The sequence below is a fragment of the Methyloversatilis sp. genome (genome assembly GCF_030698125.1).
Lineage (GTDB): Bacteria > Pseudomonadota > Gammaproteobacteria > Burkholderiales > Rhodocyclaceae > Methyloversatilis.
Genome location: NZ_JAUYNV010000005.1, coordinates 1 through 56950, shown reverse-complemented (window position 1 = coordinate 56950; position 56950 = coordinate 1). Strand labels below are relative to the sequence as shown.

Annotated in this window: 55 protein-coding genes, 3 tRNA genes and 1 pseudogene (1 of these 59 cut by a window edge); 10 read left to right on the top strand and 49 right to left on the bottom strand. The window is 63.6% G+C overall.

Annotation, left to right across the window (positions count from 1 at the left end; all coding sequences use genetic code 11):
- The 3 genes from Q8Q80_RS02065 to Q8Q80_RS02055 all read left to right on the top strand — a co-directional run.
- A protein-coding gene (locus Q8Q80_RS02065) for a UDP-2,3-diacylglucosamine diphosphatase (protein ID WP_305631339.1) crosses the window boundary here: on the top strand, positions 1–170 show its end. The gene continues 661 nt to the left of window position 1, outside the view; 170 of the gene's 831 nt are visible here — the last part of the coding sequence; its start codon lies beyond the left edge, outside the window; the stop codon is at positions 168–170.
- A 123-nt stretch (positions 171–293) separates the two neighbouring features.
- Positions 294–1040, top strand: coding sequence for an SDR family oxidoreductase (locus tag Q8Q80_RS02060; RefSeq protein ID WP_305631338.1), 747 nt, complete (start codon positions 294–296; stop codon positions 1038–1040).
- A gap of 537 nt (positions 1041–1577) precedes the next feature.
- A complete protein-coding gene (locus tag Q8Q80_RS02055; protein ID WP_150123876.1) occupies positions 1578–1784 on the top strand; it encodes a hypothetical protein in 207 nt (68 codons plus the stop codon).
- Between the two features lie 232 nt (positions 1785–2016).
- Here the strand turns inward: Q8Q80_RS02055 and ispF are convergent, their stop codons facing one another.
- The 23 genes from ispF to flgK all read right to left on the bottom strand — a co-directional run bounded on the left by ispF (position 2017) and on the right by flgK (position 26421).
- Positions 2017–2541 (bottom strand): 2-C-methyl-D-erythritol 2,4-cyclodiphosphate synthase, encoded by a 525-nt coding sequence (gene ispF / locus Q8Q80_RS02050; RefSeq protein WP_305631337.1) that lies wholly within the window; start codon positions 2539–2541, stop codon positions 2017–2019.
- Positions 2538–3233, bottom strand: a complete 696-nt coding sequence (gene ispD / locus Q8Q80_RS02045) for a 2-C-methyl-D-erythritol 4-phosphate cytidylyltransferase (protein WP_305631336.1) — start codon at positions 3231–3233, stop codon at positions 2538–2540. The genes ispF and ispD overlap by 4 nt, the downstream gene beginning before the upstream one ends.
- Before the next feature lie 8 nt (positions 3234–3241).
- Complete coding sequence (locus tag Q8Q80_RS02040; protein ID WP_305631335.1) at positions 3242–4456, bottom strand: O-succinylhomoserine sulfhydrylase; 1215 nt, start codon at positions 4454–4456, stop codon at positions 3242–3244.
- A gap of 285 nt (positions 4457–4741) precedes the next feature.
- Positions 4742–6271: an amidophosphoribosyltransferase gene (gene purF / locus Q8Q80_RS02035; protein WP_305631334.1), complete on the bottom strand. Its 1530-nt coding sequence runs from the start codon at positions 6269–6271 to the stop codon at positions 4742–4744.
- Between the two features lie 5 nt (positions 6272–6276).
- Positions 6277–6771, bottom strand: a complete 495-nt coding sequence (locus Q8Q80_RS02030; RefSeq protein WP_257081444.1) for a CvpA family protein — start codon at positions 6769–6771, stop codon at positions 6277–6279.
- On the bottom strand, positions 6768–7424 hold the full coding sequence (locus Q8Q80_RS02025) for an SPOR domain-containing protein (RefSeq protein ID WP_305631333.1): 657 nt from the start codon (positions 7422–7424) through the stop codon (positions 6768–6770). The genes Q8Q80_RS02030 and Q8Q80_RS02025 overlap by 4 nt, the downstream gene beginning before the upstream one ends.
- Positions 7425–7448: 24 nt before the next feature.
- Positions 7449–8741 (bottom strand): bifunctional tetrahydrofolate synthase/dihydrofolate synthase, encoded by a 1293-nt coding sequence (gene folC / locus Q8Q80_RS02020; RefSeq protein ID WP_305631332.1) that lies wholly within the window; start codon positions 8739–8741, stop codon positions 7449–7451.
- A 58-nt stretch (positions 8742–8799) separates the two neighbouring features.
- Positions 8800–9669: an acetyl-CoA carboxylase, carboxyltransferase subunit beta gene (accD, locus tag Q8Q80_RS02015; protein WP_305631331.1), complete on the bottom strand. Its 870-nt coding sequence runs from the start codon at positions 9667–9669 to the stop codon at positions 8800–8802.
- The gene (gene trpA, locus Q8Q80_RS02010) at positions 9666–10478 is read right to left on the bottom strand and encodes a tryptophan synthase subunit alpha (RefSeq protein ID WP_305631330.1); all 813 of its coding nucleotides are present in this window, start codon (positions 10476–10478) and stop codon (positions 9666–9668) included. Before trpA ends, accD begins: the two co-directional genes overlap by 4 nt.
- Positions 10479–10542: 64 nt before the next feature.
- The gene (trpB, locus tag Q8Q80_RS02005) at positions 10543–11775 is read right to left on the bottom strand and encodes a tryptophan synthase subunit beta (protein WP_305631329.1); all 1233 of its coding nucleotides are present in this window, start codon (positions 11773–11775) and stop codon (positions 10543–10545) included.
- On the bottom strand, positions 11750–12388 hold the full coding sequence (locus tag Q8Q80_RS02000; RefSeq protein ID WP_305631328.1) for a phosphoribosylanthranilate isomerase: 639 nt from the start codon (positions 12386–12388) through the stop codon (positions 11750–11752). Before Q8Q80_RS02000 ends, trpB begins: the two co-directional genes overlap by 26 nt.
- A gap of 29 nt (positions 12389–12417) precedes the next feature.
- The gene (truA, locus tag Q8Q80_RS01995; protein WP_305631327.1) at positions 12418–13224 is read right to left on the bottom strand and encodes a tRNA pseudouridine(38-40) synthase TruA; all 807 of its coding nucleotides are present in this window, start codon (positions 13222–13224) and stop codon (positions 12418–12420) included.
- Between the two features lies 1 nt (position 13225).
- Entirely contained in the window at positions 13226–13852 is a 627-nt protein-coding gene (locus tag Q8Q80_RS01990) for a hypothetical protein (RefSeq protein ID WP_305631326.1), read from the bottom strand.
- A 151-nt stretch (positions 13853–14003) separates the two neighbouring features.
- Positions 14004–16670, bottom strand: a complete 2667-nt coding sequence (locus tag Q8Q80_RS01985; RefSeq protein ID WP_305631325.1) for a FimV/HubP family polar landmark protein — start codon at positions 16668–16670, stop codon at positions 14004–14006.
- Positions 16671–16979: 309 nt separating this feature from the next.
- Positions 16980–18095, bottom strand: coding sequence for an aspartate-semialdehyde dehydrogenase (asd, locus tag Q8Q80_RS01980; protein WP_305631324.1), 1116 nt, complete (start codon positions 18093–18095; stop codon positions 16980–16982).
- An 18-nt stretch (positions 18096–18113) separates the two neighbouring features.
- A complete protein-coding gene (leuB, locus tag Q8Q80_RS01975; RefSeq protein ID WP_305631323.1) occupies positions 18114–19187 on the bottom strand; it encodes a 3-isopropylmalate dehydrogenase in 1074 nt (357 codons plus the stop codon).
- Between the two features lie 15 nt (positions 19188–19202).
- Positions 19203–19841, bottom strand: a complete 639-nt coding sequence (gene leuD, locus Q8Q80_RS01970) for a 3-isopropylmalate dehydratase small subunit (RefSeq protein WP_305631322.1) — start codon at positions 19839–19841, stop codon at positions 19203–19205.
- A 46-nt stretch (positions 19842–19887) separates the two neighbouring features.
- The gene (locus Q8Q80_RS01965) at positions 19888–20010 is read right to left on the bottom strand and encodes an entericidin A/B family lipoprotein (RefSeq protein ID WP_305631321.1); all 123 of its coding nucleotides are present in this window, start codon (positions 20008–20010) and stop codon (positions 19888–19890) included.
- An 18-nt stretch (positions 20011–20028) separates the two neighbouring features.
- Positions 20029–21435 (bottom strand): 3-isopropylmalate dehydratase large subunit, encoded by a 1407-nt coding sequence (leuC, locus tag Q8Q80_RS01960; protein WP_305631320.1) that lies wholly within the window; start codon positions 21433–21435, stop codon positions 20029–20031.
- A 55-nt stretch (positions 21436–21490) separates the two neighbouring features.
- Complete coding sequence (locus tag Q8Q80_RS01955) at positions 21491–22648, bottom strand: MFS transporter (protein ID WP_305631319.1); 1158 nt, start codon at positions 22646–22648, stop codon at positions 21491–21493.
- 76 nt (positions 22649–22724) lie between these two features.
- Positions 22725–23174 (bottom strand): hypothetical protein, encoded by a 450-nt coding sequence (locus Q8Q80_RS01950; protein ID WP_305631318.1) that lies wholly within the window; start codon positions 23172–23174, stop codon positions 22725–22727.
- 8 nt (positions 23175–23182) lie between these two features.
- Positions 23183–24466, bottom strand: a complete 1284-nt coding sequence (gene flgL, locus Q8Q80_RS01945; protein ID WP_305631317.1) for a flagellar hook-associated protein FlgL — start codon at positions 24464–24466, stop codon at positions 23183–23185.
- Between the two features lie 11 nt (positions 24467–24477).
- Positions 24478–26421, bottom strand: coding sequence for a flagellar hook-associated protein FlgK (gene flgK / locus Q8Q80_RS01940; protein WP_305631316.1), 1944 nt, complete (start codon positions 26419–26421; stop codon positions 24478–24480).
- Between the two features lie 133 nt (positions 26422–26554).
- Here flgK and Q8Q80_RS01935 point away from each other — a divergent pair, with 133 nt between their 5' ends.
- Positions 26555–27007 carry a hypothetical protein gene (locus Q8Q80_RS01935; protein ID WP_305631315.1) on the top strand — a complete coding sequence of 151 codons (453 nt, stop codon included), beginning with the start codon at positions 26555–26557 and terminating at the stop codon, positions 27005–27007.
- Positions 27008–27042: 35 nt separating this feature from the next.
- Here the strand turns inward: Q8Q80_RS01935 and flgJ are convergent, their stop codons facing one another.
- The 9 genes from flgJ to flgB form a co-directional block, all read right to left on the bottom strand.
- A complete protein-coding gene (gene flgJ / locus Q8Q80_RS01930) occupies positions 27043–28014 on the bottom strand; it encodes a flagellar assembly peptidoglycan hydrolase FlgJ (protein ID WP_305631314.1) in 972 nt (323 codons plus the stop codon).
- The gene (locus tag Q8Q80_RS01925) at positions 28014–29111 is read right to left on the bottom strand and encodes a flagellar basal body P-ring protein FlgI (protein ID WP_305631313.1); all 1098 of its coding nucleotides are present in this window, start codon (positions 29109–29111) and stop codon (positions 28014–28016) included. The genes flgJ and Q8Q80_RS01925 overlap by 1 nt, the downstream gene beginning before the upstream one ends.
- A gap of 114 nt (positions 29112–29225) precedes the next feature.
- Entirely contained in the window at positions 29226–29924 is a 699-nt protein-coding gene (locus tag Q8Q80_RS01920) for a flagellar basal body L-ring protein FlgH (RefSeq protein WP_305631312.1), read from the bottom strand.
- Between the two features lie 33 nt (positions 29925–29957).
- On the bottom strand, positions 29958–30740 hold the full coding sequence (flgG, locus tag Q8Q80_RS01915) for a flagellar basal-body rod protein FlgG (protein WP_305631311.1): 783 nt from the start codon (positions 30738–30740) through the stop codon (positions 29958–29960).
- Between the two features lie 15 nt (positions 30741–30755).
- Positions 30756–31496, bottom strand: a complete 741-nt coding sequence (gene flgF / locus Q8Q80_RS01910) for a flagellar basal-body rod protein FlgF (protein WP_305631310.1) — start codon at positions 31494–31496, stop codon at positions 30756–30758.
- 19 nt (positions 31497–31515) lie between these two features.
- The gene (gene flgE / locus Q8Q80_RS01905; protein ID WP_305631309.1) at positions 31516–32733 is read right to left on the bottom strand and encodes a flagellar hook protein FlgE; all 1218 of its coding nucleotides are present in this window, start codon (positions 32731–32733) and stop codon (positions 31516–31518) included.
- Between the two features lie 14 nt (positions 32734–32747).
- Positions 32748–33425 carry a flagellar hook assembly protein FlgD gene (locus Q8Q80_RS01900; protein WP_305631308.1) on the bottom strand — a complete coding sequence of 226 codons (678 nt, stop codon included), beginning with the start codon at positions 33423–33425 and terminating at the stop codon, positions 32748–32750.
- A gap of 10 nt (positions 33426–33435) precedes the next feature.
- A complete protein-coding gene (flgC, locus tag Q8Q80_RS01895) occupies positions 33436–33837 on the bottom strand; it encodes a flagellar basal body rod protein FlgC (RefSeq protein ID WP_305631402.1) in 402 nt (133 codons plus the stop codon).
- A 20-nt stretch (positions 33838–33857) separates the two neighbouring features.
- Positions 33858–34265 carry a flagellar basal body rod protein FlgB gene (gene flgB, locus Q8Q80_RS01890; RefSeq protein WP_305631307.1) on the bottom strand — a complete coding sequence of 136 codons (408 nt, stop codon included), beginning with the start codon at positions 34263–34265 and terminating at the stop codon, positions 33858–33860.
- 308 nt (positions 34266–34573) lie between these two features.
- Between flgB and flgA the strand changes: the two genes are divergently transcribed.
- The 3 genes from flgA to Q8Q80_RS01875 all read left to right on the top strand — a co-directional run bounded on the left by flgA (position 34574) and on the right by Q8Q80_RS01875 (position 36234).
- Entirely contained in the window at positions 34574–35266 is a 693-nt protein-coding gene (gene flgA / locus Q8Q80_RS01885; protein WP_305631306.1) for a flagellar basal body P-ring formation chaperone FlgA, read from the top strand.
- Positions 35267–35425: 159 nt separating this feature from the next.
- Positions 35426–35740 carry a flagellar biosynthesis anti-sigma factor FlgM gene (gene flgM, locus Q8Q80_RS01880; protein WP_305631305.1) on the top strand — a complete coding sequence of 105 codons (315 nt, stop codon included), beginning with the start codon at positions 35426–35428 and terminating at the stop codon, positions 35738–35740.
- Entirely contained in the window at positions 35740–36234 is a 495-nt protein-coding gene (locus Q8Q80_RS01875; protein ID WP_305631304.1) for a flagella synthesis protein FlgN, read from the top strand. Before flgM ends, Q8Q80_RS01875 begins: the two co-directional genes overlap by 1 nt.
- Positions 36235–36301: 67 nt before the next feature.
- On the opposite strand, the gene Q8Q80_RS01870 is transcribed toward Q8Q80_RS01875, so the two are convergent.
- Genes Q8Q80_RS01870 through flhA form a run of 6 tightly spaced genes read right to left on the bottom strand, consistent with a single transcriptional unit; the run spans position 36302 to position 43170 of the window.
- On the bottom strand, positions 36302–37126 hold the full coding sequence (locus tag Q8Q80_RS01870) for a flagellar motor protein MotB (protein WP_305631303.1): 825 nt from the start codon (positions 37124–37126) through the stop codon (positions 36302–36304).
- A gap of 15 nt (positions 37127–37141) precedes the next feature.
- The gene (locus Q8Q80_RS01865; protein ID WP_305631302.1) at positions 37142–37900 is read right to left on the bottom strand and encodes a flagellar motor protein; all 759 of its coding nucleotides are present in this window, start codon (positions 37898–37900) and stop codon (positions 37142–37144) included.
- A 22-nt stretch (positions 37901–37922) separates the two neighbouring features.
- Positions 37923–38639 (bottom strand): RNA polymerase sigma factor FliA, encoded by a 717-nt coding sequence (locus Q8Q80_RS01860; protein WP_069037965.1) that lies wholly within the window; start codon positions 38637–38639, stop codon positions 37923–37925.
- 31 nt (positions 38640–38670) lie between these two features.
- The gene (locus Q8Q80_RS01855) at positions 38671–39549 is read right to left on the bottom strand and encodes a hypothetical protein (protein WP_305631301.1); all 879 of its coding nucleotides are present in this window, start codon (positions 39547–39549) and stop codon (positions 38671–38673) included.
- Entirely contained in the window at positions 39542–41062 is a 1521-nt protein-coding gene (gene flhF, locus Q8Q80_RS01850; RefSeq protein WP_305631300.1) for a flagellar biosynthesis protein FlhF, read from the bottom strand. The genes Q8Q80_RS01855 and flhF overlap by 8 nt, the downstream gene beginning before the upstream one ends.
- Positions 41059–43170 carry a flagellar biosynthesis protein FlhA gene (gene flhA / locus Q8Q80_RS01845; protein WP_305631299.1) on the bottom strand — a complete coding sequence of 704 codons (2112 nt, stop codon included), beginning with the start codon at positions 43168–43170 and terminating at the stop codon, positions 41059–41061. Before flhA ends, flhF begins: the two co-directional genes overlap by 4 nt.
- Positions 43171–43392: 222 nt before the next feature.
- Here flhA and Q8Q80_RS01840 point away from each other — a divergent pair, with 222 nt between their 5' ends.
- Complete coding sequence (locus Q8Q80_RS01840) at positions 43393–44196, top strand: glycine zipper 2TM domain-containing protein (RefSeq protein ID WP_305631298.1); 804 nt, start codon at positions 43393–43395, stop codon at positions 44194–44196.
- A gap of 102 nt (positions 44197–44298) precedes the next feature.
- Here Q8Q80_RS01840 and Q8Q80_RS01835 read toward each other — a convergent pair whose 3' ends face one another.
- Together Q8Q80_RS01835 and gltX are read right to left on the bottom strand one after the other, a co-directional pair.
- Positions 44299–45294, bottom strand: coding sequence for a toll/interleukin-1 receptor domain-containing protein (locus Q8Q80_RS01835; RefSeq protein ID WP_305631297.1), 996 nt, complete (start codon positions 45292–45294; stop codon positions 44299–44301).
- Positions 45295–45565: 271 nt separating this feature from the next.
- Positions 45566–46963: a glutamate--tRNA ligase gene (gltX, locus tag Q8Q80_RS01830; RefSeq protein WP_305631296.1), complete on the bottom strand. Its 1398-nt coding sequence runs from the start codon at positions 46961–46963 to the stop codon at positions 45566–45568.
- Between the two features lie 103 nt (positions 46964–47066).
- Here gltX and Q8Q80_RS01825 point away from each other — a divergent pair.
- Positions 47067–47141, top strand: a tRNA-Val gene (locus Q8Q80_RS01825).
- 58 nt (positions 47142–47199) lie between these two features.
- On the opposite strand, the gene lysM is transcribed toward Q8Q80_RS01825, so the two are convergent.
- Positions 47200–47703: a peptidoglycan-binding protein LysM gene (gene lysM / locus Q8Q80_RS01820; RefSeq protein WP_305631295.1), complete on the bottom strand. Its 504-nt coding sequence runs from the start codon at positions 47701–47703 to the stop codon at positions 47200–47202.
- 173 nt (positions 47704–47876) lie between these two features.
- Here lysM and Q8Q80_RS01815 point away from each other — a divergent pair, with 173 nt between their 5' ends.
- Positions 47877–48512 (top strand): TetR family transcriptional regulator, encoded by a 636-nt coding sequence (locus tag Q8Q80_RS01815; RefSeq protein ID WP_305631294.1) that lies wholly within the window; start codon positions 47877–47879, stop codon positions 48510–48512.
- Between the two features lie 60 nt (positions 48513–48572).
- Here the strand turns inward: Q8Q80_RS01815 and Q8Q80_RS01810 are convergent, their stop codons facing one another.
- The 8 genes and pseudogenes from Q8Q80_RS01810 to Q8Q80_RS19775 all read right to left on the bottom strand — a co-directional run.
- Entirely contained in the window at positions 48573–50477 is a 1905-nt protein-coding gene (locus tag Q8Q80_RS01810; protein WP_305631293.1) for a SurA N-terminal domain-containing protein, read from the bottom strand.
- 78 nt (positions 50478–50555) lie between these two features.
- A tRNA-Asp gene (locus Q8Q80_RS01805) sits at positions 50556–50632 on the bottom strand.
- Between the two features lie 4 nt (positions 50633–50636).
- Positions 50637–50712 (bottom strand) — tRNA-Val (locus Q8Q80_RS01800).
- Positions 50713–50802: 90 nt separating this feature from the next.
- Entirely contained in the window at positions 50803–53217 is a 2415-nt protein-coding gene (lon, locus tag Q8Q80_RS01795; protein ID WP_305631292.1) for an endopeptidase La, read from the bottom strand.
- Positions 53218–53320: 103 nt separating this feature from the next.
- On the bottom strand, positions 53321–54586 hold the full coding sequence (clpX, locus tag Q8Q80_RS01790; RefSeq protein WP_305631291.1) for an ATP-dependent Clp protease ATP-binding subunit ClpX: 1266 nt from the start codon (positions 54584–54586) through the stop codon (positions 53321–53323).
- 42 nt (positions 54587–54628) lie between these two features.
- Entirely contained in the window at positions 54629–55246 is a 618-nt protein-coding gene (gene clpP / locus Q8Q80_RS01785; RefSeq protein ID WP_305631290.1) for an ATP-dependent Clp endopeptidase proteolytic subunit ClpP, read from the bottom strand.
- A gap of 97 nt (positions 55247–55343) precedes the next feature.
- Entirely contained in the window at positions 55344–56645 is a 1302-nt protein-coding gene (gene tig / locus Q8Q80_RS01780) for a trigger factor (RefSeq protein ID WP_305631289.1), read from the bottom strand.
- Positions 56645–56950: pseudogene (locus Q8Q80_RS19775) on the bottom strand (hypothetical protein); the annotation flags it as partial. The pseudogene Q8Q80_RS19775 and the gene tig, both read right to left, overlap by 1 nt.

Here is a 56950-nt window from a genome sequence, read left to right as displayed (position 1 = left end):
GCACCATCGACGGGGTCGTCTACATGAACTGCGGCGACTGGGTGGACAGTTGCACCGCCATCGTCGAACACGCCGACGGCCGGTTCGCCATCATCGACTGGGGCCAGTTCCTGCGCACGCCCGGCGCCCGCATGACGCTGCCGGTCGCCGAGGAAGTGATGAGTCACTGATCGCGGCGTTTTCGCCGACCGCCGACCGCTGCATGCCAGCTGGCTGCATGGCGGCAATCGCGCCAAGGTTTCGATCCGGCTTATCCTTCCGGATCTCCAGCATCACCTTCGCGCTTCTTCAACATGAACCGAATCATCGTCATCACCGGCGGCAGTCGCGGCATCGGCGCGGCGACTGCGCGTCTGGCCGCAGCGCAGGGCGATGCCGTGGTGGTCAGCTACCTGCGGCAGCGCGACGCAGCCGAAGTACTGGTCCGCGACATCACCAGGGCTGGCGGCACGGCGCTCGCACTGGCGGCCGACGTGAGCATCGAGGCGGACGTCGAGCGGCTGTTCCGCGACGTCGATAACGCCTTCGGCCGCCTGTCGGCGCTGGTGAACAACGCCGGCATCCTCGAATCGCAGAGCCGGGTCGAAGACATGAGCGCGGCGCGGCTCGGTCGCGTGTTCGCAACCAATGTGATCGGCAGCATGCTGTGCGCCCGCGAAGCCGTGCGCCGCATGTCGCGCCGGCATGGCGGCACAGGTGGCGCGATCGTGAATCTGTCGTCGGCAGCGTCACGGCTTGGCTCGCCTGACGAGTACGTCGACTACGCCGCATCGAAGGGCGCCATCGACACCTTCACGATCGGGCTGGCCAGGGAGGTGGCGGCCGATGGCATCCGCGTGAATGCCGTCCGGCCCGGCGTCATCCGCACGGACATCCACGCCGCCGGCGGCGAACCGGATCGGGTGAACCGGGTGAAATCTTCTGTGCCGCTGCAGCGCGGCGGCGAGCCGGAAGAAGTGGCGCGCGCCATCCTGTGGTTGCTGTCGGACGACGCTTCCTACACCACCGGCGCACTGCTGGACGTCAGCGGCGGGCGCTGAACCGGCTCCGTCCGACAGACCGACCCGTCGAAAAAGCGCCCCGCGACCGGTCACGGAACAGCGCCGTGATGACGCGACGCAACAGCCTCCCGCTTGTCCGGTACAGATGGCACAGAGCCGCGCCGATCAAGGCGCTCACGACAACTTATCGCGCTAATCTTTTGCTGGCAACGAAAAATCCACTGACATGCAATGCCGGAGCGCCTTTGCGGTCAGAGTCCGCTTCAATGTATTCGAGGTGATTGCAGCAGATGCTGCGCCGCAGAAAAGAAATTCTTCAACGCTTTGTTTTCAAGCGATAAAACAGTTTCAAAAACTACTTGAAACGTCTTGATTGATGTCTTACTTTGAAGCTGGCAGCCGGCATGTCGCAGGCTGGATCAACCCAAGGAGAGCAGGTAGCGGGGCCCAAGGGATACAAAAAAAGCCGCGCGCGATAAAAGCGCTGACGGCGTAACCGGAAGTACCAGTTCGTCAAAGGTTGCACTCGGTTTCTATTCAAGGCTCACGTCTCAGACATCTCAACGGAGGTTGGTTATGACAATGCTCACACTGGATCAGGCAAAGGCACTTTTCAACAGCGGCAAGGCGGCGCAGATGTCGACGATGTACAACCACCACAGCAACAAGACATTCGGGGTGGTCGACAATCGTTCGGCAAAACGCACCGATCACTACCTGATCGGCGAAGGCGATCTCACCCACGTGGTTCCGGAAAAGTCTCCGACCTTCGATCGGGCGTGATGTCGCGGTCACCGCACGGCGGTACCCGTGTCGGTGCCGGCCGTAAACCCGTTGATCCGACGGTACCTGTCACTATCCGGCTCACACCGGAACAACGCGAGGTACTCAGGCGACGCGGCGTCGCAAAGTGGTTGCGACCGCTGCTCGACAAGACAGGCTGACAGGTTATCTGCTTCATTCGCCGCCGGCGTATTCCACGCCGGCGGCGTTTTTCATTTCAGCCCGTTGCCGTTCAACCCATGGAGGGTGGTGGTGGTGCGACGAGCAGGGCGACCGCCTGCGCCGCAATGCCCTCACCACGACCGGTAAAGCCCAGCTTCTCGGACGTCTTGCCCTTCACGTTCACAGCGTTCGGCGCGATGCCGCAGTCAGCCGCGATGTGGGCGGCCATCTGTGCCGCATGCGGCGTGATCTTCGGCTGTTCGCAGATCACCGTCGCGTCGATGTTGCCGATCACCCAGCCAGTCAGGCGCACCCGCCTGACCGCCTCGCGCAGCAGCACCCGGCTGTCGGCGCCGGCGTAGGCCGCATCGGTGTCCGGGAACAGCCGGCCGATGTCGCCCAGGCCGGCCGCACCGAGCAGGGCATCGGTGATCGCATGCAGCAACACATCGGCGTCGGAATGGCCGAGCAGGCCCTTGTCATGCGGAATGTCGACGCCGCCGATGATGCATTTCCGGCCGTCGACCAGTCGATGGACGTCGAAGCCCTGACCGATGCGGAATGGAAGCGGCGCGGCGTGCATCAGGCTGCTCATTGCAAGTCCTCCCGGGTACGCAGGATCAGTTCGGCCAGTTTCATGTCTTCCGGCCAGGTCACCTTGAGGTTGCCGGCGCTCGACGCTACCAGTTTTGGCGCTAGGCCCGCTGCCTCGATCGCCGAAGCTTCGTCGGTGACATCGGTGCCGCGATCAAGCGCGTCGTGCAGCAGCGCAAGCCGGAACATCTGCGGGGTCTGCGCCTGCCACATGGCTGCGCGCGGCACGGTGCATGCCACCCGGCCATGGTGATCGGCGCGCTTGAGCGTGTCGGCGACCGGCACGGCGAGCAGACCGCCGACGGCATCATCGGCCAGTCCGGTGATCAGCGTGTCCAGCAGTGCACCGCTCAGGCAGGGCCGCGCAGCGTCATGCACCAGCACCCAGTCGTCCGGCCGCGCCCATCCGGTCAGTTCGAACAGACCATTGCGCACCGACACCGCCCGGCTGGCACCGCCGCAATGCACCGGCATCAGTTTCGACCCGAGCGCCGACCAGTCGTGGTCGCGCCAGTACAGGTCGTCCGGTGACAACACGACGACCACCCGGTCGATGCGCGGATGCGCGCACAGCGTGGCCAGCGCATGATGGATCAGCGGTTTGCCGGCCAGCGGCAGATACTGCTTCGGCAGGTGCGCACCGAAACGGCTGCCGCTGCCGGCGGCGGGAACGAGTGCGATATGGCGCGGCACAGACAACCCTACACCGCCAGCCAGCGCGACAGGTCACGCTGCATGTCGGCGACCGATTCGAGCCCGATCGCGAGGCGGATCAGGCTGTCGCGGATGCCCGATGCGTCGCGCGCCTCCTGCGAAATGCGCCCGTGCGTCGTCGTTGCCGGATGCGTGATCGTCGTTTTGGTGTCACCCAGGTTGGCGGTGATCGACAGCATGCGGGTCGAGTCGATCAGCTTCCACGCCTCGTCGCGCCCGCCCTTCACCTCGAACGCCACCACGGCGGCACCGGAGCTCTGCTGACGCATCGCAATGGCGTGCTGCGGATGCGATTCAAGGCCCGGATAGAACACCCGCTCGACCCAGGCCTGCTTTTCTAGCCAGCGCGCCAGCTCGAGCGCCCGGGCCGACTGCGCCTCCATGCGGATGGACAGCGTTTCCAGCCCCTTCAGGATGATCCATGCGTTGAACGGCGACAGCGTGGGACCGGCGGTGCGCAGGAAGCGCAGCACCTCGTCCATCTCTGCCTTGCGGCCGCACACCGCGCCGCCCAGTACGCGGCCCTGCCCGTCCAGATACTTGGTGGCCGAGTGGATGATGATGTCGGCACCCAGTTCGAGCGGCTTCTGCAGCGCAGGCGAGCAGAAACAGTTGTCGACCGCCAGCAGTGCGCCAGCTTCGTGCGCCACGTCGGCGACCGCCTGGATATCGATCACCTCGGTCAGCGGATTCGATGGCGTTTCGATGAAGAACAGTCGGGTCTGCGGACGCACAGCCGCACGGTAGGCAGCGATGTCCGTCGCATCCACCAGCGTGGTCGAAATGCCGAACTTTTCGAAGTAATTGGCGAACAGCTGCTGGGTCGAGCCGAAAATGCTGCGCGAGGCGATGATGTGGTCGCCCCCCTTGAGCAGCGCCATCACCATCGACAGGATGGCCGACATGCCGGAACTGGTGGCCACGCACGCCTCCGCACCTTCCAGCGCGGCGAGGCGGTCCTGCATCATCGTGACGGTGGGATTGGTGAAGCGCGCATACACATTGCCGGGCGTGGCCCCGGAAAAGCGCGCCGCCGCCTCGGCGGCATTGTTGAACACAAAGCTCGACGTCAGGTACAGCGCTTCGCTGTGTTCGCCGAACTGGCTGCGCTCGATGCCGGCGCGTACAGCCAGTGTTTCCGGATCGTACTGATCCGGATCGAATGCCGCCCGACCGGGCGGCGTAAGTTCAGGACTGCTCATGCTGTGCTCCAACCGGCGCGAGTGCCGGCAACCAGGTGTCGGAAAAGCAGAAAACGGACAAGCGAAAACATGGGCCCCAAACAAAAAACCCGTTTTGCCGATGGGGCAAAACGGGTTCGAGAATGCATTCGTTTCGCCGCTTTAGCCGTATTTATCCGGGTCAATGTCTCGTCGAGACCTCGACCCGCGCGCCCGCAAGCTGGATTCAAATCGGCGCGTATCCGGACATTACTGCCGGTCCGCCAGGCAGGTCAAGCCGGATTCCGGGAAAGCTCATGAATCTTTTCAGGCATTTTCTTCCGAGGTGACCAGATTCAGATCAAGCTGACCGCTGTCGTCGTCGGTCTGCCTTGGCGCGCCCTTGCGCTGGTTCTCGACGCCATCGAGGTAGGCGGCGGTTACATCACCCGTGACGTAGCAGCCGTCGAAGCACGACGTTTCGAACTGTTCGATCGACGGGTTGCAGGCGGTGATCGAGGCCTTGAGCATGTCCAGTGTCTGGTAGATCAACTCGTCGGCACCGATGGCGACGCGGATTTCCTCGTCCGAGCGGTTGGCCGCGATCAGTTCGTCGCGCGTCGGCATGTCGATCCCGTACACATTGGCGAACCGCACCGGCGGCGCAGCCGAGGCGAAGTACACCTTCTGTGCGCCGGCTTCGCGCGCCATCGCGACGATTTCCTGGCTGGTCGTGCCGCGTACGATCGAGTCGTCGACCAGCAGCACGTTCTTGCCGCGGAACTCCTGCGTGATCGCATTGAGCTTCTGGCGCACCGACTTCCGGCGCACTGCCTGCCCCGGCATGATGAAGGTGCGGCCGATGTAGCGGTTCTTCACGAAGCCTTCGCGATACGGCACATCGAGCACGCGGGCCAGTTCCATCGCCGACGGACGGCTGGAATCGGGAATCGGGATGACCGCGTCGATCTGCAGGCCGGCGTGGTCGCGCTGGATCTTCTGGGCAAGAAATTCGCCCATCTTCACTCGCGACTCGTACACCGATACGCCGTCCATCAGCGAATCCGGGCGCGCCAGGTAGACGTATTCGAACAGACAGGGCGCCTGCGTCGGGTGCGCGGCGCATTGCAGCGATTGCATCGTGCCTTCCGGCGAAATCAGCACGGCTTCACCCGGCGCGATGTCGCGCAGCAGCGTGAAGCCCAGCGTATCGAGCGCAACGCTTTCCGAGGCGACCAGCCATTCGGTGCCTTGTTCGGTCTCGTGCGTACCGATGACCAACGGGCGGATCCCGTACGGATCGCGGAACGCCAGCAGTCCGAAGCCGGCGATCATCGCGACCACGGCGTAGGCCCCGCGACAGCGGCGATGTACACCGGCCACGGCGCGGAACACCGTCTGCTCGTCGAAGGTCGGCCGCTCGCGCAGCGACTGCATCATTTCGTGCGCCAGTACGTTCAGCAGCACTTCGGAATCGGATGTGGTGTTGATGTGCCGCAGGTCGGTGCGGAACATGTCGTCCTTCAGCTCTTCCGAATTCGTCAGGTTGCCGTTGTGCGCCAGCACGATGCCAAAGGGCGAATTGACGTAGAAGGGTTGCGCCTCGGCGGCGTTGTAGGCCGATCCGGCGGTCGGGTAGCGCACGTGCGCGATGCCCCAGTCACCGAGCAGGGTGCGCATGTTGCGCGTGCGGAACACGTCGCGTACCAGCCCGGAACTCTTGTGCATGTGGAATTTCTGGCCCTGCGCGGTGGCGATGCCGGCCGCGTCCTGGCCACGGTGCTGCAGCACGAGCAGTCCGTCGTACAGGAGCTGATTGACGGGAGAGGTGGCAACGACGCCGAGTATTCCGCACATGATGGTCAGGCCTTAAATCGAATCTTCTTTGCCACTGCATCCGGCAGCCACGGGCGCAGGGCGATTGCTGCGGTTTCCAGCGGCGGCGTCAGCGCCGCCGCGCGCCACCACGGTTGTTCGGGGGCGGGCGTGAAGGCCGCACCGACCACGATCAGAAGCAGTATAAATGCGGCCCGAGCCAGCCCAAACAAGCCCCCGAGCACCCGATCGGGAAAATCGAGTCCGGTCGCCTTGATCAGCGAGCGCAAAACCCAGCGCAGTACGCCGCACAGCAGCAGCACCGCAACGAAGGCGAGCGCGAAACCGCTGACCATGCGCAACCCCGGATCCTGCAGGCCGGCCGGCAGCAGCGTGGCGACGTCGCCGCCGAACTGCCGGGCGACGATGAAGGCGAGCACCCACGCCGCCAGGGCAATCACTTCGCTGACCAGACCGCGCATCAACCCAATTGCCGTGGACACCGCCACGATGGCGATCAGGATGTAGTCCAGTACGGTCATGCAGCCGGCGCCACCATCGAACGCATGCCGGCGCCTTCAAGCTTGCGCTGCGCCGCTTCGGCTGCAGCGCGAGTCGGGAACGGGCCGACCTTGACGCGCGTCCGGGACTGCCCGTTTTCCAGTTTCACCGGTTCGGTGAAGGTGGGAAAGCCCAGTTCCTTCGCACGCGCCCGGAGTTTGGCCACATTCGCGGCGTCGCTGAACACGCCCAGCTGCAATGCGAAGGCGCCCGACTTGCCATCGAGCAGGGCCGCCACGCGAGACGCTTCGCTCGCCGCAGCGGGCGCAGCAGCCGGCTTGGGTGGCTCGGCTTTCGGTGGCGCGGGAACGGGCGCGGGTGGCGCAGGTGGTGCGGGCGGTGCAACGGGGGCTGACGCGGTCGTCGCCGGTGCTGTGGATTCGGTATCCGGCGGCGCGGGCGGAATCATCACGTCGGTATCTGCCGGCTCGGGGCGCACCGGCTGGGCCAGCGCCGGCAGGCTGTCACGCGGCGGAATGCGCACTGCAATGTCCTGCGCCGGGGCGCGCGGCTCGTGGTCCATCACGACCGGCAGCACGATGGCCGCGGTCAGCGCGAGCGCAATGGCGCCGAGCAGGCGCCGGCGGGCGCGCTTGCGCAATTCAGTCTGGAGATCGGGGGCGGTAGAAGCCACGTCGGGCGCATCCTGCGGGTGGGTTCAGCCTTTTGAAGGCAGGGGCGAGCGCGCGTATTCGCGCATGACTTCGGCGACGGTGAGGAAGGATCCGAACACGACGATTCTATCATCTGCACCCACCCGTTCCCGGGTGGCCTGCCATGCGTCGACCGGGCTGGCAAAGGTCGACACGCTGCCCGGAATACCCTGTCCGGCAATCATTTCGGCGATGTCGCCGGCCAGCGTACCGCGCGGGCCGCCGAGGTCGCACAGCATCCAGTGGTCGATGCGCCCCTTGAGACGGTCGAGCACGCCCGCGATGTCCTTGTCGCGCAACATGCCCAGCACGGCCCAGGTTTCCGGATAGAAACCCATGCTCGACAGGTTTTCGTTCAGCACCGAGGCGGCATGCGGGTTGTGCGCGACGTCGAAAATGACCGACGGACGGCCGGGCATCACCTGGAAGCGGCCGGGCAGTTCGACCGTCGCCAGCCCGAGCCGGATGTCGCCGACGGATACCGGAACCTGGTCGGACATGGCGTCCAGCGCGGTGATCACCGCCGATGCATTGAGCAGCTGGTTGGCACCGCGCAGCGCCGGATAGCCCAGCCCGCCACGCTTGACCAGTCGTTCCGGCTCGCGCCGCCAGTAGCCCCACTGCTGCCGGTCACCGGCAAAGCCGAAATCGCGGCCGGACACCTTCAGCACTGCGCCGATAGCCTGCGCGTACTCGATCACCGTGGCAGGCGGCATCGGATCACCGACGATGGCCGGACGCCCCGCACGGAAGATGCCGGCCTTTTCGCGACCGATCAGCTCGCGCGTATCACCGAGATATTCCATGTGGTCGAGATCGACACTGGTGACGATGGCGCAGTCGGCGTCGAACGCGTTCACCGCGTCAAGACGGCCGCCCAGCCCCACTTCCATCACGATCACATCGAGGTCGGCGCGCTCGAACACCTGCCACGCCCCCAGGGTGCCGAACTCGAAATAGGTCAGCGCGGTATCGCCGCGCGCCTGTTCGACCTCGGCAAAACCTGCGCACAGGGCGTCATCGCTGGCCGGTTCGCCGTTGATCCGGACGCGTTCGTTGTAGGCCAGCAGATGCGGCGACGTGTAGGTGCCGACACGATAGCCGGCGCAGCGCAGGATGCGTTCGAGCATCGCACAGGTCGAGCCCTTGCCGTTGGTGCCGCCGACGATGAACAGCGGGATGGTCTGCGTGATGCCGAGCGCCGCCTTCACGCTGAGCACGCGGTCCAGCCCGAGCTGGATCACCTTCGGATGCAGGCTTTCAAGGTGCTGCAGCCACTCGGTCAGCGTCAGCGGCATGTGATCAACGGGCCGGGCACGGTTGTCATGCGACGCAGCGGTCGCGGCGCGGTCCGGTTCAGCACGTCAATGCCGGCATGCGTTGCAGCGCGGACAGCAGGCCGGCGATGCGGTCGGGCATTTCGCGGCGATCGACGATCATGTCGACAGCACCCTTCTCGACCAGGAATTCGGCGCGCTGGAAGCCTTCAGGAAGCTTTTCGCGCACAGTCTGCTCGATCACGCGCGGGCCGGCGAAACCGATCAGCGCACCTGGCTCGGCGATGACGATGTCGCCCATGAACGCGAAGCTGGCCGACACGCCGCCCATGGTCGGGTCGGTCAGCACCGAAATGAAGGGCAGCTTGTGCTGGGCCAGCTGGGTGAGTGCGGCGGTGGTCTTGGCCATCTGCATCAGCGAAAAAAGGCCCTCCTGCATGCGCGCGCCGCCGCTCGCTGCGATGCAGACGAAGGGAAGGCGCTGTTCAACCGCGACGCGCACGCCGCGCACGAAGCGTTCGCCAACGACCGAGCCCATTGATCCACCGAGAAATTCGAACTCGAAACAGGCGACCACCACGGGCACGGTCCTGATCGCGCCCTGCATGACGATCAGTGCGTCGCCCTCGCCGGTTTCGTCGGCGGCCGCGTTCAGACGGTCGGCGTAGCGCTTGCTGTCACGGAACTTCAGCGGATCAACCGGCATGACCTCGGCACCGATCTCGAAGCGGCCTTCACGATCGAGCAGGGCATCCAGCCGCACGCGGGCGCGTACACGCGAGTGGTGATTGCACTTCGGGCAGACGCCGGTGTTGGCCGCCAGATCGGCGGTGTAGAGCACCGCTTCGCAGGCCGGGCACTTCGACCACAGGCCTTCGGGAACCGACTTGCGTCCGGCGGCCTCGCTGCGGTTGATCTTCGGCGGCAGAAGTTTCTGCAGCCAGCTCATGCCGTCACCTCGACGCTGTCCATCGCCGCGCGGATGCCGCTCAGCAGTGTCTTCACGCGCGGCAGTATTTCGTCTGCCGGACTGTTCTCGATTTCCTCGATGATGCGGCTGCCGATGACAACCGCGTCGGCCACGGAAGCCAGCGCCTTCGCCGAGGCGCCGTCACGTACGCCGAAACCGACGCCGACCGGCAGACCGACCATGTCGCGGATCAGCGGAATGCGCTTCGATACGGCATCGATATCGATGTGGCCGGCGCCAGTCACGCCTTTCAGCGACACGTAATAGATATAGCCGCTACCGATTTCGCCGACGGCGCGGATGCGTGCGTCGGTCGAGGTCGGCGCCAGCAGGAAGATGACGTCCAGCCCGGCTGCGCGCACCACCTTCGCGAATTCACGCGACTCTTCCGGCGGGTAATCCACGACCAGCACGCCATCTGCACCGGCCGCCGATGCCGCGTCGGCGAACGCGTCGACACCCATGGCCTCGATCGGATTGGCATAGCCCATCAGCACGACCGGCGTCGTCGTGTTGCGGGTGCGGAATTCGGCCACCGCCGCGATGACCTGGCGCAGGGACACCTTCTTGAGCAACGCCCGCTCGGACGCGCGCTGTATCGTCGGGCCATCGGCCATCGGGTCGGAAAAAGGTACCCCGAGTTCGATGATGTCGGCGCCCGCTTCGACCAGCGTGTGCATCAGCGGCACCGTGACCGACAGGTCCGGGTCGCCCGCGGTGACGAATGGAATCAGCGCCTTGCGACCGGCGCCGTCCAGCGCGGACAGTGTTTGAGTGATTCGGGACATTTTCGGAAACCGTCGCCGGGCGGCTTCCGCCACCCGGCTGACAACAGGATGGTGGGAAAGCAGGTCAGAACTTGATGCCGGACTTCTCGGCCACGGTATGCATGTCCTTGTCGCCACGGCCGGACAGGTTGACCAGCAGCACCGCGTCCTTCGACATGCCGGCCGCCATCTTCATGGCGTAGGCGACCGCATGCGACGATTCGAGCGCCGGAATGATGCCTTCCATGCGGCAGGTCTTGTGGAAGGCGGCGAGCGCTTCCTCGTCGTCGATCGCCACGTACTCGGCGCGGCCACAGTCCTTCAGCCAGGCGTGTTCCGGGCCGACGCCAGGGTAGTCGAGGCCGGCCGACACTGAATGCGTTTCGATGATCTGGCCGTTCTCGTCCTGCAGCAGATAGGTGCGATTGCCGTGCAGCACGCCCGGGCGCCCGGCACACAGCGACGCCGAATGCATGCCGGTCGAAATGCCGTGCCCGGCTGCCTCGACCCCGATCAGGCGCACGTCCGGATAGGGAATGTAGGGATAGAAGATGCCCATCGCGTTCGAGCCGCCACCGACACAGGCGATCACGGCGTCCGGCTGGCGGCCGATCATTTCCGGCATCTGCCACTTGCACTCTTCGCCGATGACCGACTGGAAGTCGCGCACCATCATCGGGTAGGGATGCGGGCCAGCCACGGTACCGATGATGTAGAAGGTGTTGGCGACGTTGGTCACCCAGTCGCGCATGGCTTCGTTCAGCGCGTCCTTCAACGTTTTCGAGCCGCATTCGACCGGCACCACCGTGGCACCGAGCAGCTTCATCCGATAGACGTTGGCCGCCTGACGCTTCACGTCCTCACTGCCCATGTAGACCACGCATTCCATGCCGAGGCGGGCGGCGATCGTCGCGGTGGCAACGCCGTGCTGGCCGGCACCGGTTTCCGCGATCACGCGCGGCTTGCCCATGTGCTTGGCCACCATGGCCTGGCCGATCACGTTGTTGATCTTGTGTGCGCCGGTGTGGTTCAGGTCTTCGCGCTTGAGGTAGATCTGCGCGCCACCCGCCGCTTCGGACAGGCGGCGGGCGTGGAAGATCGGGCTCGGGCGGCCGACGTAATGCTTCAACTCGTATTCGAACTCAGCACGGAACGCCGGTTCGTTCTTCAGTGATTCGTAGGTATCCCGCAGCTCATCGAGCGCGGCAATCAGGGTTTCGGCGACGAAGGTGCCGCCATACGGACCAAAATGCCCGGTCGTGTCCGGCAGGTTGTAGGCGGAGGCAGATACCTCAGCCGGCAGGTCGAGCTTCCCCATTTTCCACTCCTGATATGAACGCAGCCACCCTGGCCACATCCTTGATTCCTTTGGCGGATTCCACGCCGCTACTGACATCGACCGCAGCCGGCGCCACGCGCCGGATCGCGTCTGCCACAGTTTCCGGGTCCAGCCCGCCGGACAGGATGACCGGCAGTGGAAGGTCGGGCGGGATCAGCGACCAGTCGAAGCTTTTGCCGGACCCCCCCCAGCCATCCGAGTAAGCGTCCAGCAGCAGCGCACGAGCAGCGCGAAACCTGGTCGCGCATTCTAGCAAATCCAGCCCCGGCCTCACCCGGACTGCTTTGATGTAGGGGAGGCCGAAACGTTCGCAGTCGTCCGGTGTCTCGTCGCCATGAAACTGCAGGCAATCGAGACGCGCTTCGCGCGCGGCTTCGCCGATCAATCCGGCGTCTTCATTGACGAACAGCCCGACCCGTGTCACGAAGGGCGGTACCCGCGAAGCCAGCACTGCGGTCCGTTCGACCGTCACCGCTCGCGGGCTGGGCGGATAAAGGACGAAACCGACTGCGTCGACACCCAGGCCCAGCGCGGCTTCGAGGTCGGCTTCACGGGTGAAGCCACACACCTTGATACGGGTCTTGCGCACCATTCGTCCCTGGAGATGATCGTGAAGATACTTCAGCCCGGTGCCACGCCCGGTCCGATTGCCGGAAGGCGCAACCCTTGCTGACTCGCCGGCAGATGCCAACACGCATCGTAGCCCACACCGGCCAGATAAAGGCCACTGGCGGAAAAAGTGGGGGCTCCCAGTCGCCGGTCCTGCCCTGCCAGCAGTTCGCCGACCCATGGTGGATCGCGCCGGCTGCACCCGACCTCCACCAGCGCGCCGATGATGTTGCGCACCATGTGATGCAGGAAGGCGTTGGCCGTCAGGTCAAACATTATCCAGTCGCCCTGGCGCATCAGCGTCAGCCCGGACAAGGTGCGTACCGGACTGCGCGCCTGGCATTCCGACGACCGGAAGGCGGAAAAATCATGCGTGCCGATCAGCGCGGTCGCGGCGGCCTGCATACGGACCTCGTCAAGCGGTCGATGAAACCAGCCGGCCAGAGTCGCCGACAGCGCCGGACGGACCGGATGGTTGTAAAGGCAGTAGCGGTAGCTGCGCGAATGCGCCGAAAAACGTGCGTTGAAGTCGTCGGCGACCGGTGTGGCCCAACGCACGGCAACCGACGGCGGCAGCAGCGCGTTGCAGCCGCGCACCCAAGCCGTGTCCGGACGCATCGCTGAGGTGTCGAAATGCACCACCTGAGCGGTCGCATGGACACCGGTATCGGTGCGACCGGAGGCCTGCACGCGAAGGGGATGCGCCGCGATGGCGGACAAGGCGGCTTCCAGCGTGTCCTGCACCGTCAGGCCGATCGCCTGCGATTGCCAGCCGCGAAAGGCCGATCCGTCGTATTCGACACCCAGCGCAATGCGCACGTCAGGCCCAGTGCCAGACGACGAGCATGCCGGCGGCAGCGAGCAGCACGACACGATCCGTCGCGGCCAGCGGTGCACACGCCTCGACCGTCAGAGGCGTTCCGCTGTCGCCGTCTTCCAGCCAGGAACGCCAGTTGCGCCCGGGCACCTGGTGGTCGATTTCGTGCAGGACGAGTTGCAGGCGCAAGGCGAAGCTTCCGGGCGACGGATGATCCGCCGACATCGGATGAACCAGTCGGTGAATGGCCCCGGTGAGCCGTGCCGGCGTCAGCCGTTCGAGCAATACGGCAACGGCAGCGGCCATGCCGATCAGCTTGCTCATGGCAGACAGGCTAGCCAGCAGGCCTTCGACACTCGGGCCCGCCGGGAAATCGGGTACCAGCAGACGCCCGGGCGTGGCGAACGCAAAGGTGAGCAGGACGGCCAGCAACAGCCAGCGCAGACGGCGCAGCAGGCGGAGGAAGCGGCGTGGGGCGAACAGGAGGGCGCCGGTGATCGACAGGCCTGACCACAGCTCATGCCAGGGCGAGCCTGCCGCCTGCCCGGCAAGCAGCCAGAACAGCCAGAGCGCGAGCAACGTAGCCGCATGCAGTCGCGGCGCGGCAGGGTCAGTATCGGTAGCGTACATGGGGACGACGCAGGAACATTGCGTCAAGCATAGCGCCGGGCGGGGCCCGGGCGAACAGGGCAGGCGAGCGAATTTTCAGCCGGGACGCGGGTATGTGTGCTGCGCGGGCGGGATCGGCCCGCAGGCCGATCCATCTGCTGCAATGTCCCGTTCAGGCAAGTTTCGCGAGCATTTCGCTCGCCTGCGACTGCTGGTCCGTCGTGCCTTCGCGCACGACTTCCTGCAGCAGCTCGCGCGCACCTTCCTTGTCGCCCATTTCTTCGTAGGCGCGCGCCAGCTCCAGCTTGGTCTCCGCCTCTTCGGCTGCCGTCTGCGGCGGCTCTTCGGTCGCGAGCATGTCTTCCGGGTTGATCACCGTGGATACCGAGGACTCGCTCAGGTCCGGAAGTGCCTGCGGCGCGGGTTCGTCGAACGCCTGCACCGCATCGCCGACCACATCTGTTTCCAACGCATGCAGAGGGTCGCCGACGATGTCGGTTTCAAGCGTAGACGGATCGCCCAGATCGAGATTGATGTCTGACAGATCGATCACGGGTTCAGCCGTCGCCTGAGCCGGCGCGTCCGATGCGTCGAAGTTGAAGTCGATCAGATTCCCTACGTCGGTGCGTTCCAGATCGACCACCGCACCGCTGGCCGCGGCATCCGGATCGTCGCCCGCCGCCGGCAACGACAGATCAAGATCGAATCCCTGCGAGGACTGGGCAAGGGCTTCCGCCGTGTCTGCGACATTCTTTTCAAGAACGACGGTGCTGACGTCCTTCTTCGGATCGTCCGAGGTGAAGTCGAGACCAAGGTCGAAATCAAGCGAAGAATCCGCGTCCGACTCTTCACCCGGCTTGGTCATTGTCGTGGCGACGCCGACCACTGGCGCTTCCGCCAGCGGCTCCGCGGACTGGATGTCGAGATCGAAATCGAGATCCGTATCGACCTTCGCTGCCGGCACTTCCGGGGCACCGAGGTCGAGCTTGTTCAGATCCAGCGCAATCGTGGGTTCGCCGCCTGATGCGAGCTGACCGATGTCACCCGGCAACGTCCAGGTATCGCGCATCTTGTCGGCGCCCGACACGACGACGGTAGCCGCCATCGACGCCTGTTCGTCAAAACCGTCGTCCGGCGCCTCGTCGCCGCCGCCGTAAAGCGGATTGGTCGGGTCAACCGAGCGACCCAGCAAGGCCGCCTTTTCCCAGTCTGCGCCACGACCACCGGTCTGCGCATAGAGTTCGGTGGCCATCGTTTCGAATGGCTTGACCGATTTCCGCTGAGCGTAGATTTCGAGCAGCTTCAGATGGATTGCGTGACGGCTCGGCTCGGTCTTCAGCGCTTCGAGCAGGATTTCTTCCGCCTGCGCATCGCGCCCGTAAGCCATGTAAACGTCAGCTTCGGCGACCGGATCAACCCCTTCGTCGGCATCGATCGACGACAGCGAAGACTGGCTGAAATCGGTCTGGATCGAACTGGCGCTGGTATCGACGCTCTGGCCACCACCCGTTGCACCGATCACCGACGATGCGGCAGGCATTGCCTCGAGACCGGCTGTGGTCGAAGGCGTTGCGTCCGGCAGGGGCTGGCGGGCCTTTGACTTGCGATAGCCGAGGTAACCCAGGACGAGCAGCAACACGGCCCCCAGTCCGCCCAGCGTCTTGGGATCGGAGAACAGCCCCGGCTGTTCAGGTTCGGGGGCGGGTTCGGGCACCGGAGCAGACGCGGCGACCGGCGGCACGGGTTCCGCCCTGGGCGGCTCGATAGCCACCGGAGGCTCGGCCGGCTTTTCCGCCGGCTCCTCATCGGCCAGCGCCACCAGATCCGGCACTTCCTTGTCTTCGGGCTTCGCCGCATCGGCAGCGAGATCCGGCACCGGCTTTTCGGTCGGTACGACGACGGGCGCCGGAGCGGGAACGGGAACGGGCGTCGGCGGCGCTGCCGCCTGCTGCTGCGCCTGCGCCATCGGGGTGTTTTTCAGTTCGACCAGCTTCTGCAACTCACGCACATTGCGTTCGAGATCGGCCAGACGGCTGTTGGCATCCTTGAGAGCACGGTCCTTGGCGACCACCTCTTCTTCGAGCGCGCTGATCTTGCGGTCGCTTTCGGCAGCGGATTTTGACACCCGGACCTGATCCGACGAAGCTGCTGCCGACGGTGCGCGATCGTCGACCCGCGCTTCGATCCTGCCGGACGCGGCGCGGCTGGCCGTGTCTGCCGCAGACGGAGCATCGGCCACGGCGCCCGCCAGGCGGGCGCGGTAGGCCGCGAAGTCACTGGTCTGGGCCATCACGATCTTGCGCGCTTCCTGCGGCGACACAGCCTGCGCGGCCGTCTGATCGGGAATCGAGAGAATGCGCCCGGCACGCAGGCGATTCATGTTGCCGTTGTCAAAGGCTTCCGGGTTGGCCTGAACCAGCGCCACGAGCATCTGGTCGAGGCTCACGCCGGCAGGAATATGCTCGCCGGCGATACGGCTCAGCGTATCGCCGCGCTTTACTTCATAGATGTTGTCGGCAGGTGCACGCGTCGGCGCGACCGGCGCCCTGGTCGCTGCACGCGGCTCTGCACTCTTGACGACGACCGGCTCAACCGGCGCCTGTCGCGGCATGTCGGCCGGATCGAGCAGGAAGGTGTATTCGCGGACCAGCTTGCCGGACGACCAGTTCAGCTCGATCAGGACATCCAGATAAGGCTCGTTGACGACCCGCTCGCTGGTCACGACCAGCACCGGGCGCGACCCGCGTTTTTCAACTGCGACCTTGACGCCGCTCAGACTGGTGGCGTACTCGACGCCGGCCTGCTTGAAGGCGCTTGGCGGCGCGAGCCTGGCGGTCATCGAAGCCAGTTCATCCGCATTGGCGGACAACTCGACTTCTGCTCGGAGGGTCTGTCCGATAGCGGACTGAACAGTGAGTTTGCCCAGACCGGCTGCACCGGCTGTCAGCGGAAGCGCTGACAGCAACGCGGTCAACAGGCGGATCGAATGTTTTTTATCGCTATGACGCACCGCGTTTTCCTCGCGCGCTAAAACCCAAATCTCAAAATAACATCATGGTCTTAGCACTGCAAGCTAAACAGTCGCTTTATGTTGCGATACTGTCTGCTACGACACATCGCGCATTGAGCGCGATGGGTCGATGCGTGGTCAGGCTTCGATCAGGATGCGCAACATGCGCCGGAGCGGTTCCGCGGCGCCCCACAGCAACTGGTCGCCGCACGTGAATGCACCGAGATAGTCCGGCCCCATATTGAGTTTGCGTACGCGACCGACCGGAATGGTCAGCGAACCGCTGACCGCCGCCGGCGTCAGGTCGCGCATGCTGTCCTCACGATGGTTGGGGACAAACTTCACCCAGGCATTCGCTTCGCGGATCATGCTTTCGATCTCGTCCAACGGCACATCGCGGCGCAACTTGATAGTGAGCGCCTGCGAATGACAGCGCATCGCGCCGACGCGAACGCAGATGCCGTCGATCGGGGTGATCGCAGATCCCGTGCGACCGAGGATCTTGTTGGTTTCAGCCTGTCCCTTCCACTCTTCCTTGCTCTGGCCGCTGTCCAGCTCCTTGTCGATGTACGGGATCAACGAGCCCGCCAGCGGCGCGCCGAAATTCGCCGTCGGGAAGTCGGCATTGCGCAGGCTGTCGGTGACGGCACGATCGATGTCGAGGATGGCCGACGAACTGTCCTTCAGCATCGGCGCGGCAACGCCGTGCAAGGTGCCCATCTGCGCCAGCAGTTCGCGCATGTTCTGCGCGCCGGCACCCGATGCCGCCTGGTAGGTCATGGCGCTCATCCACTCGACCAGACCGGCCGTGAACAGCGCGCCGACGCCCATCAGCATCAGGCTGACGGTGCAGTTGCCACCGATGTAGTTCTTCACGCCACCGACCAGACCGGACTTGATCACGTCCATGTTGACCGGGTCGAGAATGATGATGGCGTCGTCCTTCATGCGCAGCGCCGACGCGGCGTCGATCCAGTAGCCCTTCCAGCCGGCGGCACGCAGCTTCGGAAACACCTCGTTCGTGTAGTCGCCGCCCTGGCAGGTGATGATGATGTCCATCTTCGCCAGCTGGCCGACGTCGGCCGCATCGAGCAGCGGCGCACTGCCCTGCCCCACGTCCGGTCCGGCCGCACCGACGCTGGACGTGGTGAAGAACACCGGCTCGACCAGCGAAAAATCGCCCTCTTCACGCATGCGCTGCATGAGTACCGAACCCACCATGCCGCGCCAACCCACCATACCCAGCTTCAACATTGTCTTGCCCTCTGAGCGTTACAGCGCCGCGATGACCGCGTCGCCCATGTCCTTCGTACCCACGCGCTGCGTGCCGGCTTCGTAGATGTCACCGGTGCGCAAGCCCTGGGCCAGCACCTTGCGCACCGCATTTTCGATGCGCACCGCGTTCGCTTCGTCCTCGCCGCTGTAGCGCAGCAGCATCGCCGCCGACAGGATGGTCGCCAGCGGATTGGCCACGCCCTTGCCTGCGATGTCCGGCGCCGAACCGTGGCTGGGCTCGTACAGCCCCTTGTTGTTCGCGTCCAGCGAAGCCGATGGCAGCATGCCGATCGAGCCGGTCAGCATCGACGCCTCGTCCGACAGGATGTCGCCGAACATGTTGCCGGTGACGATCACGTCGAACTGCTTCGGCGCCTTAACCAGCTGCATCGCGGCGTTGTCGACCAGCATGTGCGACAGCTCGACGTCCGGATAGTCAGCAGCCATGGCCGTGATGACCTCGCGCCACAGCTGGGTGCATTCGAGCACGTTCATCTTGTCGACCGAACAGAGCTTGCCGCCGCGCTTGCGCGCCGCTTCGAAGGCGACGCGCCCGATACGGCGGATTTCCTCTTCAGCGTAGATCATCGTGTTCCAGCCGACACGCTGACGGCCCCATTGCGTGTCGCGCTCCTCGATGCCGCGCGGCTGGCCGAAGTAGATGTCGCCGGTCAGTTCGCGCACGATCAGGATATCCAGTCCGGACACCACCTCGGGTTTCAGCGACGAGGCATTCGCCAGTTCCGGATACAGGATGGCCGGCCGCAGGTTGGCGAACACGCCCAGTTCGGCGCGGATGCCGAGCAAACCGCGCTCGGGGCGCTGTTCGCGCGGCAGCGTGTCCCATTTCGGACCGCCGACCGCGCCGAGCAGGATGGCATCGGCTTCGCGCGCCAGCTTCGACGTCGCTTCCGGATAGGGCTTGCCGGTGGCGTCCACCGCGCAGCCGCCGAGCAGCGCCTGTTCGAATTCGATCTTCAGACCATCGCCGCGCAGCGCTTCGAGCACGCGCAGCGCCTCGGCCGTGATCTCGACGCCGATGCCGTCACCGGGAATAACGCAGACTTTCAATGGACGCTCCAGAGTTCAGGCAAACAGCCAGGGTTGTTCGATGCGGCGACGGGCTTCGAAATCGCGGATCTTGTCCGCCTGACGCAAGGTCAGGCCGATGTCGTCGAAGCCGTTCAGCAGGCAGTACTTGCGGAAAGCTTCGACATCGAAGCGGATGACGTGGCCGTCCGGCCGGATCACCGTCTGGCTTTCCAGATCGATGCGCAGCCGGTAGCCCGGTGTGCCGGCGCACTGCAGGAACAATTGTTCCAGTTCGGTCTGCGGCAGACGGATCGGCAGCAGGCCGTTCTTGAAGCAGTTGTTGAAAAAGATGTCGGCGAACGTGGTGCCGAGGATGGCGCGGAAGCCGAAATCCTCGATCGCCCAGGGCGCGTGTTCGCGCGACGAGCCGCAACCGAAGTTTTCGCGCACCAGCAGGATGCTGGCGCCCTGGAAACGCGGCTGGTTCAGCACGAAGTCCGGATTCAGCGGCCGCTTCGAATGGTCCTGCCCCGGCTGGCCGACATCGAGATAGCGCCATTCGTCGAACAGCGTCGGGCCAAAACCCGAACGCTTGATCGACTTCAGGTACTGCTTCGGAATGATGGCGTCGGTATCGACGTTCGCGCGGTCGAGCGGCGCGACCAGTCCGTCAAGTGTGGTGAAAGGATTCATTGCGTGATTTGCCTGGGTTCTTTCGCTGACTTTGCGCTGGTAGTTGCTATTTCGCCGACTTCTCGATGGCTTCGCCACCCTTCCTGATGTCCTTGCCCAGTCCTTCGACTGTGTTGCAACCCGCCAGCAGCAGCGCCATGGCGCTCATGCACACTACGATCAGCTTCATGCCCACTCTCCCGGATTCTCAAACGACATCGCGCACATCGGCGAAACGGCCGGCGATGGCCGCCGCCGCCGCCATCTGCGGACTGACCAGATGGGTGCGGCCGCCGGCACCCTGCCGACCTTCGAAATTGCGGTTCGAGGTCGAGGCGCAGCGCTCGCCCGGATCGAGCCGGTCGGCATTCATGCCCAGACACATCGAACAACCCGGCTCGCGCCACTCGAAGCCGGCCGCCTTGAACACCTTGTCCAGCCCTTCGGCTTCCGCCTGCGCCCGGACCAGACCGGAGCCCGGCACCACCATCGCCAGCTTGACGTTGTCGGCGATGTGCCGGCCCTGCACCACCTTGGCGGCCGCGCGCAGGTCTTCGATGCGCGAATTGGTACAGGAACCGATGAACACCTTGTCGATCCGGATCTGATCGATCGGCGTGCGCGGGGTCAGCCCCATGTACTGCAGCGCGCGCGCCACGCCTTCGCGCTGCACCGGATCGGCGAAATCCTCGGGCGCCGGCACCTGGCCGCGGATGTCGGTCACCATTTCGGGCGACGTGCCCCAGGTGACCTGGGGCGTGATGCGGCGGGCATCGATGTCGACCACGCGGTCGTGCTGTGCGCCGTCGTCGGATTTGAGCGTGCGCCAGTACTCGACCGCGCGGTCCCACTGCTCGTCGCGCGGCGCAAACGGCCGCCCGCGCAGGTAGTCGATCGTGGTCTGGTCGACGGCCACCATACCGGCCCGCGCACCGGCCTCGATCGCCATGTTGCACAGGGTCATCCGGCCTTCCATCGACAGCGCGCGGATGGCCGAGCCGCCGAATTCGATCGCATAGCCGGTGCCGCCGGCGGTGCCGATCTGGCCGATCACGTACAGCGCGATGTCCTTGGCACTGACGCCGCGGCCCAGCTCGCCTTCGACCCGGACCAGCATCGACTTCGATTTCTTCTGCAGCAGGCACTGCGTGGCCAGCACATGCTCGACTTCCGACGTGCCGATGCCCTGCGCCAGACAGGCGAACGCGCCGTGCGTCGAGGTATGCGAGTCGCCGCACACCACGGTCATGCCGGGCAGCGTCACGCCGTTTTCCGGTCCGATCACGTGCACGATGCCCTGCCGCTTGTCGCGATAGGGAAAGTAGGCCAGCGCGCCGTAGGTGCGGATGTTGTCGTCCAGCGTTTCGACCTGGGCACGCGAGGTCGGGTCGGCCACCGACAGATCCGAGCCGTCGGTCGGCACGTTGTGATCCGCGGTCGCCACGATGGAACCCGTGCGCCAGGGCTTGCGACCGGCCAGACGCAGGCCTTCGTAGGCCTGCGGACTGGTGACTTCGTGTACCAGGTGGCGGTCGATGTAGAGCAGCGTCGTGCCGTCGTCTTCGGTATGCACGACATGGCCGGACCACAATTTGTCGTAAAGCGTTTGCGCCATTGAAACGATTCCCGCTGATCAGCCAAACCGGAGATTATAACCGGCCGGCGGGCGCTCAGCCGTGCCCGGGCGCGCTTTCCGGGCGCCACATCCAGCGCAGCAAGGCGTAGCCGGCAACCGCGAACAGCGCACTGACCGAGAACGCCCAGGCGCCGCCCAGCGGTGCCCACATCCAGCCGGCCAGCAAACCGCCCACCATGCCGCCGGCGCCGAATGACACGCTGCCATACAACGCCTGCGCCCGCGCCTGCTGGCGCGCGTCGAACCACTGGTTCAGCGCCGCCACCGAGCCGGCATGAAAGGCGCCGAAGGTCAGGCCATGCAGCAGTTGCGCGCCGATCAGCCATAGAGGTGCGGTGACCGCCCAGCCGATGACCGCGAAGCGAAGCACCGCCGCCATCAGCGCCACCAGCAACAACGCGCGCAGCGTGAAGCGGCGCAGCAGCCATGGCATGCACAGGAAAACGCCGATCTCGGCCAGCACGCCCAGCGTCCACAGCCCGCCGATCACCCGCTTGCTGTAACCGTGTTCGTCGAGATGGATCGAATAGAAGACATACAGCGCGCCATGCGCACAGCTCATGAAGAAGGCCGCACCGAACAGCCCTGCGACCGGACGGCTCCGCAGGATGGCACGCAGCGACTGCGTGGCCGCCACAGCGCCGGCGTGCACCGGCGCCTCCGGCACGCACATCGCGAACAGGAAGATGCCGGCCAGCAACAGGCTGCAGGCCCACAGCACGGCATCCAGGCCGGTACGCTCGAGCACATCGCCCAGCACCAGCACCGTGACGACAAAGCCGACCGATCCCCAGACCCGTATGGCGCCGTAGCGCGACACGCTGGACTTCAGGTGTTCCAGCGTCAGCGCTTCCACCAATGGCAGCGACGCGCTCCAGAAGAAGGACATCAGCGCCATGGCGACGAAGACGCCGATGAACTGGTCGGTGGTGAAGAAGATCAGGAAGCCGGCCAGACTGGCCAGGCCCGCCGCACGCACGATGGGCACCCGGGCGCCGATGCGGTCGGCCAGCCAGCCCCACAGGCTGGGCGCGAGGATACGCATGACCTGCATCAGCGACATGACGATGGCGATGTCGGCCGCGGAGAAATGGATGGAAGAAAGGTAGAGACCGAAGTAGGGCGAAAAGGCGCCTACAAAGGCGAAATAGAAGAAGTAGTAGGCGGACAGGCGCCAGTAGGGGAGCGACATCGGCGAAGTCTACCCGAGGCGCCGCAGCGGCGGACCGGCCGGCCACACGATCGCCGACGCCGGTGTTCAGGGCCGGTCAGCGCGTGCCGTGCTGGAGCTGGATGACGCCCTCACCCACCCGCTGCGCGATCAGGTCGGACTGGATGCCTTCGCTGTAGCTGACGATCTGGTAACCGGCATAGCCGCCGGCACGGGCCAGTTGTTCGGCGCGCCGGTTGAACACCATGCGCGCCTCGCCCTCGCCGCCGGAGCGTATGCGCACCTTCTTCATGCCGAGGTAGTAGGTGTCTTCAGACAGTTTGGCCTCGTCGATGGACCAGTTCGGCGCCATCGGGTCGAGAACCAGATAGGCCACGTAGGCGGCGCCGGCAAAATAGATCAGCTTTTCCGCCGTGGTGGCGTAACCGGGCGTCAGCTGCAGTCTGGTATTCGGAATGACCGACCCTGAATTCGGCAGCGTACGGTCGAGCGACGTACAGGCTGCCAGCAGGCAGGGGGCGATCAATGCGAGCAACCGGAAATTCATGGCGCGCCTCAGATGTAGTTGAACAGCGACAACCCCGACACCTTCAGGAAGGACTGCTGCGCCGCCTGCAGATAGGTCTGTTGCTGCGTCAGCCGGCTGATCGCCTCGGTGTAGTTCAGGTCGCGCAGGTCGGCCAGTTGCGACTGGAACTGCAGGTCGACATCGGCACCCAGCGAATTCAGCGCATCCAGTTCGGCCGTACGCGCACCAATGCGCGAGCGCACGGTGAGCAGGGCTTCCTGCGCCTGATCAATATTGCCTATCGTGGCCGACAGCGTGTTGTTGAGTTTCGCAATGGCGACCGGATTGCCGTTGGTGCCGGCTTCCAGCGCCAGTACCATGTCGGAGATCGTTTCGAATACGCTCTGCGTGGCGCTGCGGTCGAGCGAAAAGCTGTCGCCGGTGGCCGGCGAACCGGTGATCGAGAAGCGCGCACCGAGGTCGAAGGCCGGCTCGGCGCCCTGCGATGCCAGCGTGATCGTGTCGCCCTCGACATAGGTCCGCGGGTACGGCGCGGCACCCGGCGCGGCGCCGGTCAGCATCGAATTGCCCGAGGTGTTGTCGATGATGTCGTAGGTGGTGACGTTGTTGGTCACATCAAACACGATGTTGAAGCTGCCGCCATTGGTCGTGGCGTTCCAGTCGACGCCGCTGGTCACGCTGCCCAGATCACTGACTGCGCTGCCGGTGTTGCCCGCGCCGGGGCTCATCGTGAAATCGCCATTGCCGGTGCGCATGCGCATGAACACCATGCTGCCCGAATCACTGACTGCGATGCGCCGGGCGGAGCCGACCTGCGCCTCGCGCTGGCCATCGTCGCCGGCGTAGGTCACGCCCGCCTCGATGCTGCCGGCGAACGGCTGGGTATCACTGCGATAGCCCGAGAACAGGAAGTCGCCGAAGGCATCGCGCGAATTGGCAACCCCCATCAGCCCGGCGAAGCTGCCCCGGATGTCGGTGGCGATCGATTTCAGGTCGCTGTCGCTCAGTGCTCCATTGCCGGCCTGGATCAGACGTTCGCGGATCGATGCGATCAGATCGCCGGCGGTGGAAATCTGCGACTCGGCAAAGCCGAGCGCGCTGTTGGCATCGCGCCGGTTCACGGCGTGCTGGTCATTCATGGCCTTGATCTGGTCGATCTCCAGCGCCGCCGCCGAGGCAACCGGATCATCGGACGGCGCAAGCACCCGCTTGCCCGATGACATCTGTTGCTGGGTACGGAACAGGTCGGCGCTCTGACGGACCAGACCCGAGGTGCCCGCTTCATAGACGGTATTGGTGGATATGCGCATCAGGATTCTCCTCAGCGACCGATCTGTAACAAGGTATCGAACAGGCGACTGGCCAGTTCGATCATCTTTCCGGCGGCCTGATAGGCCTGCTGGTAGCGCAGCAGGTTGGCTGCTTCTTCATCGAGATTGACGCCGGACAACGATTGCTGCGACTCCTCGACGCGCGACAGCAGCACCTTCTGGGCTGTCTGGTTCACCTGCACCTCACGCGCCTGGGCGCCGACGGACGCCACCATCTGGGCATAGGCACCCTGGAATCCGGTCGTTCCACCGGCCAGCGTGTTGCTGTTCTGCAGCGCCGCCAGTTCAAGCAGGTTGCGGTTGTCGCCCTGGCCACTGCTGTTGGGCGCGATGGTGAAGGTGTCGCCATTGCGCGGCAGACCGGACAACTGGAAGGTGAAGCCGCCCTGACCGGCAAAGGTGAAGCTCTTGCCGGCCGACTCGGTCGCCGGGTTGTAGGCAATCGTGCCGCCGGGGCCGCCCGTGACGTTGAATACGTTTGCCGTGGCGTCGAAGGTCAGCGTGATCGGGCCGCCGAGCGGCAAGCCGGTGGTCGAGCTCACGGCGCCCGCGCTGATGCTGCCGTTGCCGGTATTGGCCAAAGCCGCCGTGGTACTGATCGGCATCGCCAAAGCCAGCATGCGCGGATCGGTGATGACGGTGCGGATATCCGAGCCGCCATTGCGGGTCGGCTGGATCAGGAAGCTGTCACCGGCGGCCAGCGTGGTCGCCCCCGAATCGAGTGTAAAGCCTTGCGGGCTGCCGGCCGGGGGCAAGCCGCCCAGGGTCGCGGCCGACCAGCTCTGGTTGTCCGACAGGCGGGTGAGTGTGTACGTCGCACCGTCGAAATTCAGCCGATAGTCGCTCGTGGTGAGGTCCGACGAGTTGCTGATCGTCACATTCACCAGTGCAGCGGCCACCGTGCTGTTGGTGTTCGCCGGCAGCGCACTGCCCGCGAGCACGTTGAATACGTTGGTGCCCAGCGCGCCGTTGAGATCCTGACCCAGCGCATGCTGCGAATTGAACTGCTCGGCCACGCCGATGGCAATCCGGCCGAGTGCGTTCTGCGCTTCGTCGAGGGTTTCGCGGCGGAAAGCGAGCAGGCCGCCGAGCTTGCCGCCGGTGATGGTGTCTTCCTGCAGCCGCAGCACGGCGCCGCCGGGCGCGGTGTAGGTGACTTCGGTGCGACTGGCGTCCTCCACCGAAGGCGATGCACTCAGCCTGAAGGCACTGCCACCCACCACGACGGGCTGGCCGTTGCCGATGAACAGGTTGATCGAGCCATCACTCTGCTGCAACTGGGTTACGCGGACCAGTTCGTTCAGTTCGGTGATCAGCCGCTCCCGCGCATCGAGCATGTCGTTGGCGAGCCGGTTGGACCCGGTGGTCGATTCGGCGACCGCGATCTGGTCGTTGTAGCGGGCGATCTGCGAAGCGAGCTGGTTGATTTCTTCGACCGAACCGGAGATTTCGCCGTTCAGGCCGGTGCGGATCTGTTCAAGCCGCGCATCCAGCGCATTGAAGCGGGCGGTCATTGATTGGGCGGCCGAAATCGCCGACTGGCGCGACGCCAGCGAGGTGGGAGATGCCGATACGCTCTGCAGGGCGTCGAAGAAGTTGGACATCGCGGGCGACAGGCCGGCTTGCGGATCGGCCAGAAGGTTGTCGAGTGCGGCGATCTGGTCGGCGTAGGCACCGTATTCCGCGCTCTGGGTCTTGGCTTCCATCACCTGGGCGGTCAGGAACTGGCTATAGATGCGCCGCACCGTCTCGACCCGTGCGCCCTGTCCGAGGAAGCCGCTGCCGGTCAGCTGCGGATCGTTGGTGCCGAGCACGACCTGCTGCCGGGTGAAACCGGGCGTGGCCGCGTTCGAAATGTTGTGACCGGTCGTGATCAACCCTGCCTGTGCGGCGTTCAGTCCGGTGATCCCGATGTTGTAGAGCTGCGTTCCCATGATGTGTCGTCTCGTTCAGAGTGCTTACGACCCATCTAAGCAAAACCTTTGCCAGCTTTTTTTATTTCCGTCACACGGGCCTGCAACAATTCGGCTCATGACCGGGACAATCGACCGCATACGCAGCACTGACGTGCCTTCCAAGACAATGGCCGGGCGCGCGGAAATGGTCCGGCGCAGTGACCGGCTCGACCCGCTGACCCGCGTGCTGCTGATTGTGGTGGATGGGCGGCAGGACTTTGCCGCCCTGTTTGCCGCCCTCGGCCGCCCCGCTGCCGAGGGCCCGCGTCTGCTTGCCGCCGCCGCAACGCTGCTCGAACTCGGATTGGTCACGCTTGAACGTCGGGACACCAATGGCGGTACGCCACCGCGGCGCTCACTCGCCATTGCCCGCCTGTATCTGATGGAAGCCATGGAGCGCGCCCTGCGCGGAGACACCGCACGGATCAAGCCCGCGTTGCGTGCAGTGACCGACGAAGCCGCACTGCACGAGGCAATCGATGTGTGCGTACGCGCCCTGCGCGAAGCGGGCGCCGAAGGTCAGGCCGATCTCATCCGGAAACGCTGTCTTGAGTTGCTTCCTTGATGCGCCGCCCCGAATCGCCGGGTTCAGTCAATGACTCATTCGGCCAGCGCCGAACGCAGCAGCGGACCGTTGATGATGCGTTCCAGCTTGGCGCCGTACATGGGGTCGGTCGCATAGCCCGACTGCTGCAGGCCGCGCGCGAAGCTGCCGGCGTCCTGCGCGCCAACCACGCGCGCGTAGCGCGGCTGTTCGAGAAGCAGCTTTGCGTAGTCGGCAAAGCTTTCCTCGTAGGAGCCGTAGCGACGGAAGGCGCTGTCCTCGCGGGTCCAGCGGCCATCCACGAATTCACTCGCCGACACCTTCACGGTCTGGCCCTGCCAGCTGCTGCCAGCCTTGATATTGAACAGGTTGTGGCTGGCCGCGCCATCGGATGCCGACAGTTCGGCGCGTCCCCAGCCGGTTTCCAGTGCAGCCTGGGCAACCAGGAACTGGGCCGGAATGCCGGTTGCGCGACTGGCCGACAGCGCCGCCGGCCACACACGTTCTACAAAGGCCCGCGCGTGGGCCGGCACGTTCGGACTGCTGACCGGCGGCTGTTCCGCGGCCAGACCCGCCAGAACCGATTCAGCCGGCGTTGCCGCGCTGCCCTGCAAAGTCTGCCTGCGCACGGCAGACATTGCCGTCGCCGGCATCATCGCGATGCCGGAAAACTGCGCCGCGTCGGACAGCGGCTTGAGATCGATCGGCAGCGACGTGTCGGCGCTGCGGGCATTGGCGGACAGCTGACGCTCGAGCACCTGCGCCAGCCCTGTGCCCCCACCTTCGCTCATCACCTGGGCCCACTGCTGGTCGAGCATGTCCTGATACATCTTGCTTTCCTGCCCGCCGAACAGTTCGTCGCCGGGCGACGCCTCGCGCATCGACTTGATCACCACCTGCAGGAACATGGCCTCAAACTGCTTGGCCGCCGCCTTCAACGCCTCCGGCGAGTTGTCGCGCGAGGCGCGACGCAGCACGTCCAGCCCGCGTACATCGGCCGCCAGCGAAGTGAGGCCGCTGTTTTCCATCAGATCACTTCCAGTTCGGCGCGCAGCGCACCGGCGGCCTTCATCGCCTGCAGGATGATGATCAGGTCCTGCGGATTGGCGCCCAGCGCATTCAGCGCACGCACCACCTCGGACAGGTTGGCCCCCTTCTTCACATTGATCAGCGCACTGCCTTCCTGCTGGATATCGATCTGGTTGCGTTCCGCGACCACGGTCCGGCCACCGGACAGCGGGCCGGGCTGGCTGATCACCGGCTCGGCGGTCACCGTAACCGTGAGGTTGCCATGCGCGACGGCACAGGTATCCAGCGTTACTGCCTGGTTCATCACGACCGAACCCGTGCGCGAATTGACGACCACCTTGGCCGCCTGCTGCGCCGGCGTCACGTCGATATTCTCCAGCCGGCTCATGAATGCGACACGCTCACCGGGATCCACCGGTGCCCGCACGCGGATCCGTCTTGCGTCGGCAGCCACCGCCGTCCCCGGCAACATTTCCTTGTTGATGGCATCGACCATGCGCTGGGCCGTGCCGAAATCGGTCGTATTGGTTTCAAGCTCCACGAACTCGCCCTCGCCGACGCTGGTCGGCACCGCGCGTTCGACGGTTGCCCCGCCGGCAATGCGGCCGACCGACAGATGATTGACGGTGACCGAAGCGCCACCCGCTGAAGCGCCCACGCCGCCGACCACCACATTGCCCTGGGCCATGCCGTACACCTGGCCGTCGGCACCCTTCAGCGGTGTCATGACCAGCGTACCGCCACGCAGGCTTTTTGCATTGCCCATCGACGACACGGTGATATCGAGCGCCTGCCCCTGTCGCGCAAAGGGCGGCAGGTTGGCGGTGACCATCACGGCCGCCACGTTCTTCAGCTGCAGGTTCTGTCCGGGCGGCAGCGTCACGCCCAGATTGCCCAGCATGTTGATCACGCTCTGCACGGTAAACGGCGTTTGCGTGGTCTGGTCGCCCGAGCCGTCGAGGCCGACCACCAGACCGTAGCCGATCAACTGGTTGTTGCGAACACCGGCCAGCGTCGCGAGGTCCTTGATGCGCTCGGCGTGTGCGGGCGCCATGGAAAGCAAGGCAAGCAGGAGAAAAGTCGTTATCCGTTTCATGGCAGTTCGCCCTCCGGGCGTGGCATCTGAGGCAGCGTCAATCGTGTTTATACGTTGCCCGGGCCGCTTTCGATGGCCGGAAAAGATGGCAAAAACCGCGCCTGGCATGTCGCTTCAGAGCGGCATGAAGGTGAGGAAGAAGCGCGCCAGCCAGCCCATCACTTGCGCTTCGTCGATATAGCCATTGGCGCGGTACTCGATGCGCGCATCGGCAACCTGGGTTGACTGCACGGTATTCGCGCCGGAAATCTGGGTGGAATTGACGATGCCCGAGAAGCGGATGAACTCGTTGCCCTGGTTGATCGCAACCTGCTTCTCGCCGGACACAAGCAGATTGCCATTGGGCAGCACTTCGATCACCGTGACCGTGATGGTGCCGGTGAAGTTGTTGTCAGCCGACGACGCTCCCTTGCCGGAGAAGGCATTGGCGCTGTTGGCGGCCACCGTGGCGCCCTGCAGGCTCTTGCCCGGCAGGCCCGCGATGGTCGGCACGCCCATTTCGACATCCTGCGTGCGGTTTGCCGTACTGGCCGACTTCTTCGCCGCCTGCGTGCGTTCGCTGATGTTGATGACCAGCGTATCGCCGACATAGCGTGCCCGGCGATCCTCGAACAACGGACGCGCGCCGCCGGACGGCTGGAAGATGGCGCCACTGTTGAGCACATAGTCGGTCTTCAGCGGCGGCCGCGCGGTCATCGGCTGATGCACCGCGGTGGGCGGCGTATTGACGCAGCCGGCCAGCATGATCGCCACCAGCAACACAGTGACGAAACCGGCGGCGCGGGCGATCTGCTGGATGCGTACGTTGTTCATGACGGATTCTCCACGGGTCATTGGCGCGACCGATCAGAGCTGGGTGAGCCGGGCCAGCATTTCGTCCGAAGTCTGGATGGCGCGCGAATTGATTTCGTATGCCCGCTGGGTCTGGATCATCTGCACCAGTTCCTCGACCACATTGACGTTCGACGTTTCGACGAAGCCCTGGTTGAGCAGGCCGGCGCCGTTGGTACCCGGTGTGTTGGGCGTCGGCGTGCCGCTCGACGCGGTTTCGACGTACATGTTTTCACCGACGCTCTGCAGGCCGCCGGTATTGACGAAGGTCGCCAGCTGCAACTGACCGATCTGGGTCGGCGCAGCCTGCCCGGCCTGCAAGGCGCTGACCACGCCATCACGACCGATGGTCAACGACACCGTGTCGGGCGGAATGGTGACCTGCGGCTGCACCGGAAAGCCGCTGGACGTGACCATGACGCCCTGCGCGTCCTTCTGGAAGGAGCCGTCACGGGTGTAGGCCAGCGTGCCGTCGGGCATCTGGATCTGGAAGAAGCCCTCGCCCTGCACGGCGACATCGAGCGAATTGCTGGTCTGCTGCAGATTGCCCTGGGTCTGGATGCGCTGGGTCGCCACCGGGCGCACGCCGGTACCGATCTGCAGGCCTGAAGGAATGGTGTTCTGCTGCGTGTTCAGGGCGCCGGGCTGGCGCATCGTCTGGTACAGCAGATCCTCGAACACGGCGCGTGCACGCTTGAAACCATTCGTGCTGACATTGGCGAGGTTGTTGGTGATGACATCGAGCTGGGTCTGATGTGCATCCATGCCGGTGCGGGCTATCCACAGCGAGCGGATCATGGTCGTATTCTCCGGTTATCGGTTGGACAGCAGCTGGGTCGCCGCCTGGTCATCGCGCTCTGCCGTGGTCAGCATGCGCGTCTGCATTTCGAACTGGCGCGACAGCGAAATCATCGCCACCACCTGATCCACCACATTCACATTGCTGCCTTCGAGAAAACCACCGGCAACCCGCACGTTCTGTGCCTGCGGCACCGCGCCCGGCGTGGTGACGCGGAACAGGCCGTCATCGCCACGCTTGAGTGTGGCTTCGGGCGGGTCGACCAGCTTGAGCCGGCCGATCTGGTTGACCTGATTGACGCCACCGGTGCGCTGCACGGCGGACAGGGTCCCGTCCGCGCCGATGGTCACCTCGGTATCCGGCGGCACGGTGATCGGGCCCGTTTCTCCCTGCACCGGAATTCCGTTGTGGTTCTGCAGCACGCCGGTCGGGCTGATCTGCAGATGACCGTTGCGGGTATAGGCCTCGGTGCCATCGGGCATGGCCAAGGCGAACCAGCCGCTGCCCTTGATGGCAACGTCGTAGGCACCGCCGGTCTGCTGCAGCGGGCCGGGTGTGAAATCGTTCTTGACGCTGGCATCCACCACGAAGGCGCGCGAGGCGAACGCTTCGGTCTGCATGGGCACGGCACGCAGCCGGTGCTCTTCGGCGCGATAGCCGGTACTCGACGCGTTCGCGAGATTCTGCGCGACCGACGCCTGGCGCTCCAGCGTCCATTTGGCGCCGCTCATCGCGGTATAGATCAGGCGGTCCATGGTGGGTCCTCAGCGGCGGTCAGCGCAGGTTGACCAGAGTCTGCATGATCTGGTCCTGCGTCTTGATCGACTGTGCGTTGGCCTGGTAGGCACGCTGCTGCGTGATCATGTTCACCAGTTCGGCAGTCAGGTCGACATTGGAATCTTCCACCGCCGCCGGCTGCAGGCCGCCGCGGTTGCCGGAGCCCGGTGCGCCGATTGCAGGCGGGCCGGAGAAGGACGTTTCTGCCCAGCCATTGCTGCCCAGTTGGGTCATGCCGTCCGGATTCTGGAAGGTCGCCATGACGACCTGACCCAGGTTGCGTGACTGGCCGTTGGTGTAGCGCCCCTGCAGCACGCCTTCCGGCGACACGCTGATGCCGGACAGGCGGCCGGAGGCAAAGCCGTCCTGGGCCACTGCGTTGACGCTGAAGGCGGAGCCGAACTGGGTCGAACCCGTCAGGTCGAGGTCGAACGCCAGCGGACTGGTTGCACCGGTGGTGATGGCGAACGACTGGGGCAGCGTGTTCGGGCCGACCAGACCGCCATTTGAATTGAAAGTGACAGCCGTGGCCGCGGTCGCCGCGCCACCGTCGAGCGCGGTGTGCACGTTCCACTGGTTCGGCGTCGCGGTCTTGACGAAGTACAGGGACATGATGTGCGAATTGCCCAGCGAGTCATATGACGTCAGCGAAGTCGAATAGGAGAAGCTGGTGGTGTCGGTCGGCGAGAACACCGGATTAGCCGGCGCGGCGAGACGCGAATCGAGATTGACCGCCAGATCGGCCCCCACGGTGGCACGCGGCTCGCCGCCGCTCAGTGCGGTGTCGATGCGCAGGTCAATCGGCGCGGTCACGATGATGTTGTCGTCGGCATCCACCCCGTAGCCGGTCAGGCGATAGCCGGACGGATTCACGATGTAGCCGCTCTTGTCCACCGAGAACTGGCCGTTGCGCGTGTAGATCGTCGAGCCGTTGTCGCTCACGCGGAAGAAGCCTTCACCGTTGATCGCCAGATCGAGCGGATTGCTGGTGACCGTGATGTTGCCCTGGGAGAACTGCTGGGCCACGCCGATGACTGTGGCGCCGATACCGATCTGCGCCTTGCCGCCTCCGCCCAGTGTCGAGGCGTACAGGTCGGAAAACTGGGCCGACGACTGCTTGAAACCGACGGTGGTCGAATTCGCCACGTTGTTGCTGATGGCATCGAGTGCCTTGGACGCGATGTTCAGTCCGGAAAGTCCTTGCTGGAAGGCCATGATTCAACTCCCGATCAGTAAATTTGCTTGATGTCGTTCATCGAGACCAGCGACTGCTGGCCAACATTCAGACGGGTCTGGCCGCCACTGCGCTCCACGCTTTGCACCACGGCAAGTTCGAGCGGCGTGGTGACCAGCTTCTGCGTGCCCTGGATGGCGCTCACAGTGAAGGAGTACTTGCCATCCTCAGCAACTGCCGTGCCAGCCATGTCCGTACCATCCCAGACGAACTGGGTGATACCGGCATCGCGGGCATCCAGATTGATTTCTTTGACCAATACGCCATTGGCACCCTTGATCGATACCGTGACGCGATCCGCCGGCGAGGTCAGCTCGATGCCGCCCAACGATTTGCCATTCACCAGTTCCAGCGCCGACCCTTCGACCAGCACCGCATGGCCGACCAGCGCTGCGGCCTGCAAGTGCTGCGAGTCGGCGGAACTGCTGGTGAGCTTTTCCAGCGTGCTGTTGAGTTTGCTGATGCCATCCACCGTACTGATCTGTGCCAGTTGAGAGGTGACCTGTGCGTTGTCCATCGGATTGAGCGGGTCCTGCATCTTGAGCTGCGTCGTCAGCAGCATCAGGAAGCGGTTCTGCGCCTTGTCGATTTCCGAAGTCGCCTTGGTCTGCGTGGTGTTCAGCGAGCTGTAGATATCTGCCGCCGAAGTATTGCCTGTTGAATTGACTGCCATGACGATTCCCTTACTGTCCGATGGAGAGGGTCTTGAGCATCAGCTGCTTCGCGGTATTCATCATTTCCGCGTTGGTCTGATACGAGCGGGAGGCGGAAATCATGTTCACCATCTCTTCCACCACATTGACGTTGGGCATCTGCACATAGCCTTCGGCGTTTGCAGCCGGATTGTTCGGGTCGTAGGTGGTGCGAAACGGCGCTGCACTTTCGACGATCTGCGTCACGCGCACGCCGTTGGCGTCGCCGCCTTCGCTGATCGGGCGCACTTCGAACACCACCTGCTTGGCGCGATAGGGCTGACCATTGGACGAGGTCACCGAATCCGCGTTGGCCAGATTGCTGGACACCGTGTTCAGGCGCACCGACTGGGCGGTGAGTGCGGAACCTGCGATGCCGAATACGTTGAACATGTTGCCCATGATCTGTCTCCTTACTGGCCCTGAATGGCGTTCTGCATGGTGCGCAGACGGCCGTTGATGAAGGTGAGCAGCGCCTCGTACTGCACGGTGTTCTCGGCGAAGGCGGCACGCTCGACGTCCATGTCCACCGTATTGCCATCGAGGCTGGACTGCGTTTCGGTGCGGTACTTCAGCGAAGCGTCCATCGACGCGTCGCCCTTGGCTTCGATATGCCGCGCCGACGTGCGCGCCAGTTCGACCGGGCCACCGAGACGTCCCCCCATCGCGGCTTCCAGCGCACCGCGGAAATCAACGTCGCGCGCCTTGTAGTGCGGTGTATCGGCGTTGGCGATGTTGGCGGCCAGCGTTTGCTGGCGGGATGCCCGCACGCCGAGGGCGGCTTGCGGCAGGTCGAGCAGTTTGTCGAGAGGGTTCGGCATGATGGGTATCCCATTGCAGCTATCGTGCCAGCCACTCTATGACCCGATTGCCGGTCTGGATCGGCAAAAAAGGACGGTTGGTGCCCCGCCTTTCAAGGCTATCTGCCGCCCGGAAGCGGCAAACCTTGCCGCTTCCGGGCTCTGTCACTCACCGCAAACCCAATGCCCGAAAGGGTTTGCGGGGCGGCAAGTGCGGATTGCGGCAACTGTCGCTCTCAAACCGGAACAAGGCGGTGCTTTCCGCCCTATTTGCGCCATCACGACGCAGGCTCCGGTGGTGCAATGAAAGCCTTGCCAAGGAGCCCGCCATGATCCGTCGTCTGCTGATCCCCTCATGTATTGCACTGTGCAGCACTGCACTGGCTGCGCTGCCGGTGGCGCCGGGCAGCGAACAGTTGCAGCGCGCGGTCAGCGATTTCCTTCAGCAGCAGACGGCCGGGTTGCCCGGTCAGGCCAGTTTCGAGGTGGGCCAGGTCGATGCTCGGCTGGCCCTCGAAAGCTGTGCCGCTCACGAGGTATTCCTGCCGACCGGCAGCCGCGCCTGGGGGCGCGTGCAGGTCGGCGTGCGCTGTATCGCGGGAGCCAGCTGGACAATCTACGTACCGGCGCGAGTCAAGGTCAGCGGCGACTATCTGGTCGCTGCGCGCTCGCTCGGTCGCGGACAGATCATCGCCGACGGCGATTTCGGCTTCATGCGCGGCGAGCTGACCGAACTGCCACCCAATATGGTCAGTGATCCGCAGCAGGCGATCGGCCAGACGGTCAATGCCGCCATCGGCGCAGGCCAGCCGCTGCGCGCCGACTGGCTGCGCGCACCGGTCGCGGTGCAACAAGGCCAGCAGGTGAAATTGTTCGCGCGCGGCGACGGCTTCTCGATCAGCCACGACGGACGCGCACTGGCCAACGCACAGCAGGGCCAGATGGTGCAGGTGCGCACCGGGCGCGGCCAGGTGGTCAGTGGCGTCGCCCGCCCGGGCGGTCGGGTGGAGGTGGTCTATTGAGTACTGCCCCCTGACATCAACAGGTCGGTCGCCACCGGCCCCGCTGCTTGGTATATTCATGAGCCTGCCGCCGTGTAGGACGGCTCCCTACAAAAAGTCCTAAAGTTTTGTACGGGGACCGTCGTAATACGAGTCGAACGTCTTATGAAAGGGTTCATCGTGAAAATCGACGGAACTGGAAAACCGCTTGCACCGACGGCAACTTCGGCTACCAAGAGCAGCTCGGCGAACAATCCGACGACTGCAACTTCATCTGCCGCCGCACCCGGCGCGCAGGTCGACATTTCGGGCACGTCCTCGCGACTGCGCGAACTTGAAGCGTCCGTCGCCAATGTGCCGGTGGTCGACAGCGCACGCGTCGACGAGATCAAGCAGGCCATCGCAGACGGCCGCTTCAAGGTCAACGCCGACCGCGTGGCCGACAGCCTGATCGAAAGCGTGCGTCAGATGCTGAACACGCGCCCGGCAGCCTGATGGCCGCAACCGAGCCGGCTGCGCAGACTGCAGCAAGGTTGGCCGCACTGATGACCGAGGAAACGGTGACCTTGCGTACCGCCCTCGGCTATTTGCATGCCGAACGGCGCGCCCTCGAAGCGGGCGAAGTCGATACGCTCGCCGTGCTGGCCGCGCGCAAATCCGAAGCGTACGGACGTCTGGCGCAACTGGGTGACGCGCGCACTGCGCTGCTGGCCCGCGCCGGCAGCAAACCGGGGCGCGACGACATCGAAGCACTGTTCCAGAGCGCTCCCGACTGGGCTGCGTGCAGGCTGCCCTTCAAGGAACTCATCGGGCTGGCCCGGGAAGCCCACGACCTGAACCAGGCCAACGGCGTACTCATCCGGGCGCAAATGAAGTCCAGCCAGCAGGCGCTGGCGGTGCTGATGTCGGCGTCGGAACAGGCTTCTACCTACGGGCCGGACGGCCAGTCGATGGCGCGAACGACCAGCCGCTCACTCGGCAGCGCCTGAACTTCCCTGGAGTACTGACTGCGCCCGCGGCTTCTGCCAGCGGGCTTTCTGGCGCTTGCGCGACGCGCTACAGTTTCGGGAAACTCGATCCCAGACTGCCTTCGGGTACGTCGGCCGGCCCGGATGGCGTCTGACCCGGCGCTCTGACGCGCTCGGTCGAGTAGGTTTCGATGCGGATCGACACCCGGCGGTTCTTCGCCCGCCCGTCTTCGGTCGCATTGTCGGCCAGGGGCCGCTGGTCGGCCAGACCGGCGGCGGTCAGTCGGGTCGACAGGATGCCTTCGTCGGCGAAGACCCGCGTCACAGCGCCTGCACGAAGCGCTGACAGTTCCCAGTTGGATCCCAGCCTGCCGCCGGCCGGGACATTGTCGGTATGGCCTTCGATCACCAGCGGGAAGTCGGTGTAGAGCAACACGCGCGCGATCGCGCCGATGATGTCCTGCGCTGCCGGCTCGAGCACGCTTTCACCCGGGCCGAACAGGAATTTCGCGTCGAGATCCACCGTGATGCCCAGCGCGCCCTGGGTGACGCTGGCCTGCCCTTCACGGGTGAGCGCCGACAGCGCCTGCTGGATGTCCTTCGCTGCCTTGTCCGCACGCTCGCGCTGTTCCTGCGCTTTCTGCGCAGCGCGATGGGCACGCAGTTCATCGATCTCGATCTGCATGCGGGCACTCTGATCGGTTGTCGGCAGTTCGATCAGCCGCACGCCCTCGCGCGCCGCGAACGCGCTGTTCAAAGACTGGCTCAGCGTGCGGTACTTGCCGTCATTGACCTGCGAGATCGCGTACATCACGACAAAGAACGCAAACAGCAGGGTCACCAGATCGGCATACGAAATAAGCCACCGATCGTGGTTCTCGTCGGAATCGGGCACATAGCGACGCTTCCTCACGGTTCGCCTGCGCACTCAACCGGGTACCGGCGCGACGTAGCCGAGCAAGCGGCTTTCGATGATGCGCGGGTTGTCGCCGTTGGCGATGCCGGCCAGACCGTCGACGAACATTTCGCGCAGGCTGATCAGCTGGGTGACATGCATCTGGAGCTTGCGCCCGATCGGCAGGAAGATCAGGTTCGCGCTGCCGACACCGTAGATCGTCGCCACGAAGGCGGTGGCGATGCCCGCACCGAGCCGGGCCGGATCGCCCAGGTTCTCCATCACGTGGATCAGACCCAGCACCGCGCCCAGAATGCCTATCGTCGGTGCGTAGCCAGCCGCGGCGTCCCACACACGCGCCGCCTGTCGCAACGTGGTTTCGTAGGTGGTGATCTCGACCTCCATGACTTCGCGCAGGCGTTCCGAATCGGCGCCGTCGACCAGCAGCTGAATGCCCTTGCGGAAAAACGGGTCAGGTTCTTTGCCGATGTGCTTTTCCAGCACCAGAATGCCTTCGCGTCGCGACAGCGTGGCCCAGCCGACCAGTTTGCGGATCATGTCGTCGGGTAGCGCTGCCGGCGCAGAAAAAGCCCAGCCACCCATGCGCATGCCGCGCATGAAAATGGGAAAGCGGGTCTGCAGCATGGTCGCGCCCAGCGTGCCCCCGAGAACGATGACCAGCGCGGCCGGCTGGAACAGCGATGACAGGCTGCCCCCTTCGAGCACCTGGCCCGCCATGATGGCGGCGATGCCCAGAGCCAGACCGACGATGCTGAGACGATCGACACGCATGGGATATCGGGCCGGCGCGCGCTCAGGTGCGCGCCGAGATGCGACTGCGCAGGCGCGCGATGGCCTGGCTGTGCAACTGGCAAACGCGCGATTCCGAAACCCCGAGGATTTCGCCGATCTCGCGCAGGTTCAGGTCTTCTTCGTAGTACAACCCCATGACGGTCTTTTCGCGATCCGGCAGGTCGCCGATGGCGCGCACCAGTACATCGCGCATGTTCTTGTCGAGCAACCGGGCCAGCGGATCGAGATCTTCGGTGCCGACGCTGTGACGATCCAGATAGTCATCGTCGTCACCGTTGGTGAAATCCTCGAAATAGACGAGCTGATAGCCACGCGCCTCCTGCAGCATCTTCTGGTACTCGCCCAGCGGCATGCCGAGCGATTCGGCCAGTTCGCCTTCGGTCGGCTGACGGCCCTTGGCCTGCTCCAGCGTGGTGATGGCGGTTTCGATGCGGCGCATGTCGCGCCGCAGGCTGCGCGGCAGCCAGTCGTTTTCGCGCAGGCCGTCGAGCATGGCACCGCGGATGCGCTGCACGGCATAGGTTTCGAATTGCGCGCCCAGGCCTTCTTCGTAGCGGTTCATCGCATCAAGCAGCCCGAGCATGCCGTTCTGGATGATGTCTTCGACCTGCACGCTGGCCGGCAACTTGGCCATCAGGTGGTAGGCGATGCGCTTGACCAGCGGCGCATAATGCTTGGCGAGCTGGTCGCGGTCCAGTGTTCCGGATGCGGTATACATAGGTCTTCCTCTGCTTCGGCCGGCTGCGCGATCAGGCTACGCGGGCCGACAGCCCGTCTGGCAGTCCGGCCGGATCGCCGGACTGGGTATCGTTATGCGGCAGCAACATACCGGGTTTTTCCGTCTCGCGGGTCACGAAGAGCTTTTCGGCAAGATCACGTCCGATCTTGAGGGCATCGTCACCCGCCACGACAAAATTCGGCCGCTGATAGCCGGCAGGCAGGCAACCCAGCCAATGCAGCGCGCTGCCCAGATGTTCGCTCACCACGCCGTTCAGGCTGGCGAAGGCCTGACGGGCGTCCGACACCGAACGCGCGCGGCTGACACCGACATGAACCGGGCGCACGGCCCCGGCCGACAGCGGCGCATTGCCGGTCAGATGACGCTTGATCAGTGCATAGGCAGCGGTGATGCTGACACCGGATGCGGCCGTCACGACGGCCAGACGGTCGGCGCGCCGGGCCAGTGCCGACAGTTGCGATTCCTCGAGCGAGCAATCGACGATCAGCAGTTCGGTTTCGCGGGTCAGTTCAATCAATGCTTCGTCCAGCGCCTCGAGTTGCAGCCGGTTCAACTGCCTCGAGTTCTGCGCAAGCCGCGCCGCCGGCACCACCGATACGCCGTGTTGCGAAAGCAGCGGTACGGACGCCAGCGGTGCATCGCGGTTGATCGCCTGCAACAGGTCGAGCCGCGATGTCAGCCCCAGCCGGGCGGTCGCCGAACCCAGCCCCTGATGTTCGTCGATGACGGTGACGCGCAGGCCGCTGCGCGCCGCTTCGATGGCGGCGCCCAGTACCACCGAGGTCGCACCGACGCCGGCCATGGCGCCTGCAACGCTGATGCGCTGGGACGGGTAGCGGCGGAACATGGCGCGCAGCCCGGCGGCCTGGTCCTTCATCGAATCAGCCACGGCTCACCTCGCTGCGTGCGGTGCGACGCGATGACGCCATGACCAGTCCGGCGTCCTGTGTCGACAGGTGCTGCGGCGAATCCTCACCGGCCGCACGCAGTGCGCGATGCAGCAGGTAGGCGCGATTGGGCAGGTGCAGGTCTTCCGGCACGCGCTGACCGTTGGCAACGTAGAACAGCGGCAGCTGGTGGCGCATCAGCACGTCGAGCACCGGCCCGAGCGTGACCGACTCATCGACCTTGCTGATGATGGCACCCGCCAGGTCGGCCCCGCCATTCGGCGCTGAATAGGCGCGCACCACATCGTCGAGCGCATCGGCACGGGCCACCGCATTGAGCAGCAGCAGGCGGCGCACATCGCCGCTGGACGACAGCATGGCGATCTGTTCGGTCACCGCCTGGTCGCGCTGGCTCATGCCGACGGTGTCGATCAGCACCATGTGCTTGTCGCGCAGTTCGACCAGCATGCGGCGCAGGTCGGAGCCATCGCGCACCGCATGCACCGGCACACCGAGGATGCGACCGTAGATGCGCAGTTGCTCGTGGGCGCCGATCCGGTAGCCGTCGGTGGTCAGCAGCGCCACCTTGTCGGCACCGTGCCGCACCACGCAACGCGCGGCCAGCTTGGCGGTGGTCGTGGTCTTGCCGACACCGGTCGGGCCGACCAGCGCATACACGCCGCCGCGGTCGATGATGTCGGCGTCGGAATTGAGCGTGATCAGGTCGCGGCCGATCAGCGTGCGCAGTTCGTTGCGCGCGGCGGCCAGCGAGTCGGAGGCGCCCAGCTGGTCGAGCAGCCGGTAGGTGGTGGTCGCGCTGAAGCCGGATTCCAGCATTTCGGCGGCGAGCGTAGCGTTGAGCGGCGATGTGCGCGACATTTCACCCCAGGCGAAACCGGCGAGCTGCTGTTCGAGCATGCGGCGGATGCTGCCCAGTTCGGCGCGCAGCGCACCGTCGATTTCGGGCGCCCGGTCGGCCACCGGCACGGTCGCGCGTTGCGGCGCCGGAGCGGCTTCTGAGGTCGAACGACGCTGGGCAACTTCGGCGTGGGCGCCGAGCTGCACCGGATCGGCCGGCGCAGCGTCGGGCCGCACCTGTTCCATGCGGGTGTTGGCGGCCGGGATGTCACGGCCATAAGCCATGTCGCGCAGCTCGCTCGGCGTGGCCGGACGGGGTTTGTACGGCTGCCAGGGCTTCGGTGCGCGCACCTCGGTACTTGCTGCAGCCACCCGGGCGGCGCTTGGCGCGGCGCTGCGTGCGGCGACACTGCTCGACAGCGTGAGCTGGAAGTCCTCGTCATCGGCTTGCGGCGCCATGGCGACCGGTTTCGCCTTCGGTGCCGGCTTTCTGGCCGCCGCCGTCATCGCGTCGAGTGCGTTGGCCGGCAGCGCAAGAATTTCCACCCCGCCTTCGACCGGTCGGTTGGACAGAACGATGGCGTCCGGGCCGAGCTCTTCCTTGATGCGACGAAGTGCGTCGCGCGCACTGGCTGCGAGATATTTGCGAGGCGTCATGATTTGACTCCGATGACAGAGGTCACTTTGATGGTGCGTGTTTCAGGAACTTCGGAATTGGCAACAACTTTCAGACTCGGTACCGCGCGGCGCAGGAAGCGTGACAGCAGCCAGCGCAGCGGCGCCGGCACCAGCAGTACGGCCGGCAGACCCATTTCTTCCTGTTGCTGTGCGCTGCGTGCGACTTCATGCATCAGCGTATCGGCCAGACCCGGTTCGATGACAGACCCGTCACCGCCGGCACCCAGCGCCTGACCGAGCAGGCGTTCGAGGCCCGGATCGAGCACCATGACCTGTACGTCAGCGTTGCCGGGGAACAGCTGCTGCACGATGGCGCGACCCAGCGCCACGCGGACACGGGATGTCAGTTCCAGCGTGTCCTGGGTGCGCGCTGCGTAGTCGGCCAGCGTTTCGATGATGGAACGCATGTCGCGAATGGCTACGCCCTCTTCCAGCAGACTCTGCAGCACACGCTGAACGGTGCCGAGCGGCAGCGCCTTGGGCACCAGATCTTCGATCAGGCGCGGCTGATCCTTGCCGACGTGGTCGAGCAGCGCCTGCACTTCCTGCCGGCCAAGCAGTTCGGCGGCATGGCTCAGAATGAGGTGGTTCAGGTGGGTGGCGACGACGGTGGCGGCATCGACGACGGTGTAGCCCAGCGCGTGCGCCTGTTCGCGCAGGCCCTGTTCGATCCACACCGCCGGCAGGCCGAACGCCGGATCCTTCGCTTCGCGGCCGGGCAGCGCACCGGCCACCCGGCCAGGGTTGATCGCCATCAGGCTGCCCGGGTAGGCATCGCCGCTGCCGACATCGACGCCTTTGAGCGTAATGCGGTAGCCGTTGGGCTTGAGTTCGAGGTTGTCGCGGATGTGCACCGGCGCGGTCAGGAAACCGATTTCGGCCGCGAATTTCTTGCGCAGGCCACGGATGCGCTTCAGCAGTTCGCCGTCCTGTCCGCGATCGACCAGCGGAATCAGGCGGTAACCCACTTCGAGACCCAGCGTATCGACCGGCACCACGTCGCTCCACGCCGCTTCCTGCGACTCGGGCATCACCACATTGGCGCCTTCGGCAGCCTGCGCCGCAGCCGCCTGCTCAGCGGCCTCCTTCGCCTTCGGTTGTGCCTGGGCATTCGCGCCACGCCACGCCAGATAGCCCAGCACCGATGCGAGCAGCAGGAAAACGAAGTTGGGCATGCCCGGGATCATGCCCATCAGACCGAGGATGCCGGCCGAAATCGCCAGTACGCGCGGGTCGCCGAACAGCTGACCGATGACCTGACCGCCGACGTCCTCGCCACTGCCGACGCGCGACACCACCAGACCTGCAGCGATTGAAATGATCAGCGCCGGAATCTGTGCCACCAGGCCGTCGCCGATGGTCAGCAGCACGTAGGCCTTGGCAGCTTCGCCGGCGCTCATGTCGTGGTCCATGACGCCGATCAGCAGGCCGCCGATCACGTTGATGAGCAGGATCATGATGCCGGCGACCGCGTCGCCGCGGACGAACTTCGAGGCGCCGTCCATCGAGCCGTAGAAATCGGCCTCGTCGGCAATTTCCTTGCGCCGGCGGCGCGCTTCGTCCTCGCCGATCAGGCCGGCGTTGAGGTCGGCGTCGATCGCCATCTGCTTGCCGGGCATCGCGTCCAGCGTGAAGCGCGCGCCGACTTCGGCGATGCGCCCGGCGCCTTTGGTCACAACCACGAAATTGATGACGGTCAGGATGATGAACACGATGATGCCGACCGCGTAGTTGCCGCCGACCAGGAAGTGACCGAACGCTTCGATCACCTTGCCTGCGGCATCCGGCCCGGTGTGGCCTTCCAGCAGCACGACGCGGGTGGATGCGACGTTCAGCGACAGCCGCAGCAGCGTGGTGACAAGCAGGACGGTCGGGAAAACCGAAAAATCGAGTGCGCGCGTGGTGTAGAGCGCCACCAGCATCACCATCACGGACAGCGCGATGTTGAAGGTGAAGAACACGTCCAGCAGGAAGGTGGGCAGCGGCAGCACCATCATCGACAGGATGAGGATGATCAGTATCGGCGCAGCCAGTTGCTGGATGTTTGGTGTACCGATTGCCTGCCGGAGCGAGAGGGAAGAAGCCATGGCAGTATTTCAACGCACCGGGCCCCTCTCGAACCCCGGAAAGAAGCGGGGTTTTCCCCGGCTATTGGCGCGACTGAAACGCCATGTCCTGACCGGAGCCCTGCGCTTGCGCGCGCGGGCGGCGGATTCGCTCCGGAAATGGATCCTTACAAACAGGGGTCGCTTTCATTTACTCGGGCATGCGTTACTGGCGTTCACGCGCTGCACCCACAGGAGAACACGATGAACACACTGGTCCGCACTACTTCGACCCGTTCGCTGCACCCGGCGCTGTGGGTGGCTGCGCTGTCGATCACCGCCTTCAGTGCGGTCGGCATCGCGTCGATGACCGGGATGCTCGAACGCTCGCCCGCGCCGGCATCGGCTCAGGTGGTCGCCGCGGCCAGCATCGATTCACTGGCTGCGACGGCGGTGACACCGGTTTCACCGATCGCAGAAGCACCTGTCGTCACGCACGCACCTCCCAAGGCGATGGCCGCTGACAGGCCGGTCGCGAAGGCGGTACCGCCGAAAAAGGCCGAGCCGACGCAGTATGCCGACGCGCGCCCGGTGCGCGTGGCAGACCGGACCTACGATCCGGGCATCGACATCACGGCGGCACCGCCACGTGACATCGAACGACCGATCGACGCGTCGCGCGCGGATTCGTACCGTATTGAGAACGATTACCGGTCAGCGCCGGCGCCACTGTGTATAGACTGCGGCATCGTCGAGTCAATTCGCGAAGTACAGGCGGCGGCCGATCCGAGCGGTCTGGGCGCCGCGGCCGGTGGCGTGGTGGGCGGCCTGCTCGGCAACAACGTCGGCAAGGGCAGCGGCCGCACGGTGGCCACGATCATCGGCATCGCCGGCGGCGCTTACGCCGGGCACCAGATCGAGAAGACACAGCGCAAGACGACCCGGCACGAAGTGGGGGTGCGCATGAACAACGGTGATTATCGTACGGTCACGCTGGACGCCGCGCCGGGCTGGCATGTCGGCGACAAGGTGAAGCTGCAGAACGGGAACCTTGTCCGGGGCGACTAGCGAGTCATTTCAGGATTCCTCGTCCTCTCTCTCCGTGAGGATGTTTTTCCGGGCACCTCAGGGGTGCCCTTTTTTTTCATTTTTCTTGTTGCTCTTCGGGCGTCAGCGTACGCGCTCAAGACGCACCACTTCTTCATCACCTGTATTCAGCGACACCTTGCCATCCAGGATTCGCGCGTCGGCTGACTTTCGCACATGCAGATTGCCACCGGCCACTTCGAAGCTGCCGTCGCCACTGATCAGCATCAGCGCCATGTCGAGCTCGTCGCCAAAAAGCTCGCCGCGCGCGGTGTAGCGCACATGGGTGAGCTGCGTGCCATCGGCTGCCAACGATGCGATGTAGGTCGCCCACTCCGGACGACTGTCGATACGCACCGGTTCGGATCGCAATTCGATTTCATCGCCGCGCTGGCGCAGATGCGCCGGTGTGCGCTGGCCGTCGGCGGAAATCAGCAGCCAGTCGCCGTCCAGCGTGTTCGGCACGGGGGCTGACACAGGCGCGGGTGCCTCGGCAGGTGGATAGCCGGAACGTAGCAGCACGCCGGCTCCCACAACGGCTGCGAGTGCGATACACGAACTCAAGACCAGGCGACGCCTCTCTGTTGTTCCAGCGACCGCCTTTGCTCCCGCACGCGGCACACCGAGTTGTTCGATGTCAGCGACGATGCGCGGCAAATCGACGCTCGACCAGTCATCGGTGCGCAGCGGCAGCGCGTGCCATTCGGTGACGCTGTGCAAGGGTCCGGGCAGGCTGTCGGCGGAAGGCATCGGCGTGCCATCGACGCGCAGCGGCATCAGGGTCGCGCCGACAGCGATCGCCGACTGTATCTCGCCGCGCACCGGATCGTCCGCGTCATCGATTCTCAGCCGTCCGCCATCATGACGTGCGCCAAAGAAGGCAGGCGTGATCAACAGCAGCACGATGGGCCGGTCGCCGATGGCGCTGTCGATCGCTTCACGCCAGCTACCTCCGCCACGCAGGTCATGCCGGTCGAGAAAGACCTGCTCGGCGCCGAAAACGTCGCCCAGGTCGTCAGCAAGACGGCTCGCGTCCTTGGTGCCGTCGGCACTGCGGTAGCTGATGAATATCCGGTTCATACGGGGAGCCGGGCGCCGCCACGGCGGAGATCTGACACAACAACGAGTGTATGCCCGGAACAACACCTGCAACAGTCAGCCATCAGGCCGGTGTTCGCCTGCCGTCGGATCACGAATGCAGGCTGCGTCTTCACGCGCACGACACCGCCAAGGCGTACGACGGAATCTGGGCCGGCTGTGTCGACGGACAGACCCGGCCGGTCAACCTTGTGCCGTCACCGAACCGAACACGACCGCAGGGGTGGACCTGACAGGTTCGGGTCGCTCCGGGTCAGCAGACACGCGCGAGCCGGGCCAGAACCCGCTCGCGGCCAAACGCCTCCAGCACGGCATCGATCGACGGCGTCTGCGGCTGGCCGATCAGCGCCACGCGCAGCGGGATCGCCACCTGCGGCATCTTCATGCCGCTCTCGGTGCACGTTTCCTTGATCGCTGCCGACAGTGCCGCCTTGTCCCACGGCACACTTTCCAGACGTGCCGCCAGCCTGCGCAACGCGTCGCGCGCCGGATCGGTCACGTGCTGCGCCAGCATGTCGGGCGACACGTGAAGGTCGATGTAGAAGGCTTCGAGCGCGTCGGTCAGCTCGACCAGGGTGGCTGCGCGGTCCTTGTACAGCGCGATCAGTGGTTCGAGCTGCGGACCGGCTTCCGGATCGACACCGCGACGCGCCAGTCGGCTCGCCACATCGGCGGCGAGCCGACTGTTGTCCGCCAGCTTCAGATAGTGCGCATTCAGCCAGCGCAGTTTGTCGGTGTTGAACTGTGCTGCCGACGGAGTGATGTGGTCGAGGTCGAACCACCCGACAAACTGTTCGCGCGAAAAGATTTCGTCATCGCCATGGCTCCAACCCAGCCGCGCAAGGTAGTTGATGACCGCTTCGGGCAGATAGCCGTCTTCGTCGTACTGCATCACGCTGACCGCACCGTGCCGTTTCGACAGCTTCTGGCCATCGTCGCCGAGGATCATCGACAGGTGGGCGTACTGCGGCACGGCAGCGCCCAGCGCGCGCAGGATGTTGATCTGGCGCGGCGTGTTATTGACATGATCGTCGCCCCGGATGACATGGGTAATTCCCATGTCCCAGTCGTCCACGCAGACACAGAAGTTGTAGGTCGGCGTACCGTCGGCGCGCGCGATGATGAGGTCGTCCAGCTCATCATTGGCGATCGCAATACGACCCTTGACCTGGTCGTCCCATGCCACCACACCGGTGACGGGATTGCAGAAGCGGATAACCGGCTCGACCCCCACTGGCGGCTCCGGCAGCGTGCGGCCGGGCCCCGGACGCCAGCGGCCGTCGTAGCGAGGCTTTTCGTTGCTGGCTCGCTGCTGTTCGCGCAGCGCGTCGAGTTCTTCCTGCGTGGTGTAGCAGCGGTAGGCATGGCCCTGCTCCAGCAGTTGCGCAATGACCTGCTTGTAGCGGTCCATTCGCTGCATCTGGAAGAACGGCCCCTCGTCATGCCCGAGGTCTAGCCAGTTCATGCCGTCGATGATCGCCTGCACCGCCTCTGGTGTGGAACGCGCCACATCGGTATCTTCGATTCGCAGCACGAACTGTCCGCCGTGATGACGGGCGTACGCCCAGGAAAACAGCGCCGTGCGCGCGCCGCCGATGTGGAGGTAACCGGTCGGACTCGGCGCAAATCGCGTACGGACAACTTGAGTCATGGCAATGCCTGCGAAAGAGGAGCGCGCGATTGTACCGCCAGCGCAGCGGCCATTTGACGGCACTTCGCTTAACCGCTAGTATTCGCGCCCTGTCACGAATGCAGGGCAGTTAGCTCAGCGGTAGAGCACCGCCTTCACACGGCGGGGGTCACTGGTTCGATCCCAGTACTGCCCACCAATCTTGAAAGCCCGAACCAAGGTTCGGGCTTTTTTTTGCCTTGCGGGTGTGAGGATGATCAGGGCTTGGGCGGAATACGCAGCTTCTGCCCGGGATAGATCTTGTCCGGATGCGACAACATCGGTCGGTTGGCTTCGAAGATCAGCGGGTACTTGTTGGCGTCGCCGTAATAGGTCTTGGCGATCTTCGACAGGTTGTCGCCTGACTTCACGTCGTGATATTGCGCTTCCGGTTCGAGGTTGAGCACATTGAGCTGATCCTGCACCGAGGACACGCCGGCTACATTGCCGGCCGACAGCACGATGCGCTCGCGCGTCGCCTGATCGGCGCAGGTTCCCGAGACCGTGCACGTTGAGGTACTGCCGTCAAAGGACACGTCGAGCGCTGTGGCCGACAAGCCCAGCTTTTCGATATACGTCTTGATGGCGTCACCGGCGGCGCGGTCGAGTTTCGCGCGGTTTTCCGGTGTTGGAGCCGCCTTGACCTGTTCGGTTGCAGCTTTGGCCTCACCGGAACCGAAGAGCTTTTCGCCCGCATCTTTAAGAAAATTCAGCAATCCCATGTCGTGCTCCTGTGGTGTAGTGACGATGTTGTGGCGGCTTCATGATAGCCGAGCCACAAAGCAGGCCATGGAAACCTCTGGCGTAGGATAGATGCACGGTCGCCACAGGCGCGTTTGACGCGTCGCGCGTACTTATATACATTCAAGCTTGTTTGTAAAAAAGATTGCCTCATATGGTCCGACGCACCAAAGAAGAAGCTGAAGCAACGAGGTTGCAGCTTCTTGATGCCGCAGAACGCTGCTTTCGTGAAAAGGGGGTTGCGGGCACCACGTTGGACGACATCGCAAAAAACGCAGGGCATACGCGTGGTGCGGTGTACTGGCACTTCGAAAACAAGGCGGACATTTTCGAGGCGGTGTGCGAGCGCGTCACAACGCCGATGCAGGCCATGCTCGGCGACCTCGCAGCCGATCCAGGCACTGATCCGCTCGGCTTTTTGCGCAATGACGCGATCCGCGTGCTGCGCATGCTGACTGACTGCGAACGCGTTCAGGCAGTTTTTGAAATCAAGTTCTGCAAGCTGGATGGCGGGCCGGATTTTGACCGCCTGCGCAGCCGCGAACTCGAAACCCACAGCCGCTGCATCGATATGCTCGAAGTTGTCTTCGGCGCGGCGGTGCGCATCGGGCAATTGCCCCTGCACCTTCCACCACGGGAAACTGCGGAGGCGATGCACGCTTTCATTGGCGGGCTGATGCGCAGCTGGATCGAACGGCGCGACTTCGACCTGCAGAAGTCCGCGCCATGGCTGGTAGATACCTTTTTGGTTGGCCTGCGCAACGCACCGGTGCCGGATCCGGCAGGCTGACGATGCACGCACAAAAAAGGCCGCCTTCAAGGCGGCCTTTTTTGTGCGTGTGCACCATGGCTACTGCTGCTTCACCGCTTCGATCACCTTGCTGTTGATGGTGACCGGATAACGCTGGCGCAGCGAGCCCAGATAGGCGGCAAAGTCATCCTGCGAAACGGTCTGGTCGAGTTGGGCCTTGATCGCCTCGATGCGCTGCGGGTCCAGCGCTTCCTTCGGCTGCTTCACTGCGCTTATGCGGAACACCGCATAGCCTCCGTTACCCATCGGGAATCCAAGATAGGCCGGCAGCGCGTCGGCAGGCGCATTGAAGATGGCACGCACCATCTCCGCAGCCGGTCCCTGCGCCTGTGCGCGCGACACATCCTGCGGCGGCGACCAGTTCAACGGCGCATTTTCTCCCGCCTTCAATTTGGCGATGGCGGCCTCGCCACGCTCGCGCGCCATCTTTTCTCCGGCCGCAAGACCAAGCTGCTTTTCAATTTCCGCCTGCACGTCTTCGAACGGTTTGACTGAAGCCGGCAGTTGCTCGATGACACGCGCGGATACCAGCGTATTGGAAGCCGTTTCGATCGCCTGTGTGTTTCGGCGGTTCTTTACTGCGTCTTCCGAGAAAATTGCGTCACGCAATTTTTCATTGTCGAACGGTGCGGGCATCAGGAAGCCTTTGGGAATCAACGGGCTGGTTTTCACCTGGAGGCCGAGCTTTTCAGCGGCCGGTGCCAGTGAATCAGCCTGCTCATACACCGTGTTGCTGAATACTTCGGCCAGTTCGGCAAATTTACGGCGCGCCGACTGCTTCTTCAGTTCGTCGGCAATTTCCGCCCGCGCCTCGTCCAGCGTCTTACCCTGCCCGCCACGGACTTCGGTGAGCTGAATGATGTGCACGCCGAAATCCGAATCGATGACACCGCTGATCTGGCCCGGCTTGAGCGCGAACACGGCATCTTCGAATGGCTTCACCATCGTTCCACGTCCGAAATAGCCCAGATCGCCACCCGCGTCCTTCGAGCCGGGATCCTGCGAGTTCTCCTTTGCCAATTCGGCGAACTTTGACGGATCGGCGCGCAGCGTCTTGAGCAGCGCCTCGGCCTTGGTGCGAACCGCGGCGCGCTCCTCCGGGCTGGCCGATGCGTCGATCGTCAACAGGATGTGACTGGCCTTGCGTTCTTCGCCCTGCATGTAGCGCGACTGATCCGCTTCGTAGGTTTTCCGGATGTCTTCTTCGCTCACGTCCATCGTTGCGGCGAGCGCGGCTTCGCTCAGCGTCAGATATTCCACCTTGACCTGTTCGGGGACCTCGAACTGCTTCAGGTTCTCGTCGTAATACTCGCGCACCTGCTCAGGTGTGATCGCGATCTGCTCGATGAACTCGAACGGCGTGATCACCGCCTCGCTGACTTCGCGCTGTTCCTGCTGCATTTGCGCCCAGCGCTTCGCGAGCGATGCGGGAACGAACGAACTTCCGGCAATCCCGGCATAAAGCTGGCGAATCAAAAGATCCTGACGGATGCGAGCCAGCAGCCCGTCGCGGCTGTACCCCTGCGACTGCGCAACCTGGTCAAAACGCGCCTCGGAAAATTTGCCATCAACCTGAAAACCGGGAATCGCGGCGATGATCTGGCTCATGCGTGCATCGGGTACGGTCAGGTTTGTGCGCTGTGCTTCCTGGATCAGCAAGCGCTGGCTCACCAGACCATCAAGCGCCTGGCGGCGCACCTCTGCACGTTCCATGATCTTCGGGTCAAATTCCTCGCCCATCATTTCGCGCAACCTGTCCTGCTGGTCGCGCAAGGCCGCCGTGAATTCCTCCTGCGCAATCTTCGCACCGCCGACAACCGCGGCATCTTCACGCTGCACGTCGCTGTTTACATAGGATTCGACGCCGAAGAACGCGAACGGCAGGATCATCAGCAACAGGACACCCTGGACGACGCGCTTGTTGTTGCGAACCGCATCAAACATAAAGACCTTTCGCGGGGCCTGCGTACAGCAGGCGCGAAAAATGAAAAAGGCGAACCCAGGTTCGCCCGCTGTCAGTTTTGGCGGAGTGGACGGGACTCGAACCCGCGACCCCCGGCGTGACAGGCCGGTATTCTAACCAACTGAACTACCACTCCGTTCTGGTGGGTGCTGACGGGCTCGAACCGCCGACATTCGCCTTGTAAGGGCGACGCTCTACCAACTGAGCTAAGCACCCGCCGATTCCTGCGCGAGCTTCGGGCACTGCGAAAAACAGCCCGCGATGATACCTCACAAGAGGTGTCGCGGGCTGTAGTGGTGCGGACTGTCAGTGAGTGATGACCGTAGCGGCGGCAACCGCGGCGTCCTCGACTTTGGCAATCGGTGCCGCGGGATCGGCGTCCGGCAGCGCGTCGGGCTTGCGCTCCAGCGCACGTTCGAGCACCTCGTCGATCCACCTGACCGAAACGATTTCGATCGAGTTTTTCAGCGTATCGGGCATGTCCGCAAGATCCTTCACATTTTCGTGCGGAATCAATGCTGTACGGATACCACCGCGGACAGCAGCAAGCAGCTTTTCCTTCAGCCCGCCAATGCCCAGTACCTCACCACGCAGCGTGATTTCACCCGTCATGGCTACATCGGCCCGCACGGGAATCCCGCTGAGAGCAGACACCAGCGCAGTCGTGATGGCGATGCCTGCGGACGGTCCGTCCTTGGGCGTCGCACCTTCGGGGAAATGCACGTGAAGATCGACCTTTTCGAATACTTCGTCCTTGATACCCAAACGACGAGCGCGAGAGCGGACGACGGAGCGCGCAGTCTCCACCGATTCCTTCATCACGTCACCAAGCGAACCCGTGCGCTGCACGACCCCCTTGCCCGGCATCGTCGCGACCTCGATCGTCAGCAGTTCGCCGCCAACTTCCGTCCACGCCAGACCCGTCACCTGACCAACCTGATTGTCCTTTTCCGCTATGCCGAAGGTATAGCGACGGACGCCGAGGAACTTGTCCAGGTTCTTTGCATTGATGATGATCTTCGACGAACGCTTCTTGAGCACCAGACCTTTGACGACCTTGCGGCAGATCTTCGACACTTCGCGCTCAAGTGCGCGCACACCGGCTTCCCGTGTGTAGTAGCGGACGATGTCGCGCAAGGCATCTTCAGTGATCGAAATCTCTTCCTTCTTCAGACCGTTGTTCTTGATCTGTTTCGGAACCAGATAGCGCTGGCTGATATTGACCTTTTCATCCTCCGTGTAGCCCGAAAGGCGGATCACTTCCATCCGATCGAGCAGAGGTGCGGGAATGTTCAGCGTATTGGCCGTCGCAACGAACATGACGTCCGACAGGTCGTATTCGACCTCGACATAATGATCGACGAAGGTTGAATTCTGTTCGGGGTCAAGGACTTCCAGCAAGGCCGATGATGGGTCACCGCGGAAGTCCTGCCCCATCTTGTCGACTTCATCAAGCAGGAAAAGAGGGTTCTTTACCGCCACCTTGGTCATATTCTGCAATATCTTGCCGGGCATCGAACCGATGTAAGTCCGGCGGTGCCCACGAATTTCCGCCTCATCACGCACACCACCGAGCGCCATGCGCACGAACTTGCGGTTCGTCGCCTTGGCGATCGACTGGCCGAGCGAAGTCTTGCCTACACCCGGAGGGCCGACCAGACACAAAATGGGCGCCTTAAGCTTGTCTACGCGCTGCTGCACAGCCAGATACTCGAGAATGCGCTCCTTAACCTTTTCCAGTCCGTAATGGTCGCGGTCAAGCACCTTCTCCGCCTCGGCAAGATCCTTGAAAATGCGTGACTTCTTGCGCCAGGGCAGGCCAACCAGCGTTTCGATGAAATTACGCACGACGGTCGCTTCGGCCGACATCGGCGACATCAACTTCAACTTCTTCAGTTCGGATTGCGCCTTGGCGATGGCTTCTTTTGTCATGCCGGCGGCCTTGATTTTCTTCTCGATTTCTTCGAGATCTGCGCCGTCCTCGCCCTCGCCCAACTCCTTCTGGATAGCCTTCACCTGCTCGTTCAGGTAGTACTCGCGCTGACTCTTCTCCATTTGCCGCTTCACGCGACCGCGGATGCGCTTTTCAACCTGCAGGATGTCGAGTTCTGTTTCCAGCTGCGACAGCAGACGCTCAATTCGCTCCCCGGTGCCGAACAGTTCGAGTATGTCCTGCTTCTGCTCGAGCTTCAGCGGCAGGTGTGCTGCGACGGTGTCTGCAAGACGCCCCGCTTCTTCAATGCTCGACAGCGACGTCAGAATTTCCGGCGGGATCTTCTTGTTCAACTTGACGTACTGGTCGAACTGGCCGATCAGCGCACGGCGCATCGCCTCGATCTCGTGCGAGGTCTGCTCGACGGCCGGAACTGTAGTGATGTTCGCCATGAACAGCGTCTTGATATCTACAATGTCTTCGACGGTCGCACGCTGGGTGCCTTCTACAAGGACCTTCACGGTGCCGTCCGGCAGCTTCAACATCTGCAGGATATTGGCGACGCAGCCGATGCGGTAAAGATCATCCGGACTCGGATCGTCCTTGGCGGCTGACTTCTGGGCGACAAGCAGGATGCTCTTGCCGGATTCCATCGCCGATTCCAGCGCCTTGATCGACTTCGGACGACCCACGAAAAGCGGGATGACCATGTGGGGGAAAACGACGACATCCCTCAACGGCAGGAGTGGAAGCTCCAGTTGTTCCGTGACGGTTTGGAGGCTGGACATTGATATTCCTTAACGCGACAGTGTCAGGCAGATTGGGGCGGCAATGCCCGAATCAAGCCACCTGGAAGGCGCACCCGCGCTACACGACTCCGGCTCGCGGGCTTCAGTTCGACCCTGACACTTTGGGTTGGTCTGCAAACAGCATGATGGGCTTGCTTTCGCCTTCGATCACACCTTCATCAATGACAACTTTGGTGACGTTATCGATCCCCGGCAGTTCATACATGGTGTCAAGCAACGCTGACTCGATGATACTTCGCAGCCCGCGCGCCCCAGTCTTCCGCTTCAGCGCCTTGCCGGCGATGGCCTGCAGCGCCGCTGGCCGGATTTCCAGTTCTACGCCTTCCATCTGGAAAAGCTTCTGATACTGCTTGATCAATGCGTTCTTGGGCTCAATCAGTATCTGAATCAGCGCCTCTTCGTCGAGTTCCTGCAGCGTCGCCACAACCGGCAGACGCCCAACAAACTCGGGGATTAGACCGAACTTGATCAAATCCTCCGGCTCGACATCGCGGAGAGCTTCCCCGGAATTTCGGTTGTCGCGACTCTTTACTTCGGCCCCGAAACCGATACCGAACTGCTCGGTGCGATTGCGGATCACTTTTTCGAGACCATCGAAAGCACCGCCGCAGATAAACAGTATGTTGGTTGTGTCGACCTGAACGAAGTCCTGGTTGGGATGTTTGCGACCACCCTGCGGCGGCACGCTGGCCACCGTTCCCTCGATCAGTTTCAGCAGCGCCTGCTGAACACCTTCGCCAGACACGTCGCGGGTGATCGAGGGGTTGTCGGACTTCCTGGAAATCTTGTCGATCTCGTCGATATAGACAATGCCCTGCTGTGCCCGTTCGACTTCGTAGTCGCACTTTTGCAGCAGCTTCTGAATGATGTTCTCGACGTCCTCGCCGACGTAGCCGGCTTCGGTCAGCGTCGTAGCATCTGCCATCACGAAAGGCACATTGAGAAGGCGGGCGAGCGTTTGCGCAAGAAGCGTCTTACCCGAACCCGTCGGCCCGACGAGCAGGATGTTGCTCTTCGACAATTCGATTTCGTCCTTGCGCGACATATGGCGCAGGCGCTTGTAGTGGTTGTATACCGCAACAGCCAAAATGCGTTTTGCCGGGGATTGACCAATCACGTACTGGTCAAGTATCTCGCATATCTCTTTCGGAGACGGCAGGTCGCTGCGCGCACCTTTACCCGACTGCTCGCTGCTGATTTCGTCGCGAATGATGTCGTTACACAAGTCGATGCATTCATCGCAAATGAAAACCGACGGCCCGGCGATGAGCTTTTTTACTTCGTGCTGGCTCTTTCCGCAAAAAGAGCAATACAGCAGTTTTTCGGGTCCCGATTTTTTTTCGGTCATGGCTCTACTCCAGACTTCAAAGTCACTGCATAGCGTGAAGGATCAGGTCGTGCCTTCGGCGCGGGTCGTCAGTACCTTGTCAATGATGCCGTAATCACGGGACTGTTCCGCTGACAGGAAGTTGTCGCGATCGGTGTCCCGCTCAATGGTTTCAATCGGCTGACCGGTGTGATGCGCCATGATTGCGTTCAGCCGGGATCGCAAGGTCAAAATTTCACGGGCATGTATCTCGATGTCCGAAGCCTGCCCCTGAAAGCCGCCCATCGGTTGGTGGATCATCACGCGCGAGTTCGGCAAACAGAAACGCTTGCCCTTTTCACCCGCTGACAACAGGAACGCCCCCATGCTGGCGGCCTGTCCTATGCACAGCGTCGACACCGCAGGCTTGATGAACTGCATCGTGTCGTAAATCGAAAGCCCTGCGGTGACCGACCCTCCAGGTGAATTGATGTAGAAGAAAATGTCCTTGTCGGGATTTTCAGATTCGAGAAACAACAACTGCGCAACAATCACGTTCGCAGTCGAGTCATTCACCGGGCCGACAAGAAAAATGACTCGCTCGCGCAACAGGCGCGAGTAGATGTCATACGCCCTTTCGCCACGCCCACTTTGCTCGATGACCATGGGCACGAGGCCCAAGCCTACGGTTTCCGACATCATTCGTTTCACTCCTTGTTGAAGCAGGTATGCCTACTCCAAGTTTATCTGGTTACCGGCCTGTGCTCTGGATCGCCAACAGATCGCTCAACGATTCGGGTCAGTTAGACGCCATCAACTCGTCGAACTCGACCGTTTTCGGCGTTGTCTTGACTTTCGCGAGTACCCAGTCGACCACGTTATCCTCAACTACCATCGCTTCGACCTGAGCGAGGCGTTGCGTATCGCTGTAGTACCAGCGGACGACATCAGCCGGATCCTCGTAACTTTGCGCCTGTTCTTCAACTACGGCTCGGATCTGCTCCGGTTTTGCGTAGAGTTCGTGCTTCTTCACCGCTTCCGCAACAAGCAAACCAAGGCGTACTCGCCGTTCGGCTTGCGCAAGGAACCATGTCGGCTCGACAGGAATGTCCTTTACGTTCATTCCCCGCGAGGCGAGATTTGACAACGCCTCCTCGGCAAGCCGATGCGATTCCTGCTCACAGAGTGAAGTCGGAACATCAAAGGTATGCTGTTCGAGCAGCAGATTCATGACCTCATTCTTGACACGGGCATGGAGGCGCTTCTTGACTTCGCGCTCCAGATTTGTGCGAACATCAGCCTTGAGCAACGAAACATCCCCGGAGGGAACACCGAGCGATTTCGCAAATTCTTCGTCTATTGCCGGCAGCAACGGGGCTTCGACGGTTTTGATTGTCACTTCGAACTGAACGGTCTTACCAGCCAGATCTTTAACCTGATAGTCGTCGGGAAATGTAAGCGGGAAAGTTTTGGATTCACCTTGCGCCATGCCTTCTAGGCTCACTTCAAATTCCGGCAACAGCGATCCGGCACCGAGCACCAACGGAAAATCCTCCGCAACGCCACCGTCAAATGGCACCCCTTCCTGGGTCCCACGAAAATCGATAGTCAGACGATCTTCCTTGGCTGCTTTCTTGGCGGCCGCGGAGTAAGTGACGCGCTGCTTGCGGAGAACCTCGATCGTTTTCTCTACTTCACCATCACCGACGGGAAGCACCGCCCGTTCAAGAGTTGCATCGGATAAATCTGCGAGTTCGATGTCCGGATACACTTGAAAAGTCGCACTGAACGCAATTTGCCCGGGCACGGCCGACTCAAGAGCTTCGATCTTCGGATTACCGGCCACCCGAAGCTTTTGCTCGCGTACTACATTACCAAACTGAATCTGAACGGCTTCCGTGAAGGCGTCGGAGCGTGCTTGGGCGGCAAATTGTTGCTGCACCAGCTTCATTGGAACTTTTCCCGGACGAAAACCCGGCATCTTTATCGTACGTGCCATCTTGACGAGTCGGGCGGCAACATCTTTTTCGACGTCGGCGGCAACAACGGACATATTGATTGTCCGCTCGAGGGAGTTTGTCGTAGAGGTGCTCTGAGCCATCAGCCAATATCCTTGAATCGATTGAAAAAAACAGGCAAACAGGCACCTGCATTGAAGCCTTGGATAGCCTTGGAGGATAGCACAGCCCCCCGTTGGTGTCCTGCGATGCGGCCGACGCCGTTTCGTGCCAGCGCTTCAGTTGCCCACGAACCGACGCCGCCGATGCCGATGCCGACGACGAGTATGGCTGCGCGCTCGAGTGCAACCAGCGCCCCTCGTCCGTACAGACGGTCGACACCGGAGAAGGCGCGAGGCGATTCCCGCTCATCGTGAGTCGAATTCATGAGAACGCTGTCATGAGGACA

Coding starts and splice junctions, on each gene's coding strand:
- accD (WP_305631331.1), bottom strand. CDS start 9,669: ATGAGCTGGCTGCAGAAACTTCTGCCGCCGAAGATCAACCGCAGCGAG.
- leuD (WP_305631322.1), bottom strand. CDS start 19,841: ATGAATCCTTTCACCACACTTGACGGACTGGTCGCGCCGCTCGACCGC.
- Q8Q80_RS01865 (WP_305631302.1), bottom strand. CDS start 37,900: ATGCGTGTCGATCGTCTCAGCATCGTCGGTCTGGCTCTGGGCATCGCC.
- flgB (WP_305631307.1), bottom strand. CDS start 34,265: ATGCCGAACCCTCTCGACAAACTGCTCGACCTGCCGCAAGCCGCCCTC.
- Q8Q80_RS01925 (WP_305631313.1), bottom strand. CDS start 29,111: ATGAAACGGATAACGACTTTTCTCCTGCTTGCCTTGCTTTCCATGGCG.
- folC (WP_305631332.1), bottom strand. CDS start 8,741: ATGCCGCTGACGCTGACCGAGTGGCTGCAGCACCTTGAAAGCCTGCAT.
- Q8Q80_RS01920 (WP_305631312.1), bottom strand. CDS start 29,924: ATGAACAACGTACGCATCCAGCAGATCGCCCGCGCCGCCGGTTTCGTC.
- flgG (WP_305631311.1), bottom strand. CDS start 30,740: ATGATCCGCTCGCTGTGGATAGCCCGCACCGGCATGGATGCACATCAG.
- clpX (WP_305631291.1), bottom strand. CDS start 54,586: ATGACCGAAAAAAAATCGGGACCCGAAAAACTGCTGTATTGCTCTTTT.
- Q8Q80_RS01955 (WP_305631319.1), bottom strand. CDS start 22,648: ATGTCGCTCCCCTACTGGCGCCTGTCCGCCTACTACTTCTTCTATTTC.
- Q8Q80_RS01815 (WP_305631294.1), top strand. CDS start 47,877: ATGGTCCGACGCACCAAAGAAGAAGCTGAAGCAACGAGGTTGCAGCTT.
- flgE (WP_305631309.1), bottom strand. CDS start 32,733: ATGGCCTTCCAGCAAGGACTTTCCGGACTGAACATCGCGTCCAAGGCA.
- lon (WP_305631292.1), bottom strand. CDS start 53,217: ATGTCCAGCCTCCAAACCGTCACGGAACAACTGGAGCTTCCACTCCTG.
- asd (WP_305631324.1), bottom strand. CDS start 18,095: ATGTTGAAGCTGGGTATGGTGGGTTGGCGCGGCATGGTGGGTTCGGTA.
- Q8Q80_RS01965 (WP_305631321.1), bottom strand. CDS start 20,010: ATGAAGCTGATCGTAGTGTGCATGAGCGCCATGGCGCTGCTGCTGGCG.
- Q8Q80_RS01990 (WP_305631326.1), bottom strand. CDS start 13,852: ATGTACGCTACCGATACTGACCCTGCCGCGCCGCGACTGCATGCGGCT.
- leuC (WP_305631320.1), bottom strand. CDS start 21,435: ATGGCGCAAACGCTTTACGACAAATTGTGGTCCGGCCATGTCGTGCAT.
- Q8Q80_RS01860 (WP_069037965.1), bottom strand. CDS start 38,639: ATGTATACCGCATCCGGAACACTGGACCGCGACCAGCTCGCCAAGCAT.
- ispF (WP_305631337.1), bottom strand. CDS start 2,541: ATGAGCAGCCTGATGCACGCCGCGCCGCTTCCATTCCGCATCGGTCAG.
- flgA (WP_305631306.1), top strand. CDS start 34,574: ATGATCCGTCGTCTGCTGATCCCCTCATGTATTGCACTGTGCAGCACT.
- flhA (WP_305631299.1), bottom strand. CDS start 43,170: ATGGCTTCTTCCCTCTCGCTCCGGCAGGCAATCGGTACACCAAACATC.
- trpB (WP_305631329.1), bottom strand. CDS start 11,775: ATGGGGAAGCTCGACCTGCCGGCTGAGGTATCTGCCTCCGCCTACAAC.
- Q8Q80_RS02060 (WP_305631338.1), top strand. CDS start 294: ATGAACCGAATCATCGTCATCACCGGCGGCAGTCGCGGCATCGGCGCG.
- flgK (WP_305631316.1), bottom strand. CDS start 26,421: ATGGGAACGCAGCTCTACAACATCGGGATCACCGGACTGAACGCCGCA.
- Q8Q80_RS02030 (WP_257081444.1), bottom strand. CDS start 6,771: ATGACCGTACTGGACTACATCCTGATCGCCATCGTGGCGGTGTCCACG.
- flgF (WP_305631310.1), bottom strand. CDS start 31,496: ATGGACCGCCTGATCTATACCGCGATGAGCGGCGCCAAATGGACGCTG.
- flgC (WP_305631402.1), bottom strand. CDS start 33,837: ATGTTCAACGTATTCGGCATCGCAGGTTCCGCACTCACCGCCCAGTCG.
- clpP (WP_305631290.1), bottom strand. CDS start 55,246: ATGATGTCGGAAACCGTAGGCTTGGGCCTCGTGCCCATGGTCATCGAG.
- Q8Q80_RS01875 (WP_305631304.1), top strand. CDS start 35,740: ATGGCCGCAACCGAGCCGGCTGCGCAGACTGCAGCAAGGTTGGCCGCA.
- Q8Q80_RS02040 (WP_305631335.1), bottom strand. CDS start 4,456: ATGAGCAGTCCTGAACTTACGCCGCCCGGTCGGGCGGCATTCGATCCG.
- tig (WP_305631289.1), bottom strand. CDS start 56,645: ATGGCTCAGAGCACCTCTACGACAAACTCCCTCGAGCGGACAATCAAT.
- flhF (WP_305631300.1), bottom strand. CDS start 41,062: ATGACGCCTCGCAAATATCTCGCAGCCAGTGCGCGCGACGCACTTCGT.
- Q8Q80_RS01985 (WP_305631325.1), bottom strand. CDS start 16,670: ATGACCGCCAGGCTCGCGCCGCCAAGCGCCTTCAAGCAGGCCGGCGTC.
- trpA (WP_305631330.1), bottom strand. CDS start 10,478: ATGTCCCGAATCACTCAAACACTGTCCGCGCTGGACGGCGCCGGTCGC.
- purF (WP_305631334.1), bottom strand. CDS start 6,271: ATGTGCGGAATACTCGGCGTCGTTGCCACCTCTCCCGTCAATCAGCTC.
- flgL (WP_305631317.1), bottom strand. CDS start 24,466: ATGCGCATATCCACCAATACCGTCTATGAAGCGGGCACCTCGGGTCTG.
- Q8Q80_RS01810 (WP_305631293.1), bottom strand. CDS start 50,477: ATGTTTGATGCGGTTCGCAACAACAAGCGCGTCGTCCAGGGTGTCCTG.
- Q8Q80_RS02000 (WP_305631328.1), bottom strand. CDS start 12,388: ATGGTGCGCAAGACCCGTATCAAGGTGTGTGGCTTCACCCGTGAAGCC.
- lysM (WP_305631295.1), bottom strand. CDS start 47,703: ATGGGATTGCTGAATTTTCTTAAAGATGCGGGCGAAAAGCTCTTCGGT.
- Q8Q80_RS01835 (WP_305631297.1), bottom strand. CDS start 45,294: ATGAACCGGATATTCATCAGCTACCGCAGTGCCGACGGCACCAAGGAC.
- gltX (WP_305631296.1), bottom strand. CDS start 46,963: ATGACTCAAGTTGTCCGTACGCGATTTGCGCCGAGTCCGACCGGTTAC.
- flgJ (WP_305631314.1), bottom strand. CDS start 28,014: ATGGAAAACAGCGGCCTCACTTCGCTGGCGGCCGATGTACGCGGGCTG.
- Q8Q80_RS01840 (WP_305631298.1), top strand. CDS start 43,393: ATGAACACACTGGTCCGCACTACTTCGACCCGTTCGCTGCACCCGGCG.
- Q8Q80_RS01900 (WP_305631308.1), bottom strand. CDS start 33,425: ATGGCAGTCAATTCAACAGGCAATACTTCGGCGGCAGATATCTACAGC.
- Q8Q80_RS02055 (WP_150123876.1), top strand. CDS start 1,578: ATGACAATGCTCACACTGGATCAGGCAAAGGCACTTTTCAACAGCGGC.
- Q8Q80_RS01950 (WP_305631318.1), bottom strand. CDS start 23,174: ATGAATTTCCGGTTGCTCGCATTGATCGCCCCCTGCCTGCTGGCAGCC.